The sequence below is a fragment of the Novosphingobium sp. FG90 genome, from assembly GCF_057808725.1.
Map to the genome: position 1 here is coordinate 112,099 of NZ_JBMDIO010000009.1, position 56,850 is coordinate 168,948.

49 protein-coding genes and 1 tRNA gene (2 of these 50 cut by a window edge) are annotated in these 56,850 nt (G+C 64.4%); 28 read left to right on the forward strand and 22 right to left on the reverse strand.

The genetic code is table 11. From position 1 onward, the window contains the following. The 9 genes in view from nuoK to trhO are tightly spaced (at most 44 nt apart) and all read left to right on the forward strand, a layout consistent with a single transcriptional unit that may run on beyond the window. Positions 1 to 5: the end of an NADH-quinone oxidoreductase subunit NuoK gene (nuoK, locus tag ACODRZ_RS10830; protein WP_008833052.1), read on the forward strand. Its footprint begins 301 nt before the window's first position; only the last 5 of its 306 coding nucleotides appear in the window; its start codon lies beyond the left edge, outside the window; its stop codon occupies positions 3 to 5. A 4-nt stretch (positions 6 to 9) separates the two neighbouring features. Beyond that, the gene (nuoL, locus tag ACODRZ_RS10835) at positions 10 to 2,109 is read left to right on the forward strand and encodes an NADH-quinone oxidoreductase subunit L (protein WP_488970481.1); all 2,100 of its coding nucleotides are present in this window, start codon (positions 10 to 12) and stop codon (positions 2,107 to 2,109) included. Between the two features lie 4 nt (positions 2,110 to 2,113). Beyond that, entirely contained in the window at positions 2,114 to 3,646 is a 1,533-nt protein-coding gene (locus ACODRZ_RS10840; protein WP_488970482.1) for an NADH-quinone oxidoreductase subunit M, read from the forward strand. Continuing rightward, positions 3,646 to 5,109: an NADH-quinone oxidoreductase subunit NuoN gene (gene nuoN / locus ACODRZ_RS10845; RefSeq protein ID WP_488970483.1), complete on the forward strand. Its 1,464-nt coding sequence runs from the start codon at positions 3,646 to 3,648 to the stop codon at positions 5,107 to 5,109. The genes ACODRZ_RS10840 and nuoN overlap by 1 nt, the downstream gene beginning before the upstream one ends. Then, positions 5,106 to 5,831 (forward strand): biotin--[acetyl-CoA-carboxylase] ligase, encoded by a 726-nt coding sequence (locus ACODRZ_RS10850; RefSeq protein WP_488970484.1) that lies wholly within the window; start codon positions 5,106 to 5,108, stop codon positions 5,829 to 5,831. Before nuoN ends, ACODRZ_RS10850 begins: the two co-directional genes overlap by 4 nt. Positions 5,832 to 5,845: 14 nt before the next feature. Next, complete coding sequence (locus ACODRZ_RS10855; RefSeq protein ID WP_488970485.1) at positions 5,846 to 6,625, forward strand: type III pantothenate kinase; 780 nt, start codon at positions 5,846 to 5,848, stop codon at positions 6,623 to 6,625. Next, entirely contained in the window at positions 6,622 to 8,247 is a 1,626-nt protein-coding gene (locus ACODRZ_RS10860) for a ribonuclease J (RefSeq protein ID WP_488970486.1), read from the forward strand. The genes ACODRZ_RS10855 and ACODRZ_RS10860 overlap by 4 nt, the downstream gene beginning before the upstream one ends. Before the next feature lie 10 nt (positions 8,248 to 8,257). Continuing rightward, positions 8,258 to 8,548 carry a DUF1467 family protein gene (locus tag ACODRZ_RS10865; protein WP_488970487.1) on the forward strand — a complete coding sequence of 97 codons (291 nt, stop codon included), beginning with the start codon at positions 8,258 to 8,260 and terminating at the stop codon, positions 8,546 to 8,548. 44 nt (positions 8,549 to 8,592) lie between these two features. Next, positions 8,593 to 9,552 carry an oxygen-dependent tRNA uridine(34) hydroxylase TrhO gene (gene trhO, locus ACODRZ_RS10870; protein ID WP_488970488.1) on the forward strand — a complete coding sequence of 320 codons (960 nt, stop codon included), beginning with the start codon at positions 8,593 to 8,595 and terminating at the stop codon, positions 9,550 to 9,552. 57 nt (positions 9,553 to 9,609) lie between these two features. On the opposite strand, the gene ACODRZ_RS10875 is transcribed toward trhO, so the two are convergent. After that, entirely contained in the window at positions 9,610 to 12,252 is a 2,643-nt protein-coding gene (locus ACODRZ_RS10875) for a coiled-coil domain-containing protein (protein ID WP_488970489.1), read from the reverse strand. A 69-nt stretch (positions 12,253 to 12,321) separates the two neighbouring features. Between ACODRZ_RS10875 and ACODRZ_RS10880 the strand changes: the two genes are divergently transcribed. From ACODRZ_RS10880 to ACODRZ_RS10895, 4 genes are all read left to right on the forward strand, one after another. After that, complete coding sequence (locus tag ACODRZ_RS10880) at positions 12,322 to 12,624, forward strand: Hpt domain-containing protein (RefSeq protein WP_488970490.1); 303 nt, start codon at positions 12,322 to 12,324, stop codon at positions 12,622 to 12,624. 89 nt (positions 12,625 to 12,713) lie between these two features. Next, positions 12,714 to 13,895, forward strand: coding sequence for a hypothetical protein (locus ACODRZ_RS10885; RefSeq protein ID WP_488970491.1), 1,182 nt, complete (start codon positions 12,714 to 12,716; stop codon positions 13,893 to 13,895). Between the two features lie 35 nt (positions 13,896 to 13,930). Next, positions 13,931 to 14,866: a hypothetical protein gene (locus tag ACODRZ_RS10890; RefSeq protein WP_488970492.1), complete on the forward strand. Its 936-nt coding sequence runs from the start codon at positions 13,931 to 13,933 to the stop codon at positions 14,864 to 14,866. Further along, positions 14,863 to 16,236 carry a sensor histidine kinase gene (locus tag ACODRZ_RS10895; RefSeq protein WP_488970493.1) on the forward strand — a complete coding sequence of 458 codons (1,374 nt, stop codon included), beginning with the start codon at positions 14,863 to 14,865 and terminating at the stop codon, positions 16,234 to 16,236. Before ACODRZ_RS10890 ends, ACODRZ_RS10895 begins: the two co-directional genes overlap by 4 nt. A 370-nt stretch (positions 16,237 to 16,606) precedes the next feature. On the opposite strand, the gene ACODRZ_RS10900 is transcribed toward ACODRZ_RS10895, so the two are convergent. Then, the gene (locus ACODRZ_RS10900; protein ID WP_008833037.1) at positions 16,607 to 17,890 is read right to left on the reverse strand and encodes a citrate synthase; all 1,284 of its coding nucleotides are present in this window, start codon (positions 17,888 to 17,890) and stop codon (positions 16,607 to 16,609) included. A gap of 11 nt (positions 17,891 to 17,901) precedes the next feature. Further along, positions 17,902 to 19,368 carry a glutamate--tRNA ligase gene (gene gltX / locus ACODRZ_RS10905; protein WP_488970494.1) on the reverse strand — a complete coding sequence of 489 codons (1,467 nt, stop codon included), beginning with the start codon at positions 19,366 to 19,368 and terminating at the stop codon, positions 17,902 to 17,904. 30 nt (positions 19,369 to 19,398) lie between these two features. Between gltX and ACODRZ_RS10910 the strand changes: the two genes are divergently transcribed. Beyond that, on the forward strand, positions 19,399 to 21,618 hold the full coding sequence (locus tag ACODRZ_RS10910) for a ComEC/Rec2 family competence protein (protein WP_488970495.1): 2,220 nt from the start codon (positions 19,399 to 19,401) through the stop codon (positions 21,616 to 21,618). Positions 21,619 to 21,780: 162 nt separating this feature from the next. Here ACODRZ_RS10910 and lexA read toward each other — a convergent pair whose 3' ends face one another. The 10 genes from lexA to ACODRZ_RS10960 all read right to left on the reverse strand — a co-directional run bounded on the left by lexA (position 21,781) and on the right by ACODRZ_RS10960 (position 31,469). Next, on the reverse strand, positions 21,781 to 22,473 hold the full coding sequence (gene lexA / locus ACODRZ_RS10915; protein WP_488970496.1) for a transcriptional repressor LexA: 693 nt from the start codon (positions 22,471 to 22,473) through the stop codon (positions 21,781 to 21,783). A 101-nt stretch (positions 22,474 to 22,574) separates the two neighbouring features. Continuing rightward, entirely contained in the window at positions 22,575 to 23,795 is a 1,221-nt protein-coding gene (locus ACODRZ_RS10920; protein ID WP_488970497.1) for a molybdopterin molybdotransferase MoeA, read from the reverse strand. Then, positions 23,792 to 24,277, reverse strand: coding sequence for a cyclic pyranopterin monophosphate synthase MoaC (moaC, locus tag ACODRZ_RS10925; RefSeq protein ID WP_488970498.1), 486 nt, complete (start codon positions 24,275 to 24,277; stop codon positions 23,792 to 23,794). Before moaC ends, ACODRZ_RS10920 begins: the two co-directional genes overlap by 4 nt. Positions 24,278 to 24,295: 18 nt before the next feature. Further along, positions 24,296 to 25,087 (reverse strand): indole-3-glycerol phosphate synthase TrpC, encoded by a 792-nt coding sequence (gene trpC, locus ACODRZ_RS10930; protein ID WP_488970499.1) that lies wholly within the window; start codon positions 25,085 to 25,087, stop codon positions 24,296 to 24,298. 10 nt (positions 25,088 to 25,097) lie between these two features. Next, positions 25,098 to 26,090 carry an anthranilate phosphoribosyltransferase gene (trpD, locus tag ACODRZ_RS10935; protein ID WP_488970500.1) on the reverse strand — a complete coding sequence of 331 codons (993 nt, stop codon included), beginning with the start codon at positions 26,088 to 26,090 and terminating at the stop codon, positions 25,098 to 25,100. Next, complete coding sequence (locus ACODRZ_RS10940; protein WP_488970501.1) at positions 26,087 to 26,683, reverse strand: anthranilate synthase component II; 597 nt, start codon at positions 26,681 to 26,683, stop codon at positions 26,087 to 26,089. Before ACODRZ_RS10940 ends, trpD begins: the two co-directional genes overlap by 4 nt. After that, on the reverse strand, positions 26,680 to 27,462 hold the full coding sequence (locus tag ACODRZ_RS10945) for a phosphodiester glycosidase family protein (RefSeq protein WP_488970502.1): 783 nt from the start codon (positions 27,460 to 27,462) through the stop codon (positions 26,680 to 26,682). Before ACODRZ_RS10945 ends, ACODRZ_RS10940 begins: the two co-directional genes overlap by 4 nt. A 4-nt stretch (positions 27,463 to 27,466) precedes the next feature. Continuing rightward, entirely contained in the window at positions 27,467 to 27,991 is a 525-nt protein-coding gene (locus ACODRZ_RS10950; protein WP_488970503.1) for a hypothetical protein, read from the reverse strand. Beyond that, positions 27,988 to 29,499, reverse strand: a complete 1,512-nt coding sequence (locus tag ACODRZ_RS10955) for an anthranilate synthase component I family protein (RefSeq protein WP_488970504.1) — start codon at positions 29,497 to 29,499, stop codon at positions 27,988 to 27,990. Before ACODRZ_RS10955 ends, ACODRZ_RS10950 begins: the two co-directional genes overlap by 4 nt. A 20-nt stretch (positions 29,500 to 29,519) precedes the next feature. Further along, positions 29,520 to 31,469, reverse strand: coding sequence for a peptidylprolyl isomerase (locus ACODRZ_RS10960; protein WP_488970505.1), 1,950 nt, complete (start codon positions 31,467 to 31,469; stop codon positions 29,520 to 29,522). A gap of 328 nt (positions 31,470 to 31,797) precedes the next feature. On the opposite strand from ACODRZ_RS10960, the gene tpiA reads away from it, so the two are divergent. The 4 genes from tpiA (at position 31,798) to add (ending at position 36,134) form a co-directional block, all read left to right on the forward strand. Continuing rightward, complete coding sequence (gene tpiA / locus ACODRZ_RS10965; RefSeq protein WP_488970506.1) at positions 31,798 to 32,553, forward strand: triose-phosphate isomerase; 756 nt, start codon at positions 31,798 to 31,800, stop codon at positions 32,551 to 32,553. 128 nt (positions 32,554 to 32,681) lie between these two features. Continuing rightward, complete coding sequence (gene secG / locus ACODRZ_RS10970) at positions 32,682 to 33,089, forward strand: preprotein translocase subunit SecG (protein WP_488970507.1); 408 nt, start codon at positions 32,682 to 32,684, stop codon at positions 33,087 to 33,089. 143 nt (positions 33,090 to 33,232) lie between these two features. After that, the gene (gene pyrG / locus ACODRZ_RS10975; RefSeq protein WP_488970508.1) at positions 33,233 to 34,867 is read left to right on the forward strand and encodes a CTP synthase; all 1,635 of its coding nucleotides are present in this window, start codon (positions 33,233 to 33,235) and stop codon (positions 34,865 to 34,867) included. A gap of 241 nt (positions 34,868 to 35,108) precedes the next feature. Then, complete coding sequence (gene add, locus ACODRZ_RS10980) at positions 35,109 to 36,134, forward strand: adenosine deaminase (RefSeq protein ID WP_488970509.1); 1,026 nt, start codon at positions 35,109 to 35,111, stop codon at positions 36,132 to 36,134. A 2-nt stretch (positions 36,135 to 36,136) separates the two neighbouring features. On the opposite strand, the gene ACODRZ_RS10985 is transcribed toward add, so the two are convergent. Both ACODRZ_RS10985 and ACODRZ_RS10990 read right to left on the reverse strand, forming a co-directional pair. Then, positions 36,137 to 37,072, reverse strand: a complete 936-nt coding sequence (locus ACODRZ_RS10985; protein ID WP_488970510.1) for an AEC family transporter — start codon at positions 37,070 to 37,072, stop codon at positions 36,137 to 36,139. Positions 37,073 to 37,265: 193 nt separating this feature from the next. Continuing rightward, a complete protein-coding gene (locus ACODRZ_RS10990) occupies positions 37,266 to 37,733 on the reverse strand; it encodes an Hsp20 family protein (RefSeq protein WP_488970511.1) in 468 nt (155 codons plus the stop codon). A gap of 165 nt (positions 37,734 to 37,898) precedes the next feature. On the opposite strand from ACODRZ_RS10990, the gene grxC reads away from it, so the two are divergent. The 4 genes from grxC to ACODRZ_RS11010 all read left to right on the forward strand — a co-directional run bounded on the left by grxC (position 37,899) and on the right by ACODRZ_RS11010 (position 39,651). Beyond that, positions 37,899 to 38,162, forward strand: a complete 264-nt coding sequence (grxC, locus tag ACODRZ_RS10995; protein WP_488970512.1) for a glutaredoxin 3 — start codon at positions 37,899 to 37,901, stop codon at positions 38,160 to 38,162. Positions 38,163 to 38,166: 4 nt separating this feature from the next. Beyond that, complete coding sequence (locus ACODRZ_RS11000) at positions 38,167 to 39,009, forward strand: carbon-nitrogen hydrolase family protein (protein WP_488970513.1); 843 nt, start codon at positions 38,167 to 38,169, stop codon at positions 39,007 to 39,009. 8 nt (positions 39,010 to 39,017) lie between these two features. After that, on the forward strand, positions 39,018 to 39,536 hold the full coding sequence (locus ACODRZ_RS11005; protein ID WP_488970514.1) for a DUF1178 family protein: 519 nt from the start codon (positions 39,018 to 39,020) through the stop codon (positions 39,534 to 39,536). Positions 39,537 to 39,574: 38 nt separating this feature from the next. Then, positions 39,575 to 39,651 (forward strand) — tRNA-Arg (locus ACODRZ_RS11010). Positions 39,652 to 39,845: 194 nt separating this feature from the next. Here ACODRZ_RS11010 and ACODRZ_RS11015 read toward each other — a convergent pair. Continuing rightward, positions 39,846 to 40,901, reverse strand: a complete 1,056-nt coding sequence (locus ACODRZ_RS11015) for an NAD(P)-dependent alcohol dehydrogenase (protein WP_488970515.1) — start codon at positions 40,899 to 40,901, stop codon at positions 39,846 to 39,848. Between the two features lie 282 nt (positions 40,902 to 41,183). On the opposite strand from ACODRZ_RS11015, the gene ACODRZ_RS11020 reads away from it, so the two are divergent. The 3 genes from ACODRZ_RS11020 to ACODRZ_RS11030 all read left to right on the forward strand — a co-directional run bounded on the left by ACODRZ_RS11020 (position 41,184) and on the right by ACODRZ_RS11030 (position 44,890). Beyond that, a complete protein-coding gene (locus tag ACODRZ_RS11020; protein WP_488970516.1) occupies positions 41,184 to 42,584 on the forward strand; it encodes a M20/M25/M40 family metallo-hydrolase in 1,401 nt (466 codons plus the stop codon). Beyond that, positions 42,581 to 43,870 (forward strand): Xaa-Pro dipeptidase, encoded by a 1,290-nt coding sequence (locus ACODRZ_RS11025; protein WP_488970517.1) that lies wholly within the window; start codon positions 42,581 to 42,583, stop codon positions 43,868 to 43,870. The genes ACODRZ_RS11020 and ACODRZ_RS11025 overlap by 4 nt, the downstream gene beginning before the upstream one ends. 96 nt (positions 43,871 to 43,966) lie before the next feature. Further along, positions 43,967 to 44,890, forward strand: a complete 924-nt coding sequence (locus ACODRZ_RS11030) for a calcium-binding protein (RefSeq protein WP_488970518.1) — start codon at positions 43,967 to 43,969, stop codon at positions 44,888 to 44,890. 3 nt (positions 44,891 to 44,893) lie between these two features. Here the strand turns inward: ACODRZ_RS11030 and ACODRZ_RS11035 are convergent, their stop codons facing one another. Next, positions 44,894 to 46,519 carry a phytoene desaturase family protein gene (locus ACODRZ_RS11035; RefSeq protein ID WP_488970519.1) on the reverse strand — a complete coding sequence of 542 codons (1,626 nt, stop codon included), beginning with the start codon at positions 46,517 to 46,519 and terminating at the stop codon, positions 44,894 to 44,896. After that, a complete protein-coding gene (locus ACODRZ_RS11040; RefSeq protein ID WP_488970520.1) occupies positions 46,516 to 47,685 on the reverse strand; it encodes an aromatic ring-hydroxylating oxygenase subunit alpha in 1,170 nt (389 codons plus the stop codon). The genes ACODRZ_RS11035 and ACODRZ_RS11040 overlap by 4 nt, the downstream gene beginning before the upstream one ends. A 105-nt stretch (positions 47,686 to 47,790) precedes the next feature. Between ACODRZ_RS11040 and ACODRZ_RS11045 the strand changes: the two genes are divergently transcribed. Continuing rightward, complete coding sequence (locus ACODRZ_RS11045) at positions 47,791 to 48,327, forward strand: TetR family transcriptional regulator C-terminal domain-containing protein (protein WP_488986198.1); 537 nt, start codon at positions 47,791 to 47,793, stop codon at positions 48,325 to 48,327. On the opposite strand, the gene ACODRZ_RS11050 is transcribed toward ACODRZ_RS11045, so the two are convergent. The 3 genes from ACODRZ_RS11050 to ACODRZ_RS11060 all read right to left on the reverse strand — a co-directional run bounded on the left by ACODRZ_RS11050 (position 48,324) and on the right by ACODRZ_RS11060 (position 53,957). Then, positions 48,324 to 49,655, reverse strand: a complete 1,332-nt coding sequence (locus tag ACODRZ_RS11050; RefSeq protein ID WP_488970569.1) for an APC family permease — start codon at positions 49,653 to 49,655, stop codon at positions 48,324 to 48,326. The two genes, ACODRZ_RS11045 and ACODRZ_RS11050, sit on opposite strands and share 4 nt — an antisense overlap. Beyond that, the gene (locus tag ACODRZ_RS11055) at positions 49,652 to 52,042 is read right to left on the reverse strand and encodes a TonB-dependent receptor (protein ID WP_488986199.1); all 2,391 of its coding nucleotides are present in this window, start codon (positions 52,040 to 52,042) and stop codon (positions 49,652 to 49,654) included. The genes ACODRZ_RS11050 and ACODRZ_RS11055 overlap by 4 nt, the downstream gene beginning before the upstream one ends. Positions 52,043 to 52,166: 124 nt before the next feature. After that, the gene (locus ACODRZ_RS11060; protein WP_488970570.1) at positions 52,167 to 53,957 is read right to left on the reverse strand and encodes a tetratricopeptide repeat-containing sulfotransferase family protein; all 1,791 of its coding nucleotides are present in this window, start codon (positions 53,955 to 53,957) and stop codon (positions 52,167 to 52,169) included. A gap of 173 nt (positions 53,958 to 54,130) precedes the next feature. Here ACODRZ_RS11060 and ACODRZ_RS11065 point away from each other — a divergent pair, with 173 nt between their 5' ends. Next, positions 54,131 to 54,346 carry a hypothetical protein gene (locus tag ACODRZ_RS11065; RefSeq protein WP_488970523.1) on the forward strand — a complete coding sequence of 72 codons (216 nt, stop codon included), beginning with the start codon at positions 54,131 to 54,133 and terminating at the stop codon, positions 54,344 to 54,346. 163 nt (positions 54,347 to 54,509) lie between these two features. After that, a complete protein-coding gene (locus ACODRZ_RS11070; RefSeq protein ID WP_488970524.1) occupies positions 54,510 to 56,312 on the forward strand; it encodes a DEAD/DEAH box helicase in 1,803 nt (600 codons plus the stop codon). Between the two features lie 224 nt (positions 56,313 to 56,536). Here ACODRZ_RS11070 and purL read toward each other — a convergent pair whose 3' ends face one another. Beyond that, positions 56,537 to 56,850 carry the 3' portion of a phosphoribosylformylglycinamidine synthase subunit PurL gene (gene purL / locus ACODRZ_RS11075; protein WP_488970525.1) on the reverse strand. The gene runs 1,846 nt beyond the window's last position, so only the last 314 of its 2,160 coding nucleotides appear in the window; its start codon lies off the right edge, out of view — the gene reads right to left on this strand; its stop codon occupies positions 56,537 to 56,539.

Sequence of the window (56,850 nt, forward strand, 5' to 3'; positions counted from 1 at the left end):
GGTAAGTCCGTGTCGATCTACCTCATCGTCTTCCTGCCGCTGCTGGCGTCGATCCTTGCCGGGTTCGCGAACAAGTCGCTCGGCTTCGTCGTGCCCAAGGTGCTGACGACCGGCGCGCTGTTCATCGCCTGCGGATTGTCCTGGCCGATCTTCATTGCCTTCCTGACCGGCAGCGCTGAAGCCAGCGTCTTCCCGGTTCTGAAGTGGGTCGCTTCGGGCACGATGACCTTCGACTGGGCGCTGCGCGTGGATACGCTCACCGCCGTCATGCTCGTGGTCATCACTTCGGTCTCGGCGCTCGTGCACCTCTATTCGTGGGGCTACATGAGCGAGGAGCCGGATCAGCCGCGCTTCTTCGCGTACCTCTCGCTGTTTACCTTCGCCATGCTCATGCTGGTGACGGCGGACAACCTGGTGCAGATGTTCTTCGGTTGGGAAGGCGTGGGCCTCGCCTCGTACCTCCTGATCGGCTTCTGGTTCCGCAAGCCCTCGGCCGGCGCCGCCGCGATCAAGGCCTTCGTGGTCAACCGCGTGGGCGACCTCGGCTTCATGCTCGGCATCTTCGGCACCTACCTGGTGTTCGACACGGTCTCGATCCCCGAGATCCTGCACGCCGCGCCGACGATGGCGGGTTCGACCATCGGCTTCCTCGGCCACCGGTTCGACACCATGACGGTGCTGTGCCTGCTGTTGTTCGTGGGCGCGATGGGCAAGTCGGCGCAGCTTGGCCTGCACACCTGGCTTCCGGACGCGATGGAAGGCCCGACCCCGGTGTCGGCGCTGATCCACGCGGCCACCATGGTCACCGCGGGCGTCTTCATGGTCTGCCGTCTCTCGCCGATGTTCGAGCAGAGCGAGACCGCGATGCACGTCGTCGCCGTGATCGGTGCCTGCACCTGCTTCTTCGCCGCCACGATCGGCTGCACGCAGTGGGACATCAAGCGCGTCATCGCCTATTCGACCTGTTCGCAGCTGGGCTACATGTTCTTCGCGGCCGGTTCGGGCGCGTTCGGTGCGGCCATGTTCCACCTGTTCACGCACGCCTTCTTCAAGGCCCTGCTGTTCCTCTGCGCCGGTTCGGTCATCCACGCGATGCACCACGAACAGGACATGCGGTTCTACGGCGGTCTGCGTAAGAAGATCCCGATCACCTTCTGGACGATGACTGCGGGTACGCTGGCCATCACCGGTGTCGGCGTTGCCGGTGTGATCGGCTTCGCGGGCTTCTACTCGAAGGACGCGATCCTCGAAGCGGCCTTCGGTTCGGGCACGCAGGTTGGCACTTTCGCCTTCTGGATGGGCATCTTCGCCGCTCTGATGACAAGCTTCTATTCGTGGCGCCTGGTCTTCCTGACCTTCTTCGGCAAGCCGCGCTGGAACCAGTCGGAGCACGTCCAGCACGCCGTTCATGACGCCCATGGCCACGGTCATGACGATCATCACGATGATGCACACGCTCATGACGACCACGCTCACGATGACCATGCTCATGCACCTGCCGATCTCGGCATGCGCGGTCCGGACTACGGCGACCATGGCGACGGCACGGGTGGCTACCACCCGCACGAAAGCCCGCTGGTGATGCTGTTGCCGCTGCTGATCCTGTCGGTCGGTGCCGTCGCTGCCGGTTTCGTCTTCAACCATGCCTTCGTCTCCGAAGGCGAGGGCGAGTTCTGGAAGGGCGCGCTGGTCTTCCACGAGCACCTGATCCACGCCATGCACGGCGTTCCGATGTGGGTGAAGTGGGCGCCGTTCACGGTCATGGCCATCGGTTTCGTCACCGCCTGGTACGGCTACATCAAGAATACTTCGTTCCCGAAGGCAGTCGCCGACCAGCTCGGCCCGGTCCACACCTTCGTCTACCGCAAGTGGATGTTCGACGAGCTTTACCACAACATCTTCGTCAAGCCTGCCTTCTGGCTCGGCGGCGTGTTCTGGAAGGTGCTCGACATCGGCGTGATCGACCGCTTCGGTCCTGACGGTGCGGCGGCTCTCGTCGCCAAGGGTTCGACTTACGCGCAGAAAGTCCAATCGGGCTATCTCTACAGCTACGCTCTTGTCATGCTGCTGGGCCTTGTCGGCGCCATCAGCTGGGTGATCGCGGGATAAGATGATGACTGGTTTTCCGATCCTCAGCCTGATGCTGCTGGTGCCGCTCCTCGGCGCACTGGCATGCCTCTTCCTCGAAGCGAAAGCGGCGCGCACCGTCGCGCTGCTCGCAACCCTCGTCGACCTCGTCCTCGGCATCGCCCTTTGGATGAACTTCGACGTGGGCGGCGCCCAATGGCAGTTCACCGAGCGCCTGAACATCTTCTCAGGGTTTACTTACGCCCTCGGCATCGACGGCATCGCCCTCCTGCTCATCATGCTCTCGGTCTTCCTCATGCCGATCTGCGTCGGCGCGAGCCGCTCGATCGAGAAGCGCGTGGGCGAATACATGGCCGCGTTCCTGCTCGTCGAAGTGTTCATGCTCGGCGTGTTCATGGCGCAGGACATGTACCTGTTCTACATGTTCTTCGAAGCCGGCCTGATCCCGATGTATCTCATCATCGGCATCTGGGGCGGTGCGGACCGCATCTACGCTTCGTACAAGTTCTTCCTCTACACGCTGCTCGGCTCGGTGCTGATGCTCGTCGCGATGCTGTGGATGGTCCACACTGCCGGGACCAGCGACATCCCGACGCTGATGGCCTACGACTTCGACCCGCATGTCCAGACCTGGCTGTGGCTCGCCTTCTTCGCCAGCTTCGCGGTGAAGATGCCGATGTGGCCGGTCCACACCTGGCTTCCCGCCGCGCACGTTCAGGCGCCGACGGGCGGCTCGGTCATCCTGGCGGGCGTGCTGCTGAAGATGGGCGGCTACGGCTTCATCCGCTTCTCGCTGCCGATGTTCCCCGAAGCCTCGGTCTATTTCGGACCTCTGGTGTGGGGCCTGTCGATGGCCGCCGTCGTCATCACCTCGCTGATTGCGCTGGTGCAGAGCGACATGAAGAAGCTGATCGCCTATTCGTCGGTCGCGCATATGGCGATCGTCACCATCGGCCTGTTCGCCTTCAACGTGCAGGGCCTCGAAGGCTCGATGCTGGTGATGCTCAGCCACGGTCTGGTGGCAGGCGCGCTGTTCCTGTGCGTCGGCGTCATCTATGACCGCCTGCACACCCGCGAGATCAGCCGTTACGGCGGCCTCGCGATCAACATGCCGCGTTACGCCGTGTTCTTCCTGCTGTTCACGATGGCCTCGATCGGCCTGCCGGGCACCAGCGGGTTCGTCGGTGAATTCCTCAGCCTCGGCGGCATCTATCAGGTCTCGACCTGGACGGCACTGATCTGCACCACTGGCATCATCCTGGGCGCGGCCTACATGCTGTACCTCTACCGCCGGGTCGTGTTCGGCGAGCAGAAGAACGCCGATGCCGCCGCGATGCCCGACCTCGACGCCCGCGAACTGGCGATGGTCATCCCGCTCGCGCTCGCCGCGCTGTGGATGGGCGTCTACCCCGAGAGCTTCATCGCTCCGATGCGTGCCGACATCGCCGCGCTCGACGCGCGCCTCGCCCGTGCCAAGCCGGCCGGCGACAGCGCGCCTACACCTGGAAAAGCTAAGCCTGCGCACGAAGAAGCCGCTGCGCATGGGGGGTCACACTGATGGACTGGTCGCACTCCCTGCGCCTGATCGCGCCGGAAGAAACGCTGAGCATTGCAGGTCTGATCCTGCTTCTGATCGCCGCCTGGGGCGGTGACAAGGCAAGCCGCCTGATCTCGATCCTCGCCGTCACGGCGCTGGTCGGGGCCGCGTTCCTCGTCGCCCCCGCGCTGTGCGGCGGGCACATGGGGCCGGACTACTCCGCGTTCTTCGGCCAGGTTCATGCCGATGCCTTCTCGGCCTTCGGCAAGATCCTGATCTACCTTTCGGCCGCCGCCACGCTCGTCGTCGCGCCTGCCTTCTTCGAGCGGCTCGGCGCGATGCGGGCCGAGTTCCCGATCCTCGTGATCTTCGCGGCGGTAGGCAGCGGCATGATGGTGTCGGCGGGTGACCTGCTGGCGCTCTACATCGGCCTCGAAATGAACTCGCTCGCCGCTTACGTGCTGGCCGCCTTCGTGCGGACCGACGGGCGCTCGGCCGAAGCAGGCCTCAAGTACTTCGTGCTGGGCGCGCTGGCCTCGGGCATCCTGCTGTTCGGTATGAGCCTGACTTACGGCTTCACCGGCACCACCTCGTTCGCAGGCATCAACGCCGCGCTTAGCGGTGGTCTGTCCAACGGTGCGCTGTTCGGTATCGTGTTCATGCTGGCGGGCCTCGCCTTCAAGATCAGCGCCGTGCCGTTCCACATGTGGACGCCGGACGTCTACGAAGGCGCGCCGACCCCGGTTACGAAGTTCTTCGCTACTTCGGGCAAGGTTGCGGCCATTGGCCTCACCATGCGCGTGATGCTCGATGCCTTCGGTGACCAGTCCGACGCATGGCGTCAGATCATCGTCTTCGTGGCGCTCGCCTCGATCGTGATCGGTGCGCTGGGCGCGATCGGCCAGAAGAACATCAAGCGCCTGATGGCCTATTCGTCGATCAACAACGTCGGCTTCATCCTCGTGGGCCTCGCTGCGGCAAACCCGCAGGGCGCTTCGGCGATGCTGTTCTACCTCGTAATCTACGTCGCGATGACTGTCGCGGGCTTCGTCACCGTGCTGATGCTCAAGGACGAGAACGGCGAGCAGGTCGAGGAAATCGGCAAGTTCGCGGGCCTTTCGCGCACCCGTCCGGGTCTGGCGCTGGCGCTGGCTATCGTGATGTTCAGCCTTGCCGGTATCCCGCCGCTGTTCGGCTTCTGGGGCAAGTTCCTGGTCTTCAAGGCTGCCGTCGATGCCGGCATGATGCCGCTCGCCGCGATCGGTTTCGCCGCTTCAGTGATCGGTGCCTTCTACTACCTCAAGGTCGTCAAGGTCGTGTACTTCGACGAACCGGCCGACGTGGTGAAGGGTGAGAGCGACGTGTGGCACAAGGCGATCCTGATCGTCACCTGCCTGTTCATCTCGCCGCTGGGCTATCTGGCGAGCGGTTGGCTGCAGCACCTGACGGACGCCGCCGCGACCGCGCTGTTCCACACGCTTTGATCGAAATCGTAGCAGAAACGGGGTCCACGAACGCGGACCTCGCGGAACGAATTTCCGGGCGGCTCTCGGACGGGGAATACCTGTCCGAGGGCCGCTGGCTCGTTGCGGACCGACAGAATGCGGGGCGGGGCCGCCTCGGCCGTGTCTGGGACGATGGCAATGCGAACGGCGGGCTCGGCAACTTCATGGGCTCGACAGTGGTGCGCGTCGGCGCCGGTGATCCGTCGCCCGCGTCGCTGGCGCTGCTGACCGGCCTTGCGGTACATGGCGCGCTGGCGCGGTTCGTTGCGTCGGGCCTGATGCTCAAGTGGCCTAATGACGTTCTGCTGCATGATGCCAAGGTGGCGGGCATCCTCCTGGAGATGGTACGCGGTGTAGTCATCGTCGGTATCGGCGTGAACCTCGTCCACGCACCCGAAGTTCCGGGCCGCCGCACTGCCTCGCTGGGGGATCTCGCCCCGACCCGTGATATTTTCGCCGAGGCGCTGGCTGCCAGCTTCGACACCGAACTGCAGCGCTGGCGCTCGGTCGGCCTTGCTCCGCTGCTGCGTCGCTGGCAAAGTGCTGCGCATCCGCAGGGCACGCCGCTTCGGGTGCTTCCGCCCGGTGAAGACGCGGTCGAAGGTGCGTTCGCGGGACTGGCTGAGGACGGAAACCTCCGCCTCGCCCTGCTTGACGGATCGATCCGGACGATCCACGCGGGTGACGTCCTGCTCGTATGAGGAACTGAAAGAGCATGCTGCTCGCTATCGACGCCGGCAATACTAATGTCGTCTTCGCGCTGCTGGAAGGTCGCACGATCAAGGGCCGCTGGCGCATCGCCACCGACCCGCGCCGCACGGGCGACGAATATGCCGTCTGGCTGATGCAGTTGCTCGCCATTCGCGGCGTGAAGGCGCAGGAAGTCACGCAGATCGTGATTTCCACCGTCGTGCCTCGCGCGCTGCACAACCTTGAGATACTGGCCCGCCACTATTTCGAGATCGAGCCGCTTATCGCAGGGCAGGGCAAGGCCGACTACGGCATCGACATCGACGTCGAGCAGCCCAGTTCGCTTGGCGCCGACCGCGCGGTGAACGCCATCGCCGCCCACGACAAGCATGCGGGCGACCTCATCGTGGTCGATTTCGGCACTGCGACCACCTTCGACGTGATAGACTTCAACGGCGCCTACAAGGGCGGCATCATCGCGCCGGGCATCAACCTCTCGCTCGACGCGCTGGTGGGCAACACGGCCAAGCTGCCGCGCATCGCCATTGCCGCGCCAAAGAGCACCAGCGTCGTCGGCCGCAACACCGAGGACCAGATGCTGATCGGAGTCTTCTGGGGCTACGTCGCGATGATGGAGGGCCTGATCGCCCGCATCCGCGCCGAGATCGGCCGTCCCGCCAAGGTCATCGCCACGGGCGGCCTCGCCGTCCTGTTCGACGAGGCCACCAATATCTTCGATGCGGTCGATGCCGATCTCACGATCGACGGCCTCGCCATCATTGCCGAAAGGGCAGCTTCTAAGTGATTCCCGGTAAGGAACTTCTATTTTGTGCGCTCGGCGGTTCGGGCGAAATCGGCATGAATGTCAATCTCTACGGCTGTCAGGGCAAGTGGCTGATGGTCGATCTGGGGATGACGTTCTCCGGCAACGAATACCCCGGCGTCGATCTGGTCTTCGCCGACCTCGAATTCATCGAAAACGAGCGCGAGAACCTGCTCGGCATCGTCCTGACCCATGCGCATGAGGATCACATCGGCGCGGTCCCCTACTTCGCCGAGGAACTGGGCGTGCCGCTCTACGCGACGCCGTTCACCGCCAAGCTGGTCGCGGCCAAGCTGGAAGAGGCCGGGATTCTCGACAATGTTGAGCTCAATGTCGTCGAGGACCTGGAAAATTTTCAGCTCGGTCCTTTCGGAATTCGCTACGTACCGCTGGCGCACTCGATCGCAGAAGGTAACGCCCTGCTGATCGAGACGCCCTACGGGCGCATCTTCCACACGGGCGACTGGAAGCTGGACGATGAGCCGCAGATCGGCACCCCAGCGACCCAGGCAGAACTTACGGCAATTGGCGACGAAGGCATCCTGGCGCTCGTTTGCGATTCCACCAACGTGTTCAACCCGGAAGCTTCCGGTTCGGAGGGCGAGGTCTATCGGGGGCTGCTGGAGGAAGTGAAAAAGCACAAGGGCCGCCGCGTGCTGGTGACGACCTTTGCTTCCAACGTTGCGCGCCTGCAGACGCTGGGCGATGTGGCGCGGAAGACCGGGCGACAACTCTGCGTGGCGGGGCGCTCGCTCGATCGCATCATTCAGACCGGGCAGTCCTGCGGCTACCTCAAGGATTTGCCTGACCTCGTCGATCCCGACACCGCGATGGACCTGCCGCGCGGCGATGTGCTGATCGTCGCCACCGGCGGGCAGGGCGAACCGCGCGCGGCACTGGCGCGCATCTCCGAGGGCAGCCATCCGATCAAGCTGGACAAGGGCGACGTCGTGCTGTTTTCCAGCCGTCAGATCCCCGGCAACGAGATACAGATCGGGCGCATCCAGAATCGCCTCGCCGATCAGGGAGTGGTCGTCGTGACGGACCGTCAGAGCCCGATCCACGTTTCGGGTCATCCGGGGCGTCCTGAACTCGAAGCGCTCTATTCGTGGCTTCGTCCGCAAATACTGTTGCCTGTTCACGGCGAGATTCGTCACATGAAGGAACAGGCACGGCTTGGTCTCGCCAGCGGCGTACCCAAGGCCATTTTCCAGAAGAATGGCGATCTCGTGCGCCTTGCCCCGGATCATCCGGGCAAGTTTGGGGAAGTGCGCGCCGGCCGCCTGGTGCTCGACGGGGACATTATTGCGCCGGCAGACGGCGAGGCCATCATCATGCGCCGTCGCATTGCCTTCAATGGCGTCGTGTCGGTTGCTGCGGACCGGAAGGGGCGTGTAGAAGTATCGGCCATCGGCCTGCCGCTTGACGAGGATTACGTCCAGTTCGTCGAAGAAGCGAAGCGCGACGTGGCCGAGGCCCTGAAGCGCGCTGGCAAGGCGGATCGCGATGCCCGTTCGGAAGCCGCGCGCCTTGCAGCGCGCCGTGCCGCGACGCGCTGGTCGGGCAAGAAGCCGCAGGTGCAGGTGCTGCTGCTGGAGGATTGATGCGATGGCGATGAACTGGACCTCCATGATCGCGATCTACGCTCTGTTCTGGGTGTTGAGCGCATTCATCGTCCTCCCGGTGGGTCTGCGCACGCCGGACGAAGTGGAGGGCCATGTGATCGAGAAGGGGCACGCCACCAGCGCGCCGGTGAATTTTCGTCCCAGGCTTGTCGCCCGCCGGGCAACGATGGTGGCGGTGCTGCTCTTCGGGCTTTACTACGCCAATTACGCAAACGGGTGGATCACCGTGGACGACGTCAATCTCTTCGGCACGCCGCCGGTCAAGGATCTCGGTTACTGATCGTTGCCTTTGGCTTTCGCGTCGTTCCGCGTTAGAGGCAGGCCATGGAACCGCTGGATACCAGCGCGCCACACCTGTGCGTGGCGGCGCTTTACTGCTTTACCCGTTTCGATGACCCCGCTGCGCTGAAGGTGCCGCTCGAGGCACTGTGTCACACGCACGGCATTCGCGGCACGCTGCTGCTGGCGGGTGAGGGGATCAACGGGACTATCGCCGGGACCGAGGCGGGGATCGCTGCGATCGTTGCGCATGTGCGCGGACTGCCGGGATGTGCCGGGGTGGACGTCAAGTTCTCCGACGCGCCGCACATGCCGTTCCATCGTATGAAAGTGCGGATCAAGCGCGAGATCGTGACGATGGGTCAGCCGGATATCGATCCGCTGGCGACCGTGGGCACATATGTCGAGCCGCAGGACTGGAACGCGCTGATCTCCGATCCGGACACGATCGTGATCGATACCCGCAACGACTACGAAGTGGCGGTGGGGACGTTCTCCGGGGCTATCGACCCGCAGACCCAGACCTTCCGCGAGTTCCCCGAATGGTTCCGCGCCGAGCGTGACAGGTTGCTGGGGCAGGGGAAGCCGCCGAAGGTGGCGATGTTCTGTACCGGCGGCATCCGCTGCGAGAAGTCGACGGCTTTCCTCAAGCAGGAAGGCGTCGAGAAGGTGTATCACCTGAAGGGCGGAATTCTGAAATACCTGGAAACCGTGCCGCAGGACCAGAGCTTGTGGGAGGGCGAATGCTTCGTTTTCGATCAGCGCGTGACCATCAGGCACGGATTGGTCCAAGGCAGCTACGAACTGTGCCACGCTTGCCGCCGCCCGATCAGCGCGGAGGACAGGGAATCGGAACTCTACGAGATCGGTGTGAGTTGCCCCGCTTGTCATGGCGAGCGCACTGACGAACAGCGAGCGGCCTATCGAGAGCGGGAAAGGCAGGAGAAACTTGCCTCAGCCCGAGGCGCGGCGCATGTCGGTGCGGTCTACCGGGACGTGGATTGATCGTTCCGCCGCGATGGCCGGAACGCGATTGCATCCAATCGCGTTCCAGGCTCATCCTTAACCCCGCAAACGCTCGATGCCCTGCGCCAGCGCCACGTAGAGCTTGCCCATGTCAGAGGACAGGAGCGTAACGCCCAGAGCGTTGCCGTCGCGGGTCGAGAGGACCTGACGCAGGATCGACTCGAAGTCGTGGATATAACGGCTGACGTTGGCGCGGAAGGCGTCGTCGCGCTCGAAGATCTGCTGGATCGTCTTGATCTCTCCCGCATCGAGGAGGCTCACGGCCCGGCGAGTGAAGATGCCTCGATCACCCCGCAAGTATGCTGCCCAAGCGCTGTCGGCGATGTCGCTCGACAGCACCGTGGCGATGTCGATTGCGTTTGAATTGAGCGATTCCGTGATGAATGCGGCTCGGCGGGCGAAGTCGTTGTCGACTTGCTCTTCAGCCTTCTCGCGGGCTTGCGTGACGCGGCCCTCGAGATTGCCGACGAGATCATCGACCTTGGTGATCTGCTCGCGCAGCTGGGTGGTCGCTTCGCGGGTGACGCCCGAGGCATGGGCTACCGCTTGTTCGAGCTGGCCGGAGATTTCCGCGACCTTGCCGCGCATGGCCTTTTCAATGGCTGCGGCGCTCTCGTCGGCCAGGGTCTCGGCGATCCGCGTGATGCGTTCGGCGCTGTCTTCCTCGATCGCGCAAACCGTTTCGTCCAGGGTCGTGCCCAAGGCGGCGAGTGCGCCGATCAGCGCGCCGCCTGCCTTGTCCGCAGCCGTCTGTGTGGCCGTGTCGATCTCGCCAAGCGTATCCTGAAGGCGGCCGAGCAGGGCGGCATGATCTGCTCCGCGCGCCGAAATCTGGGCCTGCGCCTGAGTGAGGCCGCCTATGAGCGCATCAAGATCGCGCCCTGATACGCCGATTTCGGCGGCAACGTCCTCGCCACCTTGCGCCGCTTCACGCAGCTGCACCAGAACTGCGCCAAGCCCGTCCTGAATTCGGCGGAGGCGATCTTCCGATACGGCAAGCGCCTCGGGAAGTGTGTTGCCGGTCTGGCGGGCGCTCGCCTGGATCAGTTCCAGCAGGCGAACGCTGTCCTCGGTCAGCTTTTCCACTTCGGTATCGGTCGCCGCCAGTGTCGCGCGCGCGGCCGTCAGACGGTCGGTCAACGTCGAGAGGCTGGTCGAAAGGCGGTCTTCGACTTCCCCGGTCTGCACGGTGATGGTTTCGATGCGAGCCTCGAAGCGGCCAAGCTCGCCGGTCACCGCAGCCGCGCGTTCGGCAAGGGCGGCGGCCTGAATGCGGTGACGTTCCAGGCGTTCGGCAATCGATACGTCGAGTTCACCCAGCATATGATCGATGCGGGCGATGGCGTGGCGTTCCTGCTCGACCTGGCGTGACTGCCGCTCCCCGGCCTCCATGGCCAGCCGCTCGGCGCGCAGACCAATCGATTCATCGAGCTGGCAGGCATCCGCCGCGATCCCGGCAAGCCGATCCGTGAGTGCATCGATCGCGGTCTGCTGCGCCTCGGCAATGGCGATACCCGCTGCCGTCTGCTCCTCGGACAGTTCGGACAGCGAAGCCCGCAGATTCGTCGTTGCGCGCTCTTCAGCCTGTCGCAACGCGCGCGAGACGACATCGCTTTCGTCCCGCAGCGCGCTGAGCCGAGCGCGCAACGAGGTGAGGCTTTCCGCTTCTTGCCGGTCCAGCTGCTGACGTCCCTGGTCGATTTCGTCCGTCAGCGCCTTGGCGCGGGTACGAATCGCCGCGAGCGCATTGATCTCATGCTTGTCGAGGCGGTTGCGGAAGTCCTCACCGTGCTCATCGAGCGCGACAAAGCGCGCGGCTACGGCCTGTTCGAGCTGCTCGCTGCGCGCGTTAAAGCCATCGAGCGTCTCGTTGACCTGATCGCGCAGCAGCGACACCTGGCGAGTGCTGGCGGAACCGAATTCGTTCAGTCGGTTGAAGCCGTTGATCATGTCCTCGAGCTGGGCATGGGCGGTGCGGCCGGCATTGGCGATGTTGTTGGTCACATCCTTTGCCGAACTGGCGATGACCGGCAACTGGCCACGCAGCTTCTCCATGTTGTCGAGTGCGGCGGTGCTGACCGAACTGATCGAATCGACGCGCGCGCCATTGTCACGCACGAGTTCCTGCAGGCGCTCGGCATTCTGGGACAGGCGTTCGGCGGCGAGGCGGCCCAGCGTTTCGAGGTCGCGCGTCTGGGCGGCGATGAACTCGCGGGCCAGGCTCAATTCGCGGTTCACGGTGGTGAGGCGCCGTTCGAGAAGAGCCGATTCGGTCGACAGTGCATGAGCGACGTGGCCAAAGCGACGGCCTTCGCGCGCGCTGTGGCGCATTGTGATCAGCCATCCGAGGCCGATCAGCAGGACGGGTACGCTCCACTGCATCACAAGTGCCGGAAGCTGGGTCAGCGGCAGACCCGTCCTGAACGCGGGCAGGCTCGCCAAGACGAACAGGCCGCTCCACGCGACCACGAGAGTTCCAGCCACGGCGGGCGCGATCCATTCGTTGCCGGAAGCCGGTGCAACCGGGTCCTCGACGCCATCGGACGCAACCCAGGCGTCGTCCCAGGTTTCGGGCGTTTCCGCCTCGATTGCCGATTCGGCCGCAATTGTCGGCGCTTCGGGCTCCGACGTTTCGCCGTTGCCTGCGCCGAATGCGATGATCCTGTTTTCCCCAACCATCCGGCTAGGATACCACGTGCACCGGGCCGATAAACCCCGGTTTAAGACTTCCGAGATTAAGCTGGGGAAATGGCGTATGAAGCTGGAGCCCTCGAAGCCACTCTTGCCGCTGCGGCGGGTGGCGACCCCGTGCTGATGGCGGAGTTGCGCGCGGCCTATATCGAGGGGGTCGAGCGGCAGGTAGATCTGCTCGAACGGGCGCGCTGCGACGGCAACTGGGTGATTGCGGCCACGCGGTTGAAGGGTCTTGCGGCGAGCTTCCATTCGATGCGATTGCTGGAACTGGCACAGGATGCCCTGGACGCCGCACCGGGCGAACCGACTGCGGTGCGTCGCCTCAAATCCTATCTGACGGAGTTTTCCGGAACCTGATCCGCCGCTTTGGCTTGGCACTTGGCGTCGACCTGCCTACATCTTGCCGGGGTGCTGGAGTTTCGAATTTGCGCATAGCATTGTTGGCCATGACGGAGCCTGCCGCGTCGGGGCAGCCGTTCCCGCGCGCATTCCTGCGCGTTGCGGGCGCGAGCGTTGCGCAGCATCAGCTCGGCATGGTGCTTGCGCTCGAATGCCAGCGTGTCATCTGCATGGCGCGCGGGACCTCACCCGAACTGATCGCTCTTCAGCATGATGCCGAGGACGCCGGACTGCAGTTCGCCATTGCGACCGGAGCCAGCCAACTTGCCGGGCTGGTGACGGCGGGCGACGAACTGGTCGTGGTTTCTGAAGGCCTTTTCGCCGATCCCGCAGCCGCGGCGAGCCTGCTTGAGGGGCGGGCTCCCATGGTTCTGGTCCAGCCGGTCGAAGGCGCTCTCGCGGCCGGTTTCGAGCGTATCGATATCAACCGTGCCACGGCGGGTTTGATGCGCGTCCCAGGCGCTCTGGTGGAACGCCTGCACGAACTTCCGCCCGACGTGGATGCGATCTCCGCCCTGACACGCATCGCGCTCCAGTCCGGTATCGTCATGCGTGAGGTGCCGGCGGCCGATCGCGCTGGTTCCGGCTGGCGCATGGTACGCAGCGAGGCGGAAGCCTATGCGCTGGAAGACGAGTGGATGCGCAGTCGCTTCGCGCAGGACGGTCCGCGTACTCCCGGGCGCACGATCGCGCGTTTCGCGGTTCTGAGCTTCGGTTCCTCGCTTCTGCATGCGGGTAATGCCAGCAATGTCGTGTCGGCAGCTGTACTGGTTGCGCTGTTCCTTGCGGTGGGGGCAGGCTGGTTCGGGTTCCTGTGGTGCGCCTTCGGGTTCCTGGCGGTCGCATGGCTGCTGGTGGAGGCCAGTCGTCTGTTGCGCGCAGCAGAGCGACATGCGCTTGGGCAGGCTTCTCCCGCGATCCCGCGTGCGGACGCCCTGGTCTGGCTGGTCGATGTGGCCTTTGCCGCCCTGATCCTGCTGGATACCCCCCGTTTCCCGGGGGAACCGGTGCTGGCTTGGCTGTGCACCCCGGCAATTCTGATGATGCTCCTGGTACTGTTGCCGCGCATCGCCATCGGACGTTTTGCGGGCTTTTTCGCAGACCGGGCATTGCTCGGCGTGATCCTCGCATTCGCTTCGGGCTTCGGACAGGTTCTGCTTGCTGTAAGGCTGCTTTCGGCCGGTCTCGTGGTCGCGGCGCTCGTGCTGCCGCGGCGGCGCGACGGATAACCTCGAATTAACCAGATGCCGGTTAGACGGGTCATATGATCGATCAGGCCGTCCATCCGGCGGATACGCAAGCCGCAGAGGCAGCGCTGCGACGCGACCTTGTGCGCGGCGACTCCGCCGCGGCTTCCGCGCTGCCGGTGTTGCGCTATCTCGTGGCGGCCGAGCAGAGCGCTGCCCTCAGCGAAGAAATCCTTGCGCGGGTCAGGGGCATCTTGTCGGATATCGCAGGTCAATTGCTCGATGCCTTGATCGGCAGTGCGGATCGGCGTGCCCATGCTCCCGAGGAAATCGCGGTGCTGACGCGCGCTTTCCTCGACGAACCGGCTCTGCTTGCGCATGTCCATGCCGTCGCGCTGGAATGGCAGTTGACCGAGCGGCTGCAGGACAGGCTCGGCCTTGATCCGGTCGCGCCTTCGCTGATGCAGGAGCTGCTCGCTTCCGGAGATGCGTCGGCACGGGGTTTCCTCGCTGCGCAGGCCCGGTGGAGCCAGGGGCAGCGGCGCATGGCGCTTCCGCTGGCGGAATTGCCCCAGGGCGTGCTCGAAGCGGTGCTGGCCATCCTGCGCTCGCTGGTCGGGGCCGAGCCTACGCTTTCTGAGCGTGCTCTGGCTGTCGAAGAGGAGGTACGGCGCACCCATAGGGAGGCTTCCAACCGGTTGACCTGCGCGGATCGCGTTGTTGCCGACCTGAGCCTGGAAGCCTCGTTGTCTATTTCTCAGGCGGGTGTCGCGTTGTTCCTGACAGCGCTGGCCCGGCGCTCCGGCGAACCGCGGGACGCGGTCACCAAGGCGACGCTGCCAGCTCAGCAGGTGCGTCTGGCTCTTTGCCTGTTGGCTGCGCAGGCACCGGCGGAAGTCGCCGAAGGGCAAGTGCGGGCGATTCATGGGGTGACCAGCTTTCCGGCGGGGCTCGCCAAGATCGATGCCTGGCGCGCCGCATCGATCCTTTCGAACGGGGCTACCGTGCCATGATCCGGAGCGACGGCGCCATACTCGCCCACGCCATCTGCGATGCCCATGACTGCCTGATCAGCGCTGACGAGCCGCTTGCCGGTCTTCAGCTTCGGTGCGGTGGCGAAATGCCCGGTGTCATAGCGATTCCCGAACTGCTCGATCTGGTGCGCGGTGCTCGCCGGGCGGGTTGCCCGGTGGAGCGATCCATCCAGGCGCAAGACGGCAGCGATGCGATCTCCTCGTGGGTCGAAGTCGAGCCCGAGGGAGAGGGGTGTTTGATCCGCGTCCGCAGTTGGCAGACAGCAGCGGTAGGCTCCGAAGAAGGCGCAACCGGCGAGAGCCGGCGCGCGGTCACCGACCGGCATCTGGCTGAACTGAGCGCCTGGCTCGACGCCGGGCAGCGCCTGATCGCCGTCACGTGCGACTCTCCCGAACTGGCGGCACTCGCCGCCGCGATGGAACAGGGGATGGGGCGCTGCTGGACCGACTTCCTGCCGCCAGAGAACGTGACGCATCGGCAGCCACTTCACTGGCGTCTGCTCGACGGTGCGCCGGTGGTCGTCGCCGGATCAACGCGGTCGTGGCGGGTATCGCTGGTGCCGCATATTAGGCCTGGTTTCGAACCTTCGGGCTTCGAACTGCTACTGTTGTCGGACGAAGCACCTTCGGGCTGGGTGCCTGTCGTGGAGGCGCCGCCTTCGGTGCAGCGTCGTGGATTGGTCGGGCAGGATCTGGCACCGGTTCTGAGGCAACCGATCGCCCGGATCGTGGCGAATGCGGAGACTATCCGGACCCGTTTGGCCGGGCCGCTTCCTGATGCCTATGCCGAATATGCCGGCGAAATCGCCAGTGCAGGCAAGCTGTTGCTGGACCTGCTGGAGGACATGGCCGACCTTGAAGTCGTCGAGGACGACAACTTTTCAACGACCCCGGACTTTATCGACTTGGCCGATGTTGCCCGTCAGGCCGCTGGTATCCTGGGAGTCCGGGCGCGCGAAAAGGGCATCGCAATCGTATCGCCGATGCCGGACGATCATGCTCCGGCCCTGGCGGAGTTCCGGCGCGTGCTTCAGATCCTGCTCAACCTGATCGGCAATGCCATCCGGTATTCGCCGGATGGATCGCGCGTGGACGTTCATGTCGAGGTCGAAGGCGCCCGCGCCCGCGCCATCGTCGCGGATCAGGGGCCTGGCCTCAGCATCAGTGATCAGGCGCGGGTATTCGAGAAGTTCGAGCGTCTGGGCCGAAGCGGTGACGGTGGTTCTGGCCTGGGACTTTATATATCGCGGCGATTGGCTCGCGCCATGGGCGGCGATTTGCTCATCGAGAGCGACCCGGGCCACGGTGCGCGGTTCATTCTCGAAGTTCCGGTGGATACGGACGCCTGAAGCCGATCTAGCACCTGCGGCCCAGCCAAACGACGATACCGCCGACCATCGCAAAAACAGCACCGCGCACGGCCCAGGCACGATCGGCGATCATGGCACTGCCCGCCGGCCACTTGAGTACCCCGGTGCCTTGCAAGACTACGAAAATCCCTGCGGCGACCGCCAGAAGGCCTAGGATTGTCGCCAGGAATCTAACAATCGGCATTAAAGTGCGCCCCCATTCGAGCAGGGAGGTTGCGCTCCGGATGCGGCGGGATTGTGGCGCGATTGCTCAAAAGAGACAAGTTCTCACCGCAGGCACAACGAAAAAGGCCCCCGCGTTCGCGAGGGCCGTTTGTCGGGTAACCGCGAATGCTCGCGGATATGACCCTTAGCGCTTGTCGAGCGGCACGTAGTCGCGCTGCGTCGGGCCGGTGTAGAGCTGGCGCGGACGGCCGATCTTCTGGCCGGGATCGGAGATCATTTCGTTCCACTGCGCAACCCAGCCCACGGTGCGCGCCAGAGCGAACAGAACGGTGAACATGGTGGTCGGGAAGCCGATCGCCGAAAGGATGATGCCCGAGTAGAAGTCCACGTTCGGGAACAGCTTCTTTTCCGCGAAGTAGGGATCGCTGAGCGCGATCTCTTCGAGGCGCAGTGCGGTCTCGAACAGCGGATCGGTGACGTTGAGTGCCTCGAACACCTCGCGCAGGGTCGACTGCATGACCGTCGCGCGCGGGTCGTAGTTCTTGTAGACGCGGTGACCGAAGCCCATCAGGCGGAACGGATCGCTCTTGTCCTTGGCGCGGTCGATGTAGTGCTGGATGCGATCGGGGGTGCCGATCTCCTTGAGCATGTTGAGCGCGGCTTCGTTTGCGCCGCCATGCGCAGGACCCCAGAGGCAGGCGATGCCCGCCGCGATGCACGCGAAGGGGTTCGCGCCCGACGAACCGGCAAGACGCACGGTCGAGGTCGAGGCGTTCTGCTCGTGGTCGGCGTGGAGAATGAAGATGCGGTCCATCGCCTTTTCGACCGCCGGGACCACCTCGTACTCTTCTGCGGGCACGCCAAAGGTCATGCGCAGGAAGTTGCCGGTGTAGCTCAGCTTGTTGTCCGGATAGAGGAACGGCTGGCCGACCGAGTACTTGTAGGCCATCGCCGCGATCGTGGGCATTTTTGCGATCAGGCGGTGCGAGCTGATCTTGCGATGCTCAGGGTCCGCGATGTCGGTCGAATCGTGGTAGAACGCCGAAAGCGCGCCGACCACACCGCACATGATCGCCATCGGATGCGCGTCGCGGCGGAAACCGCGATAGAACGTCGCCAGCTGCTCGTGCAGCATGGTGTGGCGCGTGATGGTGTTCTCGAACGTCGCAAGTTCATCCTTGCTCGGCAGTTCACCATTCAGAAGCAGGTAGCTCGTTTCCATGAACGAGGAGTTCTCGGCCAGCTGGCCGATCGGATAGCCGCGGTGCAGCAGAACGCCTTCGTCGCCATCGATGTAGGTCAGCGCCGACTCGCAGCTCGCGGTCGAGGTAAAGCCCGGATCGAACGTGAACGCGCCCGTCTGGCCGTAGAGCTTGCGGATATCGATGACGTCCGGACCCACGCTTCCCTTCAGAACGGGATAGTCGTGTTCCGCGCCACCGACGCTCAGTTTAGCCTGATCACCCACCAATTATCTCCTTATGACTGCGACCCGGCGGGAACCTGTGCCTGCTCGCCAATGCGCGCGAGGCTTTCTTCCCGTCCGAGCAATACCAGTACGTCGAATATCCCCGGCGAAGTCGTCTGACCCGTCAGGGCTGCCCGCAAGGGTTGCGCGAGCTTGCCGAGGCCCAATCCGAGGGTCTCGGCCATTGCCTTCAGGTTGGCTTCCAATGCCTCGAGTGTCCAGTCGGCCTGGCCGGACAGGCGCTCATGAATAGCCGCAAGGCGCTCGCGCCCCTCGATGGTCAGGAGCGCCAGCGCCTTCTCGCTCATGGCGAGCGGGCGCTTGGCAAAGAGGAAGGCAGAGCCTTCTGCAAGTTCGTTGAGGTCCTTGGCACGGACCTTGAGCACGGGCATGGCGCGGACCAGCAGGTCGGCAGGCTCGTCGCCTTCCACGCCGTTGAGGCGTGCTTCGACGAGGCCCGCCAGCCGCACATCGTCGGCCTCGCGGATGTAGTGCCCGTTGAGATTCTGAAGCTTGGCCAGGTCGAAGCGTGACGGGCTCTTGCCCACGTCTACCATGTCGAACCATTCGATCGCCTGCTCGCGGCTGATGATTTCCTCATCGCCGTGTCCCCAGCCGAGGCGCAGCAGGTAGTTGAACACGGCTTCGGGCAGCAGGCCCATTTCGTCGCGGTAGGCATCGACGCCCAGCGCGCCGTGACGCTTGGACAGCTTTGCCCCGTCAGAGCCGTGAATCAGCGGCACATGGCCGTAAACGGGAACGTCCCAGCCCATGCCGTTAATGACGACGAGCTGGCGGAAGGCGTTGTTCAGATGATCGTCGCCGCGCAGGACGTGGGTGACGCCCATGTCGTTGTCATCGACCACCACGGCCAGCATGTAGGTCGGGGTGCCGTCGCCGCGCAGGATGACGAAGTCGTCGATTTCCTCGTTTTGCACGGTGACCGTGCCCTGCACGAGATCCTCGATCGTCGTCGAGCCTTCGCGCGGGGCCTTGACGCGGACCACCCACGAGCGGTCGGCCGGCCAGGTCGAGGGATCGGCATCGCGCCATTCGCTGTCGATGCGGAACGGGCGGCGCTCTTCCTGCGCCTTCTGGCGGCGCTCTGCGAGTTCTTCCTGCGTCAGGTAGCAACGATAGGCGTGACCGTTCTCGATCAGTTGCGCAGCGACTTCGGCATGGCGGTCGGAGCGGGCGAACTGGAACACCGGCGCTTCGTCACCATCGAGACCAAGCCAGGAAAGCCCGTCGAAGATGGCGTCGATTGCGGATTCGGTCGAACGGGCGCGGTCTGTGTCCTCGATGCGTAGCAGATACTTGCCACCGTGGTGCCGGGCGAAGAGCCAGTTGAACAGCGCAGTGCGAGCACCACCGATATGGAGATAACCGGTCGGCGAGGGAGCAAAGCGCGTTACGACAGGGGAGGGCACGGGGGCCTTCTTGCCAGTCGCCTCGCCCGATGCACTGCCGCTTGCCATCTACCCGACCTTCCTGTCCTATTGGCGACCATGGGGACCCCGGCCGCAATCTGTGAAATTTCGCCTCCGGGTAGCCCCGGAACCGCTGCATTGCAGCATGGGCCATGGACCGCTGCGGGCCTCTTGTCGAGGGTTTTGGCAGTCGTCGAGCGATTTCTTTCCGGCGCCGGTTTCGAGCGGGCTCCGTGGCTGACGGTGGCCTTCGCAACCGGCATAATCGCGTGGTTTTGGCTATCATCCGCGGCATGGTGGATAGGGTTTTGCTGCCTCTTTGTTGCAGTTTCTGCAATTTGTTATGCATCCTTTCCTTTGCGGAATGCCTATCCTCATCTGGGACGGGCCATGATGCTGCTGCCGTTGCTCGTCGTGGCCGGTTGTCTTGCTGTATGGGCGCGCTCGGAACTCGTCGGCCAGGCTGCGATAGGCAGGCCCGCGACGGGTAGTTTTACCGCACATGTGCTGTCAGTGGAGTCGCAGCCTGCGCTCGCGCGCGATCGTTTGCTGCTTGCCATGCGCGACCCGTTACACGGCACGGCCATCAAGGTTCGTCTCAATGTTCCCGGCAAGGAGGCTGCGGCCGGCATCGGCGTGGGAGACCTGGTGGCGTTCCGCGCGAGGCTCATGCCTCCGGCTCCGCCTATGCTTCCGGGTGCATACAACTTTGCGCGAACCTCCTGGTTCGCGGGTATCGCTGCCAGCGGTTCGGTAATCGGGGAAGTGAAGGTCGTTCGGAAAGCCAGCGGAGGCCGGTTTGGGTTGTCGGATGTCCGGCAGTCGTTGACGGATCATATTCGGGTTCGCATCGGCGAAGAGCGGGCAGGTATCGCGGCTGCGTTCGTCACTGGCGATCGGGGCGGAATCTCTGAGGCCGATGACCAGGCCATGCGCGATTCGGGGCTGGCGCACCTGTTGTCGATCAGTGGCCTGCATGTCAGCGCCATGGTGGGCGCCGTATATCTCCTGGTAATTCGGTTGCTGGCATTTTTCCCATGGATTGCATTGAGGGTCAGGCTACCGGTAGTCGCGGCCGGGGTAGGGGCGCTCGCAGGTTTGGCTTATACGCTGCTGTCCGGCGCCGAAGTCCCTACCGTTCGGTCATGCATAGGGGCGTTGCTGGTTCTGGCGGCGCTGGCCCTCGGGCGTGAACCCCTGTCCTTGCGCATGCTGGCTGTTGCGGCGTTCAGCGTCCTGCTGCTTTGGCCTGAGGCGGTAATGGGGCCGAGCTTCCAGATGAGCTTCGGCGCGGTTCTGGCGCTGATCGCGGTCAGTACCTCCGAACCGGTGCGCCATTTCCTCGGGCCGCGCGACGAAGGGGTGGCAGCGCAAGGCGTCCGGCATCTTCTCCTCCTCCTGCTGACCGGCGCGGTCATCGACCTGGCACTCATGCCGATCGGCCTGTTCCATTTTCACCGCGCGGGTGTGTATGGAGCCCTTGCCAACGTGGTCGCGATCCCGTGGTCGACGTTTATCGTGATGCCGTTGCTGGCTTGCGCGCTCATGCTCGACATCGTGGGGATGGGAGGGCCATTCTGGTGGCTCGCCGGGATCTCGGTGGATATGCTGGTTGGATTGGCCCACTGGTTTGCCTCCAGGCCGGGCGCGGTCAACCTGTTGCCGGGCACGAATGCATGGGCGTTCCTGCTTTTTGTCGCAGGAGGGCTTTGGCTTGGCTTGTGGAGCGGTCGCATCCGCTGGGCAGGGCTTCCGGTTGCTGCCATCGGGGTGCTGTTTCTGGCGATGGCGCCGCCTGCGGACGTACTGGTGTCGGGCGACGGGCGTCACGTGGGCCTTGTGGAAGACGATGGAAACCGGCTGTTTTTGCTCAGGAACAGCCGAAGCGGCTACGCTCGGGACAATCTTATGGAATTCGCGGGGATAGAAACTCTGCCTGCTACTTTCGACAAGCTGCCGGGCGCTCTGTGCAATCCGGATTTCTGCACTGTTCCCGTCCGGAGATCGGGAAAGACCTGGCACCTGCTGATTTCGCGAGGGCGCGATTCCGTGGCAGAACGTTCGCTTGCGGCTGCATGTGAGCGTAGCGATATCGTTATTTCGGATCGGTGGTTACCACGCAGTTGTCGGCCACGCTGGTTCAAGGCTGATCGTGGTTCTCTTGAGCGTACCGGAGGACTGGCCATATATCTGGACCAGGCTCGGATCGATACCGTGGCGCAGGCCCAAGGCGAACATGGCTGGTGGCGTGCCTCGCCACCCCAGAGCCGTCTCAATGGATCACTGGCAGCAAAATAATGCTTCACTCGCGGGGAAGTGAAGTTCCTCGAAAGAATTATTGCTTGCAGTCGATTCAACAGAAATCGCCACCACAAGTGGGGCCAAGTAATCCGGCTCAGCTTAATGCTGCTCCGAAAAGCTCTGCCCGCTCGTGATGGTGACGGTGTGTAAGCTTAGAACTTAGTTGTATCGACGGAGCAGGCCGGCGAGCTTGCCCTGAACTTCCACTTCATCCGGCCCATAAATTTGCGGCTCGTAAGCGGCGTTCGCGGGATCTAGACGGACCATTCCAGCTTCACGCCGCAGGTACTTGAGGGTGGCCTCCTCTCCACGGATGAGGGCCACCACGATTTCACCGTCCCGCGCGGCATTGGTGCGCTTAACGAGGGCGAAATCGCCGTCGAGAATACCTGCCTCGATCATCGAATCGCCAGATACCTCCAGCGCATAATGTTCACCCGAACCGAGCAGAGCAGCTGGGACAGGCAGGGTCGATTGCCCTTCAAGAGCCTCGATGGGAACGCCTGCGGCGATGCGACCGTGCAGCGGAATTTCGATCACGTCATTGGCCGGTTCAACCGCACGGCGCGGCGTCTGCACAGGTGCGATCCCGTCATTGCTATTGGCAGCGGAGGGACGAGGCGCCTTGCTGCCCGTATCGTCGGGTTGGCGCAGGACCTCCAGGGCGCGCGCGCGATTGGGGAGGCGGCGGATGAAGCCTCGCTCTTCCAATGCCGAAATCAGGCGGTGCACACCGGACTTGGACTTGAGGTCGAGCGCTTCCTTCATCTCCTCAAAACTGGGGGAGATGCCGCTCTCCTCAAGCCGGGTCTGGATGAACCGGAGCAATTCGTGCTGCTTGCGCGTCAACATTGTCGCTGCCTTTTCGTGACCTCCGAACCAGGCGAACCCTGATCCCGTTTGTTCTGGTAGTGAACATTGAGAGAACAATCAAGCAACCAAATAACAATGCTTCAGGCAATACCGCCATTATGGAGTAGGAAGATCTGGACTTCATCGCCCGTTACGGCGGGTCCAGCCATCGCCGGGCGATCGACAAGGACATTGCTCGCCGCCAGTGACGACAGGGCGCCACTGTCCTGCAGTTCGTGCACCATCACGCTTTGCCCGTTCCACCAGCCCCGCAAGAATTCCCTGCGGCGACCGCTCGCGCGCAGCGGCATGCCCAGTCGGGTGGTTAGGCGCATGGGCAATGGACGCGCAGCGCCTTGCATTGCGCGCAGAAGAGGGAGGAGGAAATGATAGGCGGTGACGTAGCTGGACACCGGGTTGCCGGGGAGGCCGAGCACGATCTGCCGCCGTCCCGGCAATTCGCGCGTGGCGACGAGGATGGGCTTGCCCGGCTTGATCGCAACGCGCCAGAAATCGATGCAGGCGCCCCAGCGCTCGAGTGCCGGGCGAATGAGGTCGTGATCCCCGACTGAGGCTCCGCCGCTCGTTACGATGAGATCGACGTCGCCCGAAGCTTCGAAAGCGGATGTTATGGCATCGATATCGTCCGCCACCGGTCCGATCCGGCGGGCGTTGATGCCAAGCGCCCCCGCCATTGCGACCAGCATGGTGCCATTGCTCGCGGGGATTTGATGCGGTGCGCAGAGTTCTGGATCGGCCACGAGTTCATCACCACTGTCGATCACGGTGAGGCGCGGTGTCCGATGTACGGGCAGATGCGTATGGCCAGCGGCGATCGCCAATGCCATCTGCGCCGGTGTGATGCACATGCCGGAGGAGATGACTTGCGCACCCTCGGCGAAGTCCATACCGCAATGCCGGATATGCTTATGCGGGGGCTCGGGCAGGTCACCGGACAGTGTCAGGGACTGACCGTCGCGCACGAGATCTTCCTGCAGGATTACCGCCGCCGCGTCGTCTGGCAGTGGCGCTCCCGTCGAAATGCGTACCGCCTCTCCCGTCGACAGCATGCCGACATGAGGGTGGCCAGCCGCACTTTCACCGACTACGCGCCATGGTCCGTGCAAGTCGCCTGCGGTAACGGCATAGCCGTCCATTGCGGAAAGATTGGCAGGTGGCTGAGTGCGCCTGGCGCGCAGCGGCTCTGCGAGATATCGGTTCAGCGACCCTTCGATGTCGACGCGCTCCATCGGGAGCGGCGCGGCAAGCGCCAGCAGGCGGGCCTGCGCATCCTCAAGCGAGAGAAGCTCACGATCGGTCACTCGGCCCATCCGTCCATTTTCCAGTGGCCGGATTTGCCGCCAACCTTTTCGACAAGGCGAATGTCGCCGATGATCATGCCCTTGTCGAGCGCCTTAGCCATGTCATAGATTGTTACGAGTGCGATGGAAGCTGCTGTTATAGCTTCCATTTCGATACCAGTCTTGCCGGTCAGCGAAGCCTTCGCAACAACCCTGATCGCCGTGTCCTCAAACGAGAAATCTAGGTTCACCGCGTCCAGTGCAAGTGGATGGCACATGGGAACGAGTTCCGCTGTGCGCTTGGCGGCCATGATGCCTGCGATGCGTGCGGTCCCGAGGACGTCCCCCTTTGGCGCATTGCCAGCCCGTATCGCCGCAAGCGCATCCGCATTCATGGAAATGCGACCGGAAGCAACGGCGATGCGTTTGGTCTTGGCCTTCGAACCGACATCGACCATGCGCGCATTGCCGTCGCCATCGATATGCGTGAGAGATCTGGTCATCGCAATCCCATGTGAGCTTCAGACTCCGGTGAGCAGGGCGTGGGTCGCCGCTTCTATATCATCCTGACGCATGAGGCTTTCGCCCACGAGAAACGTGCGGGCGCCGCAGGACGAAAGGCGGTCGAGGTCCGCATGGACGTTAATGCCGCTCTCGCTGACCAACAGGGTTCCGGAGGGGGTGAGAGGTGCGAGGCGCTCGGTGGTCGCAATGTCGGTAACAAAATGGCGCAAGTCACGATTATTCACACCGATAAGGCGTGATTTCAATGCGCTTGCACGCTCCATCTCATGTTCGTTGTGAACTTCGACCAGGCAGTCCAGACCACGCTCGATAGCGGCGGATTCGATTTCGGCCATCAGCACATCGTCCAGTGCGGCAACGATGATGAGGATGGCATCCGCACCGATCGCGCGCGCTTCTGCGACCTGCCAGGGATCGACCATGAAGTCCTTGCGGATGACGGGAAGGCTGCAAGCAGCGCGCGCCTCGACAAGGAAGTCCTCATGGCCCTGAAAATAAGGGGCATCGGTCAGGATGGACAGGCACGCGGCGCCACCCTTCTCATAAGCGATCGCATGTTCGGCAGGACGAAAATCATTTCTGATCAGTCCTTTGGACGGTGAAGCTTTCTTAATTTCCGCAATCAGCGCATAGCCGGATTCGGCCTTGGCGCGCAGAGCGGCTTCGAAACCGCGAACAGGCGTTTGCAAGGCGGCACGGGCGTCGAGGTCCGCGATGGTCGCCAAAGCCTTGCGTGCGGCGACTTCCGTCCGCTTGGTATCACAAATTTCGATGAGCTTGTCGGACATGGATTCCTCGTCAGGCGCGGGTTGCCGCGATCCAGCAGTCGAGCAGGGCCTTGGCCAAGCCCTTGTCTATGGTTTCTGCAGCCTCTTCGACGCCCTCGGCCCAGCTGTCGACTTCGCCGGCCACGAGCAGGGCGCCGGCGGCGTTAAGCAGCACGGCGTCGCGATAGGCACCGGGCGCGCCCATCAGCAGGTCATTGAGAGCGCGGGCGTTGTAGGCGGGATCGCCGCCGCGAATGGCATCGACCGAAGCGACCGGGAGCCCGGCATCCTGCGGAGCGACGCGGCGCATGGATAGCTCGCCGCCACGGATCTCGGCGACTTCGTTGCCGCCCGCGAGGCTCAGTTCGTCGAGGCCTTCATCACCGGAGATGACCATGGAGTGCTCGGTCCCGAGCCGCAGCAGGGCGTCGGCGTAGATCGGCACATAGGCCGGACGCGCAATGCCGACGAGTTGGCGCGAAACTTGCGCAGGGTTCGCCAGCGGTCCCATCAGATTGAAGATCGTGCGGCGCCCGAGCGACTTGCGCAGCGGCATGAGCCTGCCCATCGTCGGGTGGTGGCGCGCGGCGAACAGGAAGCCGATGCCGATTTCGGCAAGAGTGGTTTCGGCGGTCTCGACGGCGCGGTCGAGGTTCAGGCCGAGGGCCTCGAGGGTATCGGCGGCGCCTGCCTTGGAACTGGCGGCGCGGTTGCCGTGCTTGGCGACGGGTACGCCTGCGGCCGCCACCACGAGCGAAACGGCGGTCGAAACGTTGAGCGTGTGGAAGCCGTCACCGCCGGTGCCGCAGACGTCGATGGCATTGGCGGGCGCCTTCACCGGGATCATCCGCTCGCGCATGGCGCGCGCGGCTCCGGCGATTTCGCTGGCGGTCTCGCCGCGATCCGACAGGGCGACGAGGAATTCGGCGATTTCGGATTCAGGCACTTCGCCATCGAGGATGGCGGCGAAGGCGGCCTGCGCCTCGTCCTCGGCGATCGGGTGGAGCGGATCGGGCAGGGTCATGCGCTCAGCCGCTCCGGCAGCCTTGCGTCGATGCCGCAAGTGCGCAGGAAGTTCGCGAGCATGGCGTGGCCGTGCTGGGTGGCGATGCTTTCCGGGTGGAACTGGACGCCGTGGATGGGCAGGCTCGCGTGGCGGAATCCCATGACGTGGCCGTCGTCGGAGCGGGCGTTCACCACCAGCGTCTCGGGGATATCCTCGACGATCAGCGAGTGATAGCGCGTCGCCGTGAAGGGCGAGGGGAGGCCCGCGAAGACGCCGGTGCCGTCATGCGTGACGGGGGAGGTCTTGCCGTGCATCAAACCGCCGCGCACGACCTTGCCGCCGAAGTACTGGCCGATCGACTGGTGGCCGAGGCACACGCCGAGCAGCGGCATCCCCGCATCCGCCGCCGCGCCGACGAGGTCGAGGCTGATGCCCGCCTCGTTGGGGGTGCAGGGGCCGGGCGAGATCAGGAAGCCCTTCGCGCCGCTGGAGATGGCCTGGCCTGTGCTGAGCGCGTCGTTGCGCACGACCTCCACTTCGGCGCCCAGTTCCATCACGTAATGGACCAGGTTCCAGGTGAAGCTGTCGTAATTGTCTATGACGAGGATCATGACTTCGCCTTTGCGCTTTTCTCGACGACGATCAAGGGGCCGAGCGGAGGGCCGCCGTCGACGCGGCCATGTTCGGGGTCCCAGAGCGATGATACGCTGCCGTCGAGGAACAGCGCATTGTCGCATTTCAGCGCGTCGCGGAAATAGCGCGCGAGCTTGCCGAAGGATACCGGTTCGTCGGAAATGACGAAGTGGGCGCGGCCCTTGTCATCGATGCCGACGCCGTTGCGTAGCTTCAGCGATTTGCCGTCATCGTCGATCTTCGGATGCAGCTTGCCGGAGATGACCAGCATCGGACCGGACTGGGTGCCGAAATCGGGACGGTCGGTGACGGACTTCGCGAAGTCGTCGCTGGCGCGGACATGCCAGTTGCCTGCCGCATCGCCGTAGAAGACGCCGTTGGGGCTGAGGTGGAAGTTGCCCCAGCCTTCGTTGGTGTTGAGGGCGTGCTGTTTTTCGCCGTTCTCGACGTAGTAGCCGATAGGCTTGCCGTCCGCGTCGAACATGCCGCCGTTCATCGCGAAGGCGACTTCGTGGCTGCGCGCGGGGCGGTCCACCGCCAATTGCGAGAGGCTGCGATAGGGCGCACCGCCCTTGGGGCCGAGGACGGTGTGGATGGCGTGGCGGCCCGGCACGGCGGTGCAGTGCGTGAAGCTGGCGCCCTCGAAGCTCGCGCCCTGACAGGGTGGAGGCGGCGGGGCTGACGGCTTGGCGGCAGGTTCGTCGGAGGAGCAGGCGGCGAGGATCGCGCAAGCTGCGAGGGCTAGTGGCGTTCGCATGCGATCAAATCCGCTTGACCTGACACCGCCCGAAGCCTTCGCGAAAGCTGTCGAGAATGTCGTTAGCGACCTGATCCTTGGGCAACCATATAATCGTGCAGCCAGCTTCAGGCTTGGCGAGGAGAAGCCGATCGTCTTCCGTCCACCAGCGGAAGTCCTGCCAGTTCAGGTTCAGGTCGATCGAGGGGCTGGCCACGGTGAAGCCCTCGGCTTGCATCCGATAGCTGGCGGCATTCCCGGCAAGATCGTTTTTCTGCCAATGAGTTTGGGTCGTGCGAGGCAGCGAATAGAAGTAGCCGATCGCGAGCAGCGCCCCGGCTCCAACGAAATAGGCCAGTGAATGCAATGCCGATGCGCCGATCCTTGAGGGAAGAGGCCCGGCATAGGCGCTGACATTCAACGCGGAGACGGTCACGAACAGCGCCAACAAGAACAGGGCCGACCGCAATGTCAGCCACTGTCGAAGCAGATATAGCCGGTTGGCGTGCAGATAGTCGGGATAGCGGTATTCGGTCGTGAAGGCCCTCACTGCCCGAACCCGGGTTCCCCGGCAACGCGGATCGCTTCGCGTGCGGCGGCGAAGAGGGCGCCGCTCTTGGCTTCGCATTCGCGCTGTTCGTAGGCCGGGTCGCTGTCCGCCACGATGCCCGCGCCCGCCTGCACGTGCAGGACGCCGTCCTTGAGCAGCCCGGTGCGCAGGACGATGCAGCTGTCCACCGAGCCGTCCGGCGCGAAATAGCCGACGCCGCCCGCGTAAGGGCCGCGCGTCTCGGGTTCGAGTTCGGCGATCACCTCGCAGGCGCGGACCTTGGGCGCGCCCGAGACGGTGCCGGCCGGAAAGCCCGCGAAGACCGCGTCGATGGCATCGTGCTTCGCGGTGTCGAGCCGGCCGACCACGTTCGAGACGATGTGCATGACGTGGCTGTAGCGCTCGATCGTGTAACTGTCGGTGACCTCGACGGTGCCCGCAGCGGCGACGCGGCCGACGTCGTTGCGGCCGAGATCGAGCAGCATTAGGTGCTCGGCGCGTTCCTTGGGGTCGGCGAGGAGGCTGGCTTCGTTGGCCTTGTCCTCGGCCGCGCTGGCGCCGCGCGGACGGGTGCCCGCGATCGGGCGGATGGTGACTTCGCCGTCACGCACGCGCACAAGGATTTCCGGGCTGGAGCCGACCAGCGCGAAGCCGGGCAGGTCGAGGAAATAGAGGAACGGCGAGGGGTTCACGCGGCGCAGGGAACGGTAGAGCGCCAGCGGTGGCAGCGGGAATTCGCAAGTGAAGCGCTGGGCCAGCACGACCTGGAAGATGTCGCCCGCCTCGATGTAGTCCTTCGCGCGAAGGGCCATCGCCTTGTAATCCTCCGGCGGGACGACGGGCGTGCATACCGGCTCGGCGAGATCGGTGGCGACAGGCACGACGGGTGCAGGGGCGGCGAGGCGGCGCAGGGCTTCGTCGATGCGCTCGGCGGCGCGGTCGACCGCCAGAGCGGCGTCACCCGTTTCCGGCCACACCGGCGCAACGCAGAAAAGTTCGTCCGAAAGCCGGTCGAAGATCAGGATCAGCGACGGGCGGACGAACAGCATGTCGGGCACTTCGAGGGGGCTTTGCGGCGCGCGTGGCAGCTTCTCGACAAGGCCGATCGTCTCGTAGCCGAAGTAGCCGACGAGGCAGGCGAGAGCCTTGGGCAGCGCGGCCGGAACCTCGCAGCGGCAGGTCTCGACCAGCGCGCGCAGTTCAGCGAGGGTGCCGCCGCCGAGCGGTGCGAACGCCTCGCGGTCGGCCTGCCATGCGCGGTTGATCTCGCAGGCCTCGCCGCTCGCGCGGAACACGAGGTCCGGGTCGAGGCCGAGCAGGCTGTAGCGCCCGCGCGTCTCGCCGCCTTCGACCGATTCGAGCAGGAAGTCGCCGCGTCCGTCCTCGATCAGCTTGAGGGCGGCGCCAACCGGCGTCTCGGTGTCGGCGACGAGCTTGCGCCAGACCAGCGCGGGCTTGCCCTGCGCCAGCTGCTCAAGCGTCGCCGTGCGGTCGAATTCGCGCTCCATCGCTGCCCCCTCGCTTCGGATCAGTTGGCGGGGGCAGTGCCGGCGAGCTGGTCGCGCACGGCAGCGATGGCATCGTCGTGACGCTTCACGCCGACGTCCTTGCGCATCGCGGCGCCAAGGGCGGAGGCGTAGCTCTGCCCGAGCTGCTGGCCGAGTTCGGTCTGCGCGCGGCGGATCATGTCGGGCGAATCGATCTTGGCGGGCACGATGTCCTTGAGCTGGACGACGAACCAGCCGCGCTCACCCTCGGCCGCCTGCACCTTCACGGTGTTCTTGGCCATGTGGAACATCAGCGAGACCGGCGGCGGCACCTGACGGCCCGACTGCAGCGCGGCGGCAAGCGTCGGGCGCGACATCGAGACCTGCTGCGGCGCGGGCAGCTTCTTGCCTGCCGCGGCCATGGCCTGCTCGATGGTCTGACCCTTGCGGATCGCGGCCTGCATCTTGAGCGCGGCGGCCTTGGCGGCCTTCGAGCCCGCGTCGATCGCCCAGGCGACCTTCACGTCGTTCTGGATCTGCGCCAGCGGGGCAGGGGCCGAGGCCTGAATGTCGGTGACGTCGTAGATCGCGAAGGACTTGCCCTTTTCGATCTCGGCGACCTGCGGCTGTTCCTGGTCCATTTCGAACGCGGTCTTGAGGAGCGGCTGCAGTTCTGCCGCCACTGTCTCGCCGGGCTTCATGTAGACCTGACCGTCGGCGGTCAGCGATGGGGTCTGCTTGACCTCGGCGCCGAGCGACTTGGCGACTTCGGCAAGGTTGGAGCCGCCCGAAAGCTGCTCGTCGATTTTGCCGAAGGCGTCACTGTAGGACTTGCGGGCCTTTTCCTCGGCGATCTGCCTGGTGAGCTCACCCTTAACTTCGGCAAGCGTCTTGGCCGGGGTCTTGATCTCCTCGTCGACGCGGATGACGTGCCAGCCGAGCACGCTCTTCTGCGGCGCGGCGAGCTTGCCGACCGGCGCGGCGAAGACGGCCTGCGCCACGGCGGCCGAGAACTGGCGCGAAAGGTCATCCTTGCTGAACGATTCGAGCTTGGCGGCGGACAGGCCCTTGGCCGAAGCAGCGGCTTCGAGCGAGGTGCCCTTCTCGACTTCGGCGACGATGGCCTTGGCGGCGGCTTCGGTCGGCACGACCAGCTGGGTAATGCGGCGATCGTCCTTGGCGGCGTAAGCGGCCTTGTTCGCCTCGAAGCGCGCGGCGATTTCGGCGTCGGTCGGTGCGGCCGGGGCCGGAATCTTGTCGGCGCTAACGATGGCGTAGCGGATCGTGCGGCGCTCGGGGCGGACGAACTGGCCGGTGTGGGCCTTGTAGAACGCCGCGAGTTCGGCCTGCGTCGGCTGCTTTTCGGGCGCGAAGAGCAGAGAGGGCAGGGCGACCACGGTGCCGCTGCGGGTCTCGCTCAGCAGCGAGGCGTAGCGCTTCGCGGCATATTCGGACATGACCGAGCCGATCTGCGCGGGCACGACGAGTTCCTGCGCGATCATGTTCTTGCGGATGTCGTCGCGCAGGGCCTGCTCGGAGAGGCCCTGCTGGGCGAGGGCCTGGCGGAACGTGTTCTGGTCGAACTTGCCGTCGACGCCCTGGAAGGCGGGGATCTGCGTCAGTTCGCTGTCGACGAGGCGGTCGCTAAGAACGACGCCATGCTTCTCGCCGTAGACCGCGAAGGCGACGCCGTCGATCAGGCTGTCGAGAATCTGCTGCAGGCCGCCCTCGGCGATCAGCTGCTTCATCGTTGCGGTCGGGCTCTGCTGCTTCACGCGCTCGAGACCGCGCTTGGCGCCGAGGCTGAGTTCGTCGGTGGTCACCTTCTCGCCGCCGACCGTGGCGACGGCCACGCCGGGAGCAGCGCCGCCGGAACCGCCAAGACCTGCAATATCACCACTGGCGAACGCGAGGGCGATGAGGCCGAGAACGACGAGACCGACGATGGCGCCGATCTTGGACTTCAGAAACGAGCGGAAGAAATGGAGCATGAACCGTGCCGATCAGCAGAATATTGGCGCGAAACCCCAAGGCTTCGCATGTAAACGGCGCAGGCTTTAGGGGGCCTTCGCGCATCCTGCAATGCCGCTTGCACAAGCCTTGGGCAAAAGCCGCGAGGTGGCATTACTACGACACTGGTGGAGAATCCCAGCGCTTAACCATCCATGAATTTTGACAAGCGATGCTCTGGTGCCCTAGCTGCCCGGCGACAGCGACGACCTGATTCCCGGTTCCGCGGCAACGGCATTACCGGAAATCTGCGAGGGGGACCCGCGGGGGAGTTCCCGAAGGTTCGCCGAGATCGATCAAAGGATTGAAATGGCTGGATTGCCTTACATCGTCGGAAATTGGAAAATGAACGGCATGCGCGCCATGCTGAACGAGGCGCGCGCGATCGATCGTTCGGCCCAGCGCTTTCCCAAGGTGCAGGTCGGTCTCGCGCCGCCCGCGACCTTGCTTTTCCGGATGCGTGACGCCGTCGAACTGATCGGCGTCGGCGGGCAGGACTGCCATGTGAAGGAGAGCGGCGCCTATACCGGCGACGTGTCCGCACCGATGCTCAAGGATGCAGGGGCTGACTTCACGATCGTCGGTCATTCCGAGCGCCGTGAATATCACGGTGAGAGCGACGCCGACGTCAATGCCAAGGCGCAGGCCGCGCTTTCGGCGGGCCTCGCGGTGATCCTGTGCGTCGGCGAAACCGAAGCGCAGCGCGATGCGGGCGATGCCGAGGGCGTGGTCACCGCGCAGCTCGAAGGTTCGTGTCCCATCGCGGACGGCGCGCCGGAGAAGCTCTCGGTCGCCTATGAGCCGGTATGGGCGATCGGAACCGGCCGCGTGCCCTCGGTCGCCGACGTTGCTGCGATGCACAAGGCGATTCGCGAAAAGCTGGTTGCTATCTACGGCGATGCCGGTGCCGAAGTGCGCATCCTCTACGGCGGCTCGGTCAAGGCCGAGAACGCTGCCGAACTGCTCGCCGTACCCGACGTCGGCGGCGCTCTGGTCGGCGGCGCGAGCCTGACGGCGGAGAGCTTCCTGGCGATCGTCGGCGCGGCGGCTTCGCTCGCGGAGTGACCTCGATTTCCGCGCCGTCCTGCAGGGCGGCGCAGCAATAAAGTTGCCGGGTTGCGCGCTCGCCTGTGAGCGCCTATCTGCCCGGTCAAGAAAGCGGGGTATGTCCCCGTCATAAGGCTGAGACGAAGATGTTCCTTTTCCTGACCGTGGTGCAGGCTCTGGTTGCCGCCATGCTGGTTGGCGTGATTCTGGTGCAGAAGTCCGAAGGCGGCGGCCTCGGCGTCGGCGGTAGCCCCTCGGGCCTGATGTCGGCACGCGGCGCGGCCAACTTCCTGACCCGCGCGACCGGCATTCTGGCGGCGATCTTCGTGGTCCTGAGCATCGGTCTTGCCGCACTCGCCGTCAACGAGACGAGCGGCCGCGACATCGACACCTCGCTCCAGCGCAACACCGCACCGGCGCAGACCGCACCGGTACAGCCTGCCGATCCGCTCGGCGGCGCGGCCAGCCCGGCCGCTCCGGCTGCGCCCCAGCAGGGTGCGCCCGCAGGCGACTCGGTTCCGACCGATCCGCTCGGTGGTGCTGCCAAGCAGTAATCCTTCCGGGGCGTTTTCGGACGCTTCATCGTAATCGGAATGCCGTCTGGCGCTGTCAGACGGCATTTCCATGTGTTTGATCTGTGGAATGAGGCTCCGGGCGCTTGCCTGAGGGCCCCCATGCAATTTAAGGCCCGATTCCCATGGCGCGGCATATTTTCATCACCGGCGGCGTGGTCTCCTCGCTGGGCAAGGGTCTCATGGCGGCGAGCCTCGCGGCTCTGCTCCAGGCGCGTGGCTACAAGGTCCGCATTCGCAAGTTCGACCCCTACCTGAACGTCGATCCGGGCACGATGAGCCCGTACCAGCACGGCGAGGTCTTCGTGACCGACGACGGTGCCGAGACGGATCTCGACCTCGGCCACTACGAGCGCTTCACCGGCGTCTCGGGCCGCAAGGCGGACAACATCACGTCGGGTCGGATCTATCAGGACATCATCGCCAAGGAGCGCCGCGGCGACTACCTCGGCGCGACCGTGCAGGTGATCCCGCACGTCACCGACGCGATCAAGGACTTCGCCCTGACGGAGACCGAGGACCTCGACTTCGTGCTGTGCGAGATCGGCGGCACCGTCGGCGATATCGAAGGCTTGCCTTTCGTCGAGGCGATGCGCCAGCTGCGTAACGAACTCGGCCGCGAAGGCACCTGCTTCGTCCACGTCACGCTGGTCCCCTACATCGCCGCCGCAGGCGAGCTGAAAACCAAGCCGACGCAGCACTCGGTGCGCGAACTTACCGGCCTCGGTATCCAACCCGATATCCTGCTGTGCCGCGCCGACCGCGAACTGCCCGAGAGCGAGCGCCGCAAGATCGCACTGTTCTGCAACGTGCGTCCGCAGGCGGTGATCCAGGCACTTGACGCGCCCAACATCTACGCCGTGCCGCTGCAGTACCACCGGGAGGGCCTCGACGCCGAAGTCCTGCACCATTTCGGCATGCTGGAATCGGCCAAGGCGCCGGAACTGGCGCGCTGGGACGACATCACCGACCGCTACCAGAACCCCGAGGGCGAAGTGACCATCGGCGTCGTCGGCAAGTACATCGGCCTGCAGGACGCCTACAAGTCGCTGAACGAGGCGCTCGTCCACGGCGGCATGGCCAACCGCGTGAAGGTCAACGTGCGCTGGATCGACGCGGAAATCTTCGAGAAGGAAGATTCCGAGATCGCCGCCGCGCTCGAACCCATGCACGGCATCCTCGTTCCCGGCGGCTTCGGCGAGCGCGGAACCGAGGGCAAGATCGCCTCGGTCCGCTTCGCGCGTGAACGTCAGGTGCCGTTCTTCGGCATCTGCCTGGGCATGCAGATGGCCTGCATCGAAGGCGCGCGCTCGGCGGGCATTGCCAAGGCCAGCTCCACTGAATTCGGTCCGACCGAAGAGCCGGTCGTCGGCATCATCACCGAATGGATGACCGAGGACGGCCTGCAGACCCGCGCCGAGGGCGGCGATCTGGGCGGCACCATGCGCCTTGGCGCCTACACCGCCGCACTCTCGCCCAACAGCCACGTCGCCGCGATCTACGGCTCGACCGAGATCAGCGAACGCCACCGCCATCGCTACGAAGTCAACGGCTCGTACCGCGAGGCGCTGGAAGGCAATGGCTTGATCTTCTCCGGCATGTCGCCTGACGGTCTGCTGCCCGAGATCGTCGAGCGCCCGGACCACCCGTTCTTCGTCGGCGTGCAGTTCCATCCGGAACTCAAGTCGCGTCCGTTCGAGCCGCACCCGCTGTTCTCCGGCTTCATCGCTGCCGCATTGCGTCAGGCGCGTCTGGTCTGACATTCTTGCGCCCCTCCCGCTTGCGGGAGGGGTCTCGATCAGGCTCCGTAACGGAGCAATCTCGACTGGCGGCGACCGGCCACATCGAGCCCATTCCTGCCGGTCGGCGCCTTCCCTGTTCGAAAGCATTCGCATGGATGCTGCGGCCTGATCGTTTTGCAGCGCAGCAATTTCCGCTTCCGCGCGGACGGGCGCCGTTATAGCCTGCCTTGTCAAAGGTGCATGGAAAGGCTGGGCAGGCATGGGGAATGGTTCGATTATCGAGTTCATCGCAGGGCTGCCCAAGGCAGAACTGCACGTCCATCTCGAAGGCACACTGGAAGCGGAACTCAAGTTCAAGCTTGCCGCGCGCAACGGCGTGGATCTGCCCTATGCTGACGTCGAAGCCATGCGCGCCAGTTACGTCTATCACGACCTGCCCAGCTTCCTGACCATCTTCTACGAAGGCAGCTTTGTCCTTCATCGCGAGGAGGACTTTCGGGATCTGGTCTATGCCTATCTGGCGAAAGTCGCGGCCCAGAATGTCGTCTATGCCGAAATGTTCTTCGACCCTCAGCAACATACCTACCGGGGCGTACCTTTCTCGACCATGATAGAGGGCCTGACGCGGGGACGTGTCGAAGCGGAGCGGGACTTCGGCATTCGTTCGCAACTGATCATGTGCTTCGTGCGGGAGCGGAGCGCGGAAAGTGCGATGGCCGTGTTCGAGATGGCGCTACCCTACAAGCACCTGATCGTCGGTCTGGGCCTCGACTCCGATGAGATGGACAATCCGCCGGAAAAATTCGCGGACGTGTTCCGTCGCGGGCGCGAAGAAGGTTTCCGGCTGACGATGCATTGCGACGTCGACCAGAAGAATACCCATGACCATATCCGACAGGCCATCGAGGAGATCGGTGTCGAACGGATCGACCATGGCGCCAACCTGCTGGATCGTCCGGAACTGGTCGCGATGGCGAAGGAGCGTGGGCTCTTTTTCACCGTGTGTCCTTATGCGAACGAGATGATGCGCCCGGGCGAGCGTCAGTCCATCGCGCGCGGTATGCTGGACCATGGCCTGAGGCTGACGCTCAACTCGGATGACCCGGCCTATATGGAGGGCAAGTACATCAACGAGAACATGCTCATGGTGCATGAACTGGCGGGTTTCGATCGCGAGGATTTTCTGACGGTGACGCGCAATGCCTTTGATGCCGCCTGGATCGAAGACGACCTGCGGCGCGAGTTGCATGGCAAACTCGACGCCTATGCTTTGGCCCGGGCATGAATTCAGCCGATAGCTGCGAGGTAAGCGGATACAGTTGCGATGGAGAGGACCGTCGATATCAGGATCACGCGCGCGGTTACGCCGGCTTCGCGGCGATAGAACTCGGCTAGCATGAATGGCCCCGTTCCGGTCGGCAGCATCGCAAGAAGCACGGCTGCATGGCGGGCAGGGGCGTCGAGAGGGAAGAGGGTCACGGCGAGCAGCCATGCCAGCAGCGGGTGAACCGCCAGCTTCAGTGTGACCAGGATCGCCGTCAGTGTACCGGCGCCCTGCGCCGCCTTGCGCTTTTCGCCGAGGAACAGGCCAAGTCCGACGAGAGCCGCCGGTGATGCGGCGCCGCCAAGCAGCTTCAGGAAAACCTCGACGGGCTGGGGGACGGCAACGCCGGTGGTCGGGAAGAAGCAGGCCACCACGGGCGCCACGATCAGCGGATTGGTGGCCAGTGACTTGCCGACCTTGGCGGCGACCCGAAGCGGGTGGCTGCCGACGTGGAGGCGAACCTCGATCAGTACGATCGCGCCTGCAAAAAGTACGCAGGCGACGACGATCGTGGAGATCAGGGTCAGCGTGTTGCTCCATGGGCCAAGGGCCGCGAGCAATAGCGGAAAGCCGAGAAAGCCTGTGTTGGGGTAGCTGGCGGCCAGGCCCAGGACCGGTCCGTCGGCCTCGAAACCGGAATGCCTGGCGTGCGCGGCCACCGTTAGCGCGAAGATCGCCATGGTGCTCACGGTGAATACCGCAACGAAATGGGGCTGCCACAAGTCGTGCCAGCTGGACTTCGCAACGATGTCGAACAGCAGCGCGGGCAGGGCGAGGTAGACGACGAAGCGGTTGAGCTCGCTGGTGGCCTGCGACCCCATGACGCCGATCCGGCGTACCAGCCAACCGGCGAAGATCAGGGAGAAAACGGGCAGCACGATCCCGAGGATCGAGGTCATGAGCTCAAGGTCCGCAACATGGTCGTCGCGCTACCGGGCAGGCGCGAAGCAGGCGAGGATTAATCCGATATGAGACATGCTTTCTGCGCAACCGGGCATGCAAAAGGGGCGGCCCGGATGACCGGACCGCCCCAAAAGCCTGTGCAAGCGGTAGGCGCAAAGGGACGGGAAGCGCCCGTGCCTGCGGTGGCGATTATGCCGCTGCGGTCGTATCCCCGCCGGTTTCGACAACGGAGAGCTTGTTGCCACCGATGGCGACCTTCTTCGGCTTCATGGCCTCGGGTACTTCGCGCACGAGATCGATGACGAGGAGACCATCCGCAAGATCGGCGCCATCGACGCGAACGTAGTCGGCCAGTTCGAAGCGACGCTCGAACCCGCGCTGGGCGATGCCGACGTGCAGCATTTCCCCGTCCGTGGTCTCATCGGGCTTGTGGCCCTTCACGACCAGCAGGTTGGCCTGCGCGGTGATGTCGATGTCCGCCGGCTTGAAGCCTGCCACTGCGAGAGTGATGCGATAGGCATCCTGACCACGCCGTTCGATATTGAAGGGCGGGTACTTGTCGCCGGAATTGGCGCGGGCCTGGTTTTCGATCATGTCGAAAAGGCGGTCGAAGCCGACCATGGTGCGGCGATAGGGGGAAAAATCGATGCGGTTCATGACAAAAATCCTCCAATGAGCAATCTTCGTGTGGATGAGGCCCGCATTGCGGCGCCTCGTTCTGTGAGCCATCCCCTTGGCGGGCCATGACTCGCATTCCTAGATATGCTAGCCGCCCGACCTTTCAAGGCCCGGGCCTCAACGAGCATCTGACTGGAGTTTGGCATGAGCCAGCCGAAGATTGAAATCTACACCAAGTGGGGCTGCCCCTACTGCGTTGCCGCCAAGTCGCTGCTGGACAGGAAGGGCGTCGCCTATGAGGAGCACGACCTGACCATGGGCGGGCCGAAGCGCGCCGAGATGCTGGAGCGGGTGCCGGGTGCCACCACCGTTCCGCAGATCCTGATCGACGATCGTGCCTATGGCGGTTTCGACGACATCAATGCGCTTGACCGCGAAGGCAAGCTCGATCCGGTTCTCGGGCTCTGACCGCATGACACGTGCGGCGCTGTTCCAGATGACGACCGGTATCGACCCTGAGGCCAATGCGGCCGCGATCGTGGACGCGATCGTGAAGGCGCGGTCGGGCGGAGCGGCCATGCTGTTCACGCCGGAAATGTCGGGCCTGCTCGATCGCAAGCGCGAGCGCGCCCGCGAGGCGATCCGGAGCGAGGCGGATGACCTTGTCCTGACCGCCGTTCGCGAAGCCGCGCGACGCGAAGGGATCTGGGTGCACATCGGATCGCTGGCCATCGCGCGCGAGGACGGCAAGTGGGCAAACCGCGCTTTCGTGATCGACGATGCCGGTGAAATCCGTGCACGCTACGACAAGATCCACATGTTCGACGTCGATCTGGCAAGTGGCGAAAGCTGGCGCGAATCGAACGCCTACACGGCCGGTGATGAGGTCGTGACGGTGGAAACGCCGCTGGGCCGCCTGGGCCTGGCGATTTGCTACGACGTTCGCTTTCCCGCCCTGTTCGAGGCGCTGGGCCGGGCTCGCTGCGATGTGATTGCGATCCCTGCGGCCTTCACGGTGCCGACCGGGAAGGCGCACTGGCACCTCATGCAGCGGGCGCGCGCGGTGGAGGCGAGCGCTTATGTGCTTTCGGCGGCGCAGGTCGGGCGGCACGAGGATGGCCGGGAAACATACGGGCATTCGCTGGCCATCGACCCTTGGGGCGAAGTGCTGCTCGACATGGGCGGACCTGACGATGACGGCACCGAGGGCGGCGGGAAGGCTGGAGTGGCTTTCGTCGAACTCGATGGCGTGCGGACGGCCGAAGTGCGAGCCCAGCTTCCGAGCCTTGCCAACCGCCGTGCGGTTGGCGGATAGCTCATGTCATGATCGTCTACGATCTCGAATGCCGCCATGCGCAGCATCGCTTCGAGGGCTGGTTCAAGTCCTCGGATGACTATGCGCGCCAGCAGGAGCGCGGGCTGGTGACTTGCCCGCATTGCGGATCGGGTGATGTCGTCAAGGCCGTGCAGGCGCCGCGCCTGGCCCGCAAGGGCAATCAGTTGCCCGATGTCGCTCCCGTGCCGATGCGGCCGAAGGCATCTCCTCCGAGCGCGCCCGCTGCGAATGCTCCGCCGCCGGCACCAGCTGCGAACGCTCCATTGCCGCCGCAGGCCGTAGAGGTGATGCAGGCACTGGCGACGATGCAGGCGGAGGCGCTCAAGTCTTCCCGCTATGTCGGCGAGAACTTCGCCAGGGATGCACGCGCCATGCACTACGGTGAGCGCGATGCGGAAACCATCCACGGGCAGGCCACCGCAGCGGAGGCGAAGGAATTGATCGACGAGGGCATCGGCCTGATGCCGCTGCCGTTTCCGGTCGTGCCGCCGGAGCAGGCGAACTGATTGCCAAGCCGCTGCGCAGCGGCTAGGACGCCTCGCACGCGCCCGTAGCTCAGCAGGATAGAGCATCAGATTCCTAATCTGGGGGCCACAGGTTCGAATCCTGTCGGGCGCACCAAAACTTCAGGATTTCCGAGGTTTTCTGGCGGATTTGACGTAAATCCCCGCACGGCTTTTCGTTCATGCGATCGCCCGGCACATTTCCGGCCCCGGCGATGGCGGAGGTACAAGCGGCTGCCGGGATCGGAGCGACTGCATCGGCCACCCGGCAGCGGCGATCGTCTTCTGGCCGAGACGATCGCCGCCCGAGGGTCAGGCCGCGTCGAGCGAGGCGCTGTCGATCACGAAGCGATAGCGCACGTCGCTACGTGCCATGCGGTCGTAGGCTTCTTCGATCTGCTTGATGTCGATCATCTCGACGTCGGAGACGATGCCGTGCTCGGCGCAGAAATCGAGCATTTCCTGCGTCTCGGCGATACCGCCGATCAGTGAGCCCGCGATCGTCTTGCGACCGAAGATCAGGCGGCCGACATTGGGCGAGGGATGCGGATGCTCGGGAACGCCCAGCATGACCAGTGCTCCGTCGCGCTTGAGCAGGCCGACGTAAGTATCGAGGTCGTGGCTGGCGGCGACCGTATCGATGATGAGATCGAAGGTTCCGGTATGCGCCGCCATTTCCTCCGGCTCGCGGCTCACCACCGCGCTGTCGGCGCCGAGGTCGGTCGCATCCTTGCGCTTGGCAGGCGTCGAGGTGAAGGCGACGACCTGCGCGCCCATGGCGTGCGCGATCTTGATCGCCATGTGACCCAGCCCGCCGATGCCGACGACGCCGACCTTCTTGCCGGGGCCGGCATTCCAGTGGCGCAGCGGCGAGTAGGTGGTGATGCCGGCGCACAGCAGCGGAGCCACGGCGGGCAGTTGCTCCGCCGGGTGGCTGATCGAGAGGACGAACCCTTCGTCCACGACGATCCCGCGTGAGTACCCGCCCATCGTGTGCCCCGGGGCATCCTGGCTTGGCCCGTTGTACGTGCCGACGAAACCGTTCTCGCAATACTGCTCAAGGTCATCGTGGCACGAACCGCAGTGGCCGCAGCTATCGACCATGCAACCGACGCCGACGGTGTCGCCGACCTTGAAGCGGCTGACTTCTCCGCCCACGGCGCTCACGGTGCCGACGATCTCGTGGCCCGGAACGCTGGGGTAGAGAGTGCCGCCCCACTCGCCGCGCACGGTGTGCAGGTCCGAGTGGCATACGCCGCAGTAGCGGATTTCGATCGCGACGTCGCGCGGTCCCGGCTCGCGCCGTTCGATGGTCATGGCTTCGAGAGGCCGGTCGCCGGCGTGCGCACCATATGCGTTGACTTGCATGGAATGTCCTTGCTGTCGGAAAAGGAATAACAGGGATCGGCAGACGTGCTGCAGGTGCGAGATAGGCGCTTTCCAACGCCACTATTAGAGCATGCATGCTTCATGCTGTAATGAGAGATGCTCATGATGCTGAGGGCAGGCCGTCCTCTTGCTGGCGCGATCGCAGCGCAGCAGCGCCCTTGTGCTGGGCAGGTGTGCCGGACAGGATGGACCTGTTCCACGGCCGCCGCGATTCTTTCCGGCGCGATCGTGGATGACGTCACATTCAGGGGCTTGCTCAAGATGCGCTTTTCGATCCCGGTCCTGCTTTCGCTTGGCGCCAGCCTGTTCGCCTCCGGCACCGTTCAGGCCAAGGGGCATCCCGAAGCCGAAGCGCAGGTCCTGGACCTTTCCAAGCGTGCCATTGCCCTGCGTTCGGTGCGCGGACCGGGAAACAAGACCGGCGAAGTCGCGGCGCTGTTCCGCGATGCGCTGCTCAAGGCAGGGTGGAATGCCGGCGACATCGACATCGTGCCGCTGGACGATACCGCCTACCTGATCGCGACATGGAAGGGCAGCGATCCCGCACTGAAACCGATCGTCATTTCCGCGCACATGGACGTGGTGGAGGCCAGGCCCGATGACTGGGAGCGTGATCCTTTCACCCCGGTGGTGGAGAACGGCTACCTTTACGGACGCGGCGCCAGCGACACCAAGTTCGAGGCGGCGCTTGCCCTGTCCTCGGTGATCGAACTGCGGCGCGAGGGGTTCAGGCCCAAGCGGAGCATCGTCATCGCCTATTCGGGCGACGAGGAGACGACCATGGACACTTCCAAGGTCATCGCCGATCGGCTGAAGGGCGCGGAACTCGTGCTCAATGTGGACGGATCCTCGGGCTCGCTGTCTGAAGCGGGTAAGCCACTTTACTGGAGCTGGCAGGGGGCGGAAAAGACTTACATCGACTACAAGGTGGAGGTGACGAACCCCGGCGGTCACAGCTCCGCGCCGAGGCCGGAGAACGCGATCGTCCAACTGGCGCAGGCGATGGAGCGGATCGGCGCCTATCACTTCAAGCCCGAACTCAACGACGTCACGCGCCAGTACTGGACCGGGGCGGCCGGGATCGAACCCGATCCCGGGCTTGCAGCCGCCATGAAGGCCTTCGTTGCCAATCCGGACGATCCGGCGGCGCTGGATGTGCTGCGTGCCAACCCCGCGACGGTCGGGCGCGTTTCGACGACGTGCGTGCCGACGATGATCTCCGGCGGCCATGCCCAGAACGCACTGCCGCAGAGCGCGACAGCCAACATCAACTGTCGCATCTTCCCCGGGCATACGCGCGCCGCGATCATGGCCGAACTGGAGAAGGTCGCCGCCATGCCCGCCGCTAGGTTTACCGACGTGACCGGCGACGATTCGATCGAGGCGCCCGCATCGCCGGTGCGGCCCGACTTCGTGACGGCCGTCGGCAAGGCGGTGAAGGCCGCATGGGGTCCGGTGCCGATCATCCCCTCGCAGTCGTCGGGCGCCTCGGATTCGATGTGGTATCGCGCGGTCGGCGTGCCGAGCTATGGCGCCAGCGCCTCGATGATCAAGGATTCGGACGAGTTCGCCCATGGTCTCAACGAGCGCATCGGCCTGCTGAACATCGCGCCGGGCGTGGTCTACTACACCACCTTGCTGACGGACCTCGCCGGCAAGTGAAGGCGGCGGCTCTCGCGGCGGCGCTGGGTGCGGCATTCGCCCTGACAGGGCTTGCCACCCCTGCGGGTGCGGCCGCTCTTTACGTAAGGGCAGGGCGCCTGCTCGACGTGGAGAGCGGTACGGTCAAGGCCGGGCAATGCATCCTCGTCGATGGCGAGCGCGTCGCGAAAGTCGAACCCTGCGCCGAGCCGCCTTACGGCGCGGAGCTTCTTGACTGGTCGGCCTATACCGTCCTGCCCGGTCTGATCGACCTTCACACGCACCTTGCCGATACCGGCCAGAGCGCGGACGTCGCCGCGCCGCTCAAGACTTCGCCGCAACTCACCGCGCTGATCGGCGCGCACAACGCGCGGGTGACGCTGGAAGCGGGCTTCACCACGGTGCGCGATGTCGGAACCTATCGCGGGCTGACCGACGTGGCCTTGCGCGACGCCATCGCGCAGGGGCAGGTGCCGGGGCCGCGCATGTTCGTGGCGGGCGCCTACATCACTTCGCCCGGTGGCGGCGGTGAACTCAACGGGGTCGTGCCCAACGACCAGCTTCCGGCCGACATGCGCCTCGGCGTCGTCCACAATGCCGGCGAGGCGCGCGAGAAGGCGCAATACCTCTTCGATCACGGCGCCGACTTCATCAAGATGATCGCCACCGGCGCGGTCCTCGCGATCGGCACCGAGCCGGGACAGATCGAACTGAGCGATGACGAGATGCGCGCCGCCGTCGAAGTGGCGAGGGCGCACGGCAGCTACGCGACCGCCCATGCGCACGGCGCCGCGGGCATCAAGGCGGCGATCCGCGCGGGTGTACGCAGCATCGAACACGCCAGCCTGATCGACGACGAGGGCCTCGCCATGGCCAGGAAGGCGGGTGTCTGGCTGGTCATGGACATCTACGATGGTGACTGGATCGACCAGCAGGGTACACAGGAAGGTTGGCCCGAGGAATACCTGCGCAAGAACCGCGAGACTACGCAACGGCAGCGCGACGGATTTGCCAAGGCCGTCAGGATGGGCGTCAAGCTCGGCTTCGGTACGGATGCGGGCGTCTATCCCCACGGCCTGAACGCGCGGCAGTTCGCCTACATGGTCCGGTATGAAATGACCCCGGCGCAGGCGATCCGGGCAGCGACGCTCGATGCCGCGACACTGATCGGACACGACAAGGAACTGGGCTCCATCGCACCGGGCAAATTCGCCGACATGATCGCCGTGACCGGCGATCCGCTGTCCGACGTTCGCATGCTGGAGAGTGTCGCGCACGTGATGAAGGCGGGTGCTATCGCGAAGTAGTCCGATGGGCGGCATTGCGCGTCGTGAGGCACCTTGGAGTGCCCCTGTGTGCCGTTGAGTGCCGTTTGAGGTGGTGTCTGTAGCCGGGAGTTCCGCATGGTCGCAGCAACGTTTTCCCGCAGGCAAGTGGTGGCAGGACTCGCTGCGCTGCCGCTGGTGCCTGCAACCGCGCGTGCATCCTCCTCTCGACTTGGCCGGGTGATGGTGCAGGGGCGGCCGCAGGATACCGGCTCGCTCTACAAGGTGCGCAACATCATTCCCGCGCTGGATCAACTCGGCGGCTTGCGCAGGATGCGGTGTCGCGAGCCGTATGGCGGGACGCCTGGCTGGAAGACTTACGTGGGCCTGGCTCGCCAGGGCGTCACGTTCTGCTTCACCCTCTCGGCCCGCGACATTGCCAAGACATTGTCGGATCTCAAGGCGTTTCTCGTGCAGGCTCCCGGCGCCATATGGGCCATCGAGTTTCCCAACGAACCCGATCTCAACCCCATGATATACAAAGGAAAGGCGGACGCGCGTCTGGGCTTCCGAACCGGAAAGGCGCCGGCGCTGATGGCATTCATCAGGGACTTTACAGCAGCGATCAGGGCAGAGCCCGCACTGAGGACGATCCCGCTCATAGCCAGCAACGATTTCATGCAGGCAGAGCAGGGACCCCTCACGGACTTCGGCAATGCGCATATCTACCCGAAGGCGGCGACGGTCGTGGCCGATCGCCTGGCCGGCTTCGGAGAGAAAGTCCTCGCCGGAGGCCATTCGCAGGGCGTGATCACCGAATGGGGCCGCACGACCGGCGGCGGCATGAACAACGTCACCGCGCCCCCGGTCTCACTGGAGCAACAGGCGCGTCTCCTTGCTTCGGACGTTGCTGCGGTGCTCGACCGGACCTTTATCCACGCGATCAGCCTTTACGAACTGTTCTCGTGGGGCGGGGCCAGCGAGATGAACAACTTCGGCCTGTTCAACGCCGACCTTACGCCCCGGCCAGCCGTGGCCGCGATCCGCTCCGTGATGGGCTGACGCCTAGCGAAAGCGCCGGTACATGCCTCCGAAGCCGAGCGCCACGCCGCGGCTGTCGGCAATAACCTGGTGTGCGCAATTGTGCCCCGGAGCGCCGGTCACGCCGCCGCCGGGATGTGTGCCTGCACCGCACATGTAGAGCCCCCTGATCGGCCCGCGATAGGCGCCGTGCCCCAGTACAGGCCGCGCTGACCACATCTGGTCGAGCGTCAGGTTGCCGTGCATGATGTCTCCGCCGACGAGCCCGAACTTGCGCTCCAGCCCCTTCGGGCTGAGCACCTGCCGCCCGAGGATCGAGGCGCGGAACCCCGGCGCATGGGCCTCAACCGTATCGATGATGGCGTCGGCGGCCGCGTCTTCCTCGGCATCCCAGTCGCGTCCATCGGGCAGTTCCGGGGCGAATTGCTGGCAGAACAGGCTGGCGACGTGCTGCCCCGGCGGGGCGAGGCTGTCATCCACCGTCGAGGGGATCAGCATTTCCACGATGGGCTTGCGCGACCAGCCGAACTGCTTGGCGTCGATGAAGGCGCGGTCCATGTAATCGAGGGTGGGCGCGATGATGATGCCGGACTGGTGGTGCTCTCCGGGCTCGGGAATGCACGTGAAGCGGGGCAACTCCGATAGCGCCACATTCATCCGGAAGGTGCCGCTGCCCGCCTTGAAGCCCTTCATCCGGCGCCGGAAATCGGCGTCGAGGTCGGCAGGGGAGATCATCCGGTCGTAGAGCAGTTTCGGTCCGACATTGGCGATCACGCGCGGTGCAACGATCTCCTCCCCGCTCTCCAGACGCACGCCCGCGACCTTGCCGCCATCCACCAACACTTGCTCGACCGGTGCTTCGAGGCTGATCTCTACGCCCAGATCGCGGCAGACCCTGGCCATGATCTGCGTGATCGCGCCCATGCCGCCGACCGAGTGCCCCCATGCCCCCTTCTTGCCGTTCACCTCGCCGAAGACATGGTGCAGCAGCACGTATGCGCTGCCGGGCGTGTCGGGGGAGGCGTAGTTGCCGACAACGGCGTCGAAACCGAACGCGGCCTTCACCGCTTCGCTCTCGAACCAGCCGTCGAGAAGGCTGCGGGCCGATTTCGTGAACAGGTCCAGCACGTCGCGCTGGGCCTCCATCGACAGACCCGCCAGCTTGCGACTCTGCAAGGCGGCATCGACCAGCGCGCGCCAGCCGGCGCCGGCCTCAGGCGGAGTTTTGAGCGCAAGGTCGCGAAGCACCTCGGCTACCCCTTCGAGAGCATCGTAATAGGCGGGAAGCACTTCGGCGTCATGGACCGAGAAGCGACGGAACTCCGCCTGCGTGCGCTCCAGCCCGCCGCCGAGCTTGAGGTAGCCGCCATCCTCCTGAGGCAGCAGGTTGCTGATCGGCCGCTCGATCACGCGGTAGCCGTGGTCGGCAAGGCGCATGTCGGCAATCACCTTGGGCTGCAGCAGGCTGACCGTGTAGCTGGCGACCGAATTGCGGAATCCCGGATGGAATTCCTCCGTCACGGCGGCCCCGCCGACGACGTCCCGCCGCTCCAGAATACGCACCTTGAGCCCTGCACGCGCGAGGTAGAAGGCGCAGGTCAGCCCATTATGGCCACCGCCGATGATGAGTGCGTCGTAACGGTCGGTCATGCGATCCTGCTCCAGCCGGGCGCGGGGGAATGTTCGGAACGGGCGGCGGGGATGATCTCCCGCATCCGTTTGCAGAAATGGCGCAGGCAGACCTCCTTGTCGGAGAGCGGCCCGACCGAGAAACTGCGCGAGGCCATCCCGGCCTGCACACGAATGATGAGTGCGGTGTCCTCCGCATTCACCTCGCGGTTGATTCGCCAGTTGAGGTAGCGCGCGGCTTTCATCTCGCGCCGGTCATCGTCGAGGACGTAGCTGATCTCGCGGATCACGCTGGCGGTCGGGCTGACCGGAAGCCACTGCATGAAGTCGACCTGATCGGGATATATATCGAAGGCGACGTTCGGCCAGAGCTTGAAGTAGAGCCAGTGACGCTGCCGCTCGGGCGGGAGGTGCGGCACCGGCGGGAGCAGTCGCTGATACATGCGCTCGGACCAGTTGGGCGAGGGGGCATCCATCAGGTCGCCCCACATGCGATCGACGTTCGCTTCCGCTTCGACGCCGTAGCTGCGGCCGAACAGGCGGGTGAGACCAGGATGGGCGACCGGAATGTGGAGCCCGTCCGAGTAATTGTCGCCGATGTTCTTCCAGTTCACCTCACGCGGACGCAGGGTCACCCGGCCGAGTGCTTTGAGGTCATGAAAGCGATAAGGCGCGATCATATGTTCATAGGGCGCCATCATCTGCGCCACCGTCGGGCCGCCGTCATCGAGCAGGCGCACGAACACGAAGCCGGCCCATACCTCGATCTGGACGGGTGAAAGCCCGTGACCGGCCTTGTCGAAAGCGGGATAGCTGGCACTGTCGGGCACGCCGGTGAGGCGGCCGTCGAGGTCGTAGGTCCATGCATGGTAAGGACAGACCAGCTTCCGTGCGCAGCCGCTGGCACCATCGACGATGCGTGAGCCACGGTGACGACAGACGTTGATGAAGGCGCGCAGCACCTTGTCGGCGCCGCGCACCACGACGACGCTCTCGCCGATATATTCTAGGGTGTGCCAGTCGCCGGGGCCGGGAATGTCGCTCTCGTGGCAGACGATCTGCCAACTCGGGGCGAAGACGTGCTCCTTTTCGGCGTCGAAGAATTCTGCATCGGAATAGGTCCACGCAGGCAGGCTCCAGCCTTCCAGCGGGTCGGTCTTGGGGGCGTCGGCGACTTGCGTTGCCATGGCGTGCTCCTTGCTATACGATCGTATAACAATCCTATGGCCGAGCATCAATCCTTTACCCGGGCCTTTACGCGAGAGCATCCCGACGAACGCCGCCAGAGCCTGGTGAAAGCCACGGCCAGGTGCCTTGCCCGTCATGGCGTTGCGGGAACTTCGGTGCGGGCGATCTGCGCCGAAGCAGGGGTGTCGCCGGGACTGCTGAGGCATTACTTCCCCGGCGTCGCCGATGCGATCGCGCAGGCCTATCGCTGGACCGGAAGTCGCGTCGGCGAAGCACTGGAGGAAGCCGTTGCAGCGGCGGGCGAAGATCCGCGCGCGCGGCTCCTGGCCTATCTGTCAGCGAGCTTCCGGCCGCCGATCGCCGATCCGGAACTGCTCGCGACATGGCTGGCGTTCTGGAGCATGACGCCGGTGAACCACGGGATCGGCGCACTGCACCGGCAGATATACGGTGAATTCAGGGACGGCATCGAGGAACTCGTCCTGGCGGTCAAACCGGCCCTGGGTGATGCTCGGCTGACGGCTGTGGCCCTGACTGCGCTGATCGACGGGCTCTGGCTGGAACTCAGCTTGGGCCAGGCGCCCTTCACGCCGGAAGAAGCCGAAGGGCTTGTCGAGAAGTGGCTCGACGCTCTGCTCTAGTTTGCACTCTGGTCCTCGCGCCGTGTCCAGAGCTGGATCGGCAGGCCGAAGGTCATGAGAATGAAGCTCATCCCGCTCGCCGCGATGCCTGCACCCCACAAGGTCCACAGTGCATAGCCGGCGCCTAACGCGGCGAGCGGACGACAGACCCGCAGCTTCCATGCCGCCAATGCGCAGGCGAGGTAGAGCCAAAGCGTCGCCGAAGTGGACAGCAGCAGCAGGTATTCGAACAGGCCGCGCATGGAGCGCAATCCGTTCATGACCACGAACAGGGTCGTGATCGTCGTGGAAACGAGGAGTGCGCGTCGCGGCGTTCCTCCTGCATCCGTGGTGCCGAACCAGCGGGGGAGCAGTCTGCGCGCCGCCATGTCCCGCGACAGTTCGGCTTCGAGCAGGGTCCAGCCGTTGAGTGCGCCGACGCAACTGACCACCGCGAAAAGTGTCACAAGGGCCGCTGCCGTCTCGTTCCAATAGCGGCCGACGAACGTGGCGAACGGGGCGGGAGAGGCGGCAGCCATGCTCATCGGCAGGAGCATGGCGATGGCGGAACAGACCGCGAGGTAAAGCAGGCCGGTCAGGCCCGTCCCCCAGAGGGTAGCGCGGGATATGTTCAGTTCCGGCTTGCGAACCCGGGCCGCGACGATGCTGGCGGACTCGAAGCCCAGCAAGGCCCACAAGGTGAGCGTTGCCGCCGCATTGACCGAGCCCGGCGAGATCGGCACGGCATCGATCGGCATAACTTCCGCCTCGTTGCGGACAAGAAGCCTCGCAGCGATGACGATCACGACCAGCAGGGGTACGATCTTGATGGCGACGGTCGCGATCTGGAAACTGCCTGCAGTTCGGACCCCCCGCAGATTGACCAACGCGGTCACCCACAGCAGCATGATCGCAGCGAGTGCGGGCACGAATTCGGCGCTCGAAAGCGCGGGGGTCATGCTGGAAATGTAACTGACGGCAGCAACAGCGATCGTGGCCACCGCCGTCCAGATCGAGACCAGGTATATCCAGCTTATGAAGAACCCGGTGGTCTGGCCGAACGCAGCGGAGACGAACCCGGAAGGACTACCGACTTCCGGGAATTTTGCGGTCAGGCGGGTGAGCACGTAAGCCAGGACAAGAACGCCCGCCGTGGTCACGATCCATCCCGCCACGGCGTTCCACCCGAACGGGGCGAGGCTGGCAGGCAGCAGGAAAACGCCCGAACCGATCATGTTGCCCATGACCAGCGCCATAGCGGCAGGGAGCCCGAGACGATCCCCGCCGGCATCGTCCAGCTTGTCGGATGGGGCGGGGCTCGTCTTCCGCTTTTTTCGGCAAGAGATCAGAAATCCCGGCCCACCTTGAGCCCGATCACGCGCGGCCGGATGACGTAGTCGTAGAATACGCCCCCGGTCCCGCTGATGCCGAGCGGATCACCGCAGGTGGTCTCGAGGCATTGGACCGAACTGTTAATGACGCCGTTGCTGTCAAACAAATTATTTGCATATATTTCAAAGCGCCATACATCATTCTTTACGCCAAGGCTGAAGTCTGCCGTGGTATAGGCGCCGAATTCGCCCTTGATCGCGTTCTCGGCATCGCGAAGGTCGCTGCGGCGCTTTCCGATGTAATTGACGGCGCCCTGGATGTGGCCGGTCCAGCCACCGATCGGGAACTCGTACCGGGCGAGGGCATTGGCCTTGAAACGCGCCGTGATCGGCAGGTGTGTTCCAGCTTGCGCCAGCCGGCTGTTCTCGCCTTCGGGGATCGAGCAGTCGAACGTGGCGTTGGCGATGAGGCAGAAGTCCTTGGTGATCTTCGCGTCGTTGTAGCTGCCAGAAGCATTGAGGGTCAGCCCGGCCTTGCGATAACCCATGTCGAACTCGACACCGTAGATCCGCGCTTCGCCGGCGTTGCGGATGAGGGTGAGGCCGTTTTCCCCGAGGAAGGACAACTGGATATTGCTCCAGTCCTCGCGGAACATGGCGTAGTTGAAATGGAACGCGCCCATCTGGCTCTTCCACCCGAATTCGTAGTTGTCGAGCGTGTCAGGGGCATAAGGCGGCTGGCCGCCGCGACGATTGATGCCGCCGGGACGGAAGCCGCGCGACCAGGTGGCGTAGACCAGCCAGTCAGGGGTCAGCTTGTAGGTCAGGTTGGCCTTGTAGATCGATCCGGTATCGGAGGTTTTCGCATCGAGATTGGTACAAGGCGAACCGCTGACTTTCGCCTCCTCGAAGCAGGCGGCGACACCGGTGCGGGACGAATATCCGTCGCTGTACCCGAAGAATCCCACCAGTGAATTCTTGTACTTGTAGACGCGCAGGCCGCCGGTAGCGGTGAGCTTGTCGGTGATGTCGAAGCTCAGTTCCCCGAACGCGGCATAATCACGGTCGATGCGCTTCTGGCGCGTCAGCCAGATGTCACTGTCTGTGCCGGGCACCGTGATCGCATCGGCAATGCCGTCGATGATGTAGTTCTGCGTGATCTGGTGGACCTGCCGCTGCGCGAACAGGCCGGCGATCAGGCGAAGGCGGTTTTCCTGCGGTGAACTGATACGCAGTTCACCGAACTGGCGACGGTATTTGTCACGGCCCTTGATGTACTGGTTCGGGCTGACGAGATCGTCTGCATTGTCATACAGATATGCGCCCGAACCGTAGAGTGCATCATAGAAATAAGAGTAGTCCGAATAGTCGGATTCCGTGCGATCCTTGCGGTTGAGGATGCCCCCCGTCGCGACCAGGTCCCAGTTGCCGATCTTGCCTTCGATCGTGAGGGCGGCCTGATACCATTCGTCCTTGCTGCTTTCGGGGTTGTACTGGACGGTCTGCAGCTTCTTGCTGACCGCGGTGGAGCGTTCCTGCGCGAAGCTGCCGTTGACCTTCTGGATCTGCCCCATGAGTGTGGGGGTGATCGTCCAGTCATCGTCCAGTTCGATGCCCAGCGCCATGCGCGCTCCATAGGTATCGACGTCGTTGTAATTCTTTTCAACGAGATCGGCGTTCGTCTGGGTGATGCCGGAAACGGGGTATGTCCGGCTGCCCGCGATATTGTCGATGTATCCGCCGTCATGGCGATACCAGCCGACGATACGCAGCGCGGAGCGATCGGATAGCTTGAAGTTCAAAAACCCTTGCGCGACGCCGCCGACGTCTCCGTGAGCGACGGAGTTCAATTCCATGTCGACCGCGCCATAAGTACCCGAGTAGCCCGGCTTGTTGGTCACGATCTTGATCGTACCCGCCATCGAACTCGCACCATAGAGGGTGCCCTGCGGTCCCGCCAGGGCCTCCACCCGCGCGATGTCGTAGGCATGGATGTCGAGCGCGCCCTGAATGGTCGTGATCGGCATCTCGTCGAGATATGTGCCCACTGTCGGCAGCGGTCCGGAGTGGTTGGCGTTCTCACCCGATGCGACCCCGCGGAAGTAGACCTGGCTAAAGCCGGGCTGGGTGGTCTGGATCGTGACGGAGGGAATGTTCTTGACCGCGTCCTGCAGTTCCTTGACCTGCAATTCCCGCAGTTTGTCGCCTCCAAGTGCCGTGATTGCGATCGGCACGTCCTGAAGGTTCTCGGTTCGCTTCTGGGCTGTGACCAGGATAACGCCATCATCCTCGACGGCGGGACTGCCTTGCGCGAGCGCAGGTTGCGCTGCAGCAATGGCTGATGATCCGAGCAGCGCGACGACGACGCTGCGGTGACAACCCAAACGCGATGAATTCACCCGCATTCCCCTGTAATTGCCTGATTGGGAAGCGGCCACAATTCATGAGCTTTGACAATAGGTCGCCTGAACAACGCCGATTGTGCGCTGCACTGTATGACATTTTCGCCACAATTGTTGAAGTTACGGATCAGCGCTCCGCGTAAGTTTCGGGCAGGTCGCCCAGCGTATCGCGCAGCGGTCCAAGCCAGGCATCGTAGGCAAGCCACTGGTCGACACCGTCGCGATTGATCGGGCGACGCACCTGCTCGCTCGACGCCGTGCGTACCGCGCGGTCGTTGCGATGGAACTGGAGGCAACTTTCCTCGAAATCGAGCGAGAGATGGGCGAGAAGTGCACGTACTTCAGCTTCCGGGTTATCGAGAAGTCGCTCGTGAATGACCCGGTGCACCCGGGCAGGCATGACGGCGGCGTAATGGGCCATGGCGCGCACGTAATCGGCGTAGTAGCGGCCGATGTGCGCAAGATCGTAGGAGAACGCTTGCCCTTTCGCGAAATGTTGCCGGAAATTGGAGAAGCAGCAATCCAGCGGCGCACGGCGGGCATCGATGATCCGGGCATTCGGAAGGATCGCGGCGATGAAGCCTGCGTAGGACCAGTTGTTGGGAAGTTTGTCGATGTACAGGGGCTTGCCGGTCTTGCGCTGGATGCGCGTGCGCTCGATGAATTCGGCGCCCAGTTCGGCCAGGCGCGCCGGTGGCATCGCGACCAGCGCCGCCGGCCAGTCCCGGCTATTGCCCGCGTAGGTCTGCGCCTCGCGCATGGCCATGGCGGGAATGTCCGGGAGTTCCATCGTGCCTTCCACTTGCGAATGGCTTGCGAGGATCTGTTCGATGAGGGTGGAGCCCGCGCGGGGCAGGCCAAGGATGAAGATCGGGTCGGGGCACGGATGGCCCGCGCCCTCCAGTCGGCCGAGCAGTTCGGGCGTCACCGTCGCCACCACGGCATCCACCTGTTCGCTCACGACGTTCGGGTCGAAAGCAAGTTGGTCGCACCGGAGGCGGTTGCCTTTCGCGTAGTGCTGGAAAGCAAGCTCCGCCGCATTGCGGTCGTCGAACGCCTTGCCGAGTGCGAAGTGCAGGTGCAGGCGGTCGTCGTCCGACAGGGTTTGGTGGGCCAACGCGGCTTCCATCGCGGTGACGTCGGCGTCCTCGAACCGCCAGGTCTTGAGGTTCGCAAGGCTCCACCAGACCTCGCCGAGCCCCGGCTCGATGGCGATTGCGCGCCGATAGGCAGCGACGCTCTCCGCCTGTTCGCCCAGTGTCTTCAGGATGTGACCGTAGCTCATCCATAGCCGGGCATGATCCGGGAACGTCTCGGTCAGGTCTGCGTAGATGCGCCGCGCCTCCGCGTAATCGCCGATCCGGCCGAGCGCCGCCGCGCGCAAGTTGAGATCGCCGGCCTGTGCCCCACCTTGCGTGATCACTTCGTCGAGCACGCCCACGGCTTCGGCGAAGCGGTTCTGTCGATAGAGGGAGATCGCGAGATTCGCCCGTGCGGCCGTGAATCCGGGTGCCAGTTCCAGGGCGCGGCGCAGCAGCTTTTCGGCATCCCGATAGCGGCCGATGCGACCTGCCAGTTCTGCCATCATGCGGATCGCCGCGACATCCGTGGGCTGTTCGCGCAGTCTGTTTCGCAGACCGGCTTCGGCCACCGGCAGATTCCCGACAAGCAGAGCTCGGGCTATGGCGACGAGATCAGGGTCGTGTGACGAGGCACGGATGGCTTCGCCTTCGGCAAGCATCGCTTCCTCATTGCGGTTCAATGCCCTCAGTGCGCGTCCGAGCAGCCGATAGGCCGAGGCGTTGTGCGGCTCGCGCAGTACCGTGTCGCGCAAGACCGGCAAGGCGCGCACAGGGTCGGCAGCGACAAGGGCGGCAATGGAAGCAGAGGGCGGAGCTGCGTCGGCGGAGCGGTTCATCTTCCGCAGGTTATGGGCAAGTCGTGCGATCACCTCAAGCACGCCTGTCGAGGCTTTCGACGCTTGTACATCTTTCAAGATTGTGACAGCCTCACGAGTGACTTGATCGCCGTGAACGGGATCGTTAGCCGGGCGCTCCGCAAGCCGGGCTGACAACTCCAGGGGTGAATTTCATGCGCTTAAGCACTGTACGCAAAGGCATTTTTCGAACCCGGCTGCCGGGTCTCGGAGAGTGCGCGCGCGTCGATATGAGCGCGGGCGACGCTGCTCCGTTCCTGGAGCGGGAAATGTACGTCCTGCTTGGTTTCGAGCCGAGTTTCGATCAGTTGCCCGAACAGTGCATCGATACGAAGCTGGCGGCCCGAACTCTCTGGGCCGGACAGTTCTAGACCCGTCATTCGACACGAATTGTCGCAGGATTGAAATTCGAGCGCGCAAATCTGCGCGCTTTGGTCTATGGGCGGCGCAACAGGTGAGCCCGAGGGCCGCCACGCAGCCCTCCTTATGCTCTTTGAAAGCCGCCTCGAAGCGGCAGGACTCGTTGACCCTATAATGACTTTTCCGCAGATTCCCGCGCCTCTCGCCGAAGCTCTCACCGGCCATGGCTATGAAACCCTGACCCCCGTTCAGGCTGCCGTGACCGAATCGGAGGCGCACGGCCGCGACCTCGTCGTCTCTGCGCAGACCGGCTCGGGCAAGACCGTCGCCTTCGGTCTGGCCATGGCTGACGAACTGCTCGCCGACGACGAACTGGCCTTTGCGGTCAAGCCGCTGGCGCTGGCGATCGCGCCGACGCGCGAACTGGCGCAGCAGGTCAGCCGCGAGCTGGAATGGCTCTATGCCAAGACCCATGCCCGTATCGTCACTTGCGTCGGCGGCATGGACCCGGTGAAGGAGCGCAAGCAGCTGGAACGCGGCGCGGCGATCGTCGTCGGCACGCCGGGACGTCTGCGCGATCACCTCGAGCGCGGCAAGCTCGACCTCTCGGCTTTGCGCGCAGTCGTGCTCGACGAAGCTGACGAAATGCTCGACATGGGCTTCCGGGAGGATCTGGAGGAACTGCTCGACGCGACGCCGGAAGCCCGCCGCACCCTGCTGTTCTCGGCCACCATGCCGCGCCCGATCGAGGCGCTGGCCCAGCGTTACCAGAAGAACGCGCTGCGTATCTCCACCGTCGGCGAGAACCGCGGCCATGGCGACATCGCCTACAAGGCGGTGACCGTCGCCCCTTCGGACATCGAGCATGCGGTGGTGAACCTGCTGCGCTTCTACGATGCCGAGACCGCGATCCTGTTCTGCGCCACGCGCGACAACGTGAAGCACCTGCACGCCACCTTGGTGGAGCGCGGCTTCTCCGCCGTGGCGCTCTCGGGCGAGCATTCGCAGAACGAGCGCAACAACGCGCTGCAGGCGCTGCGTGACCGCCGCGCCAAGGTCTGCGTCGCCACCGACGTCGCCGCGCGCGGCATCGATCTGCCGTCGCTCAGCCTCGTCGTCCACGTCGAGATCCCGCGCGATGCAGAGACCCTGCAGCACCGTTCGGGCCGTACCGGCCGTGCGGGCAAGAAGGGCACGGCGGTCCTGCTGGTGCCGTATCCGCGCCGTCGCCGCGTGGAGATGATGCTGCGCGGCGCTCGCATCGAGGCGGAATGGGGCGAGGCTCCGACGCCCGAAGCGATCCGTGCGCAGGACCGCGACCGTCTGCTCGAGAAGCTGCTGGTGCCAGTGGATGTTGAAGAAGACGACCGCGAACTGGCCAAGGTGGTTCTTGAATCCATGAGCGCCGAGGACGTCGCCGCCGCGCTGGTGCGCGCGCATCGCGCTTCGATGCCGCAGCCCGAGGAACTGCTGGGCAATTCGCCTGAAGCCCGCCAGAAGCGCGAGCGTCCGGGCTTCGACGACGTGGTGTGGTTCCGCATGAACGTCGGCCGTGATGAGCGGGCCGAAGCGCGCTGGATCCTGCCGGTATTGTGCCGCCGCGGCCATGTCACCCGCGATGCGGTCGGCCAGATCCGTATCAACGGCGACCAGACCTACTTCCAGATCCCTGCCGCACAGGCCGAGCAGTTCGAGCGCGCCGTCGCCCGCACTGCGCGTGCGGACGGCGAGTATGAAGCTACCATCCTCATCGAGCGGGCGCCCGATGCGCCGCGTGACGCTGCCCGTCACCGCAGCCGCGACCGCGAAGGCCCGCAGGGTCGTGGCCGTCGTCCGCATGGCAACGGTCCGCGTTCCGATGGTCCCGGCGGCGAGGGCTCGGCCCCGTACCGCGCTCGCCCGACCGGTCCGCGTCAGGACCGTCCGGCCGGTGGCGGCGGCAAGCCGTTCCACAAGAAGCCGAAGAAGAGCTGGTAAGGTACTGAAAACGCGGGGGCGACCCTTCGACAAGCTCAGGGTGAGCGGGGTTGGTGTAAACCGCCCCGTTCCCAAGGTGGAGCGAGTTCGAAGACAAACCCCCGTTCCCGCTCAGGCTGAGCTTGTCGAAGCCCCATCGGCCAGACGCGAAGCCAAAGAAAACCCCGGCCGCTCTTTCGAGCGCCGGGGTTTTCTTTTGTCCCGAAGGACCGGGGTAAGGGGGTTCAGCCCTCCATCCAGTCCTTGAAGAACGCTTCGTTGGCCTGCCGCAGCGCGGAGATTTCCACGCCTGCGACCGCGGTGCCGCCAACGGTGCCGATCTTCACGGCTTCCGGCAGGACAGTTCCCGCAGGCGCGGTAACGACATAGCGCGACTGGTCCTCGCCGAACGCCTGCGCGGTGGTGAGGTCCGCGTCCAGCGTGCAGCCGAGGCCGCTTGCCAGCGCCATCTCGGCCAGCGCGACGATCAGGCCGCCGTCGCTGACGTCGTGTACCGCTGTCACCTTGCCTTCGCCAATCCAGCCCCGGACGACGCCGC

What these genes read in the sequence shown, in the direction of transcription:
- ACODRZ_RS10910 (WP_488970495.1), top strand. Translation starts at nt 19,399, where the DNA reads ATGGGGACCCCGGCCGCAATCTGTGAAATTTCGCCTCCGGGTAGCCCC.
- ACODRZ_RS11030 (WP_488970518.1), top strand. Translation starts at nt 43,967, where the DNA reads ATGGTCGCAGCAACGTTTTCCCGCAGGCAAGTGGTGGCAGGACTCGCT.
- ACODRZ_RS10955 (WP_488970504.1), bottom strand. Translation starts at nt 29,499, where the DNA reads ATGGAGCGCGAATTCGACCGCACGGCGACGCTTGAGCAGCTGGCGCAG.
- ACODRZ_RS11040 (WP_488970520.1), bottom strand. Translation starts at nt 47,685, where the DNA reads ATGGCAACGCAAGTCGCCGACGCCCCCAAGACCGACCCGCTGGAAGGC.
- ACODRZ_RS11070 (WP_488970524.1), top strand. Translation starts at nt 54,510, where the DNA reads ATGACTTTTCCGCAGATTCCCGCGCCTCTCGCCGAAGCTCTCACCGGC.
- tpiA (WP_488970506.1), top strand. Translation starts at nt 31,798, where the DNA reads ATGGCTGGATTGCCTTACATCGTCGGAAATTGGAAAATGAACGGCATG.
- lexA (WP_488970496.1), bottom strand. Translation starts at nt 22,473, where the DNA reads ATGTTGACGCGCAAGCAGCACGAATTGCTCCGGTTCATCCAGACCCGG.
- nuoN (WP_488970483.1), top strand. Translation starts at nt 3,646, where the DNA reads ATGGACTGGTCGCACTCCCTGCGCCTGATCGCGCCGGAAGAAACGCTG.
- ACODRZ_RS10895 (WP_488970493.1), top strand. Translation starts at nt 14,863, where the DNA reads ATGATCCGGAGCGACGGCGCCATACTCGCCCACGCCATCTGCGATGCC.
- ACODRZ_RS11055 (WP_488986199.1), bottom strand. Translation starts at nt 52,042, where the DNA reads ATGCGGGTGAATTCATCGCGTTTGGGTTGTCACCGCAGCGTCGTCGTC.
- pyrG (WP_488970508.1), top strand. Translation starts at nt 33,233, where the DNA reads ATGGCGCGGCATATTTTCATCACCGGCGGCGTGGTCTCCTCGCTGGGC.
- ACODRZ_RS11060 (WP_488970570.1), bottom strand. Translation starts at nt 53,957, where the DNA reads ATGAACCGCTCCGCCGACGCAGCTCCGCCCTCTGCTTCCATTGCCGCC.
- moaC (WP_488970498.1), bottom strand. Translation starts at nt 24,277, where the DNA reads ATGACCAGATCTCTCACGCATATCGATGGCGACGGCAATGCGCGCATG.
- ACODRZ_RS10855 (WP_488970485.1), top strand. Translation starts at nt 5,846, where the DNA reads ATGCTGCTCGCTATCGACGCCGGCAATACTAATGTCGTCTTCGCGCTG.
- ACODRZ_RS10875 (WP_488970489.1), bottom strand. Translation starts at nt 12,252, where the DNA reads ATGGTTGGGGAAAACAGGATCATCGCATTCGGCGCAGGCAACGGCGAA.
- ACODRZ_RS11000 (WP_488970513.1), top strand. Translation starts at nt 38,167, where the DNA reads ATGACACGTGCGGCGCTGTTCCAGATGACGACCGGTATCGACCCTGAG.
- secG (WP_488970507.1), top strand. Translation starts at nt 32,682, where the DNA reads ATGTTCCTTTTCCTGACCGTGGTGCAGGCTCTGGTTGCCGCCATGCTG.
- ACODRZ_RS10985 (WP_488970510.1), bottom strand. Translation starts at nt 37,072, where the DNA reads ATGACCTCGATCCTCGGGATCGTGCTGCCCGTTTTCTCCCTGATCTTC.
- ACODRZ_RS10960 (WP_488970505.1), bottom strand. Translation starts at nt 31,469, where the DNA reads ATGCTCCATTTCTTCCGCTCGTTTCTGAAGTCCAAGATCGGCGCCATC.
- ACODRZ_RS11015 (WP_488970515.1), bottom strand. Translation starts at nt 40,901, where the DNA reads ATGCAAGTCAACGCATATGGTGCGCACGCCGGCGACCGGCCTCTCGAA.
- ACODRZ_RS10940 (WP_488970501.1), bottom strand. Translation starts at nt 26,683, where the DNA reads ATGATCCTCGTCATAGACAATTACGACAGCTTCACCTGGAACCTGGTC.
- ACODRZ_RS10990 (WP_488970511.1), bottom strand. Translation starts at nt 37,733, where the DNA reads ATGAACCGCATCGATTTTTCCCCCTATCGCCGCACCATGGTCGGCTTC.
- trpC (WP_488970499.1), bottom strand. Translation starts at nt 25,087, where the DNA reads ATGTCCGACAAGCTCATCGAAATTTGTGATACCAAGCGGACGGAAGTC.
- ACODRZ_RS11065 (WP_488970523.1), top strand. Translation starts at nt 54,131, where the DNA reads ATGCGCTTAAGCACTGTACGCAAAGGCATTTTTCGAACCCGGCTGCCG.
- trhO (WP_488970488.1), top strand. Translation starts at nt 8,593, where the DNA reads ATGGAACCGCTGGATACCAGCGCGCCACACCTGTGCGTGGCGGCGCTT.
- gltX (WP_488970494.1), bottom strand. Translation starts at nt 19,368, where the DNA reads ATGGCAAGCGGCAGTGCATCGGGCGAGGCGACTGGCAAGAAGGCCCCC.
- ACODRZ_RS11005 (WP_488970514.1), top strand. Translation starts at nt 39,018, where the DNA reads ATGATCGTCTACGATCTCGAATGCCGCCATGCGCAGCATCGCTTCGAG.
- ACODRZ_RS10945 (WP_488970502.1), bottom strand. Translation starts at nt 27,462, where the DNA reads ATGCGAACGCCACTAGCCCTCGCAGCTTGCGCGATCCTCGCCGCCTGC.
- ACODRZ_RS10840 (WP_488970482.1), top strand. Translation starts at nt 2,114, where the DNA reads ATGACTGGTTTTCCGATCCTCAGCCTGATGCTGCTGGTGCCGCTCCTC.
- ACODRZ_RS10890 (WP_488970492.1), top strand. Translation starts at nt 13,931, where the DNA reads ATGATCGATCAGGCCGTCCATCCGGCGGATACGCAAGCCGCAGAGGCA.
- ACODRZ_RS11020 (WP_488970516.1), top strand. Translation starts at nt 41,184, where the DNA reads ATGCGCTTTTCGATCCCGGTCCTGCTTTCGCTTGGCGCCAGCCTGTTC.
- grxC (WP_488970512.1), top strand. Translation starts at nt 37,899, where the DNA reads ATGAGCCAGCCGAAGATTGAAATCTACACCAAGTGGGGCTGCCCCTAC.
- ACODRZ_RS10885 (WP_488970491.1), top strand. Translation starts at nt 12,714, where the DNA reads ATGACGGAGCCTGCCGCGTCGGGGCAGCCGTTCCCGCGCGCATTCCTG.
- trpD (WP_488970500.1), bottom strand. Translation starts at nt 26,090, where the DNA reads ATGACCCTGCCCGATCCGCTCCACCCGATCGCCGAGGACGAGGCGCAG.
- ACODRZ_RS10880 (WP_488970490.1), top strand. Translation starts at nt 12,322, where the DNA reads ATGGCGTATGAAGCTGGAGCCCTCGAAGCCACTCTTGCCGCTGCGGCG.
- ACODRZ_RS11035 (WP_488970519.1), bottom strand. Translation starts at nt 46,519, where the DNA reads ATGACCGACCGTTACGACGCACTCATCATCGGCGGTGGCCATAATGGG.
- ACODRZ_RS10865 (WP_488970487.1), top strand. Translation starts at nt 8,258, where the DNA reads ATGAACTGGACCTCCATGATCGCGATCTACGCTCTGTTCTGGGTGTTG.
- add (WP_488970509.1), top strand. Translation starts at nt 35,109, where the DNA reads ATGGGGAATGGTTCGATTATCGAGTTCATCGCAGGGCTGCCCAAGGCA.